This is a genomic window from Planktothrix sp. PCC 11201 (genome assembly GCF_900009135.1).
Taxonomy (GTDB): domain Bacteria; phylum Cyanobacteriota; class Cyanobacteriia; order Cyanobacteriales; family Microcoleaceae; genus Planktothrix.
The window spans coordinates 801,631-859,301 of sequence record NZ_LT797701.1 but is presented as its reverse complement, the minus strand read 5'-3'; the positions used below and the strand labels follow the sequence as shown (position 1 = coordinate 859,301).

The 57,671-nt window shown below is 39.2% G+C and carries 39 protein-coding genes (2 of these 39 only partly in view); 22 read left to right on the top strand and 17 right to left on the bottom strand.

The features are described from left to right. From secA to PL11201_RS13940, 3 genes are all read left to right on the top strand, one after another. Window positions 1-455 carry the 3' end of a preprotein translocase subunit SecA gene (secA, locus tag PL11201_RS13950; protein ID WP_079679486.1) on the top strand. It extends 2,329 nt beyond the left edge of the window, so only the last 455 of its 2,784 coding nucleotides appear in the window; the start codon falls outside the window, past its left edge; it ends in the stop codon at window positions 453-455. A gap of 314 nt (window positions 456-769) precedes the next feature. Next, on the top strand, window positions 770-1,555 hold the full coding sequence (locus PL11201_RS13945; protein ID WP_234996695.1) for a COG4705 family protein: 786 nt from the start codon (window positions 770-772) through the stop codon (window positions 1,553-1,555). A gap of 288 nt (window positions 1,556-1,843) precedes the next feature. After that, the gene (locus PL11201_RS13940; protein ID WP_079679485.1) at window positions 1,844-7,243 is read left to right on the top strand and encodes a trifunctional serine/threonine-protein kinase/ATP-binding protein/sensor histidine kinase; all 5,400 of its coding nucleotides are present in this window, start codon (window positions 1,844-1,846) and stop codon (window positions 7,241-7,243) included. A 203-nt stretch (window positions 7,244-7,446) separates the two neighbouring features. On the opposite strand, the gene PL11201_RS13935 is transcribed toward PL11201_RS13940, so the two are convergent. Continuing rightward, complete coding sequence (locus tag PL11201_RS13935) at window positions 7,447-7,926, bottom strand: DUF6658 family protein (RefSeq protein ID WP_079679483.1); 480 nt, start codon at window positions 7,924-7,926, stop codon at window positions 7,447-7,449. 216 nt (window positions 7,927-8,142) lie between these two features. Between PL11201_RS13935 and smpB the strand changes: the two genes are divergently transcribed. The 4 genes from smpB to PL11201_RS13915 all read left to right on the top strand — a co-directional run bounded on the left by smpB (window position 8,143) and on the right by PL11201_RS13915 (window position 14,171). Then, entirely contained in the window at window positions 8,143-8,610 is a 468-nt protein-coding gene (smpB, locus tag PL11201_RS13930) for an SsrA-binding protein SmpB (RefSeq protein WP_079679482.1), read from the top strand. A gap of 189 nt (window positions 8,611-8,799) precedes the next feature. Further along, window positions 8,800-10,203, top strand: coding sequence for a class II fumarate hydratase (gene fumC / locus PL11201_RS13925; RefSeq protein WP_079679480.1), 1,404 nt, complete (start codon window positions 8,800-8,802; stop codon window positions 10,201-10,203). Between the two features lie 296 nt (window positions 10,204-10,499). After that, complete coding sequence (locus tag PL11201_RS13920; protein ID WP_234996694.1) at window positions 10,500-12,131, top strand: AAA-like domain-containing protein; 1,632 nt, start codon at window positions 10,500-10,502, stop codon at window positions 12,129-12,131. 15 nt (window positions 12,132-12,146) lie between these two features. Continuing rightward, window positions 12,147-14,171, top strand: a complete 2,025-nt coding sequence (locus PL11201_RS13915) for a SpoIIE family protein phosphatase (RefSeq protein WP_079679478.1) — start codon at window positions 12,147-12,149, stop codon at window positions 14,169-14,171. Window positions 14,172-14,305: 134 nt separating this feature from the next. Here the strand turns inward: PL11201_RS13915 and PL11201_RS13910 are convergent, their stop codons facing one another. Further along, on the bottom strand, window positions 14,306-17,056 hold the full coding sequence (locus PL11201_RS13910; RefSeq protein ID WP_079679476.1) for a CBS domain-containing protein: 2,751 nt from the start codon (window positions 17,054-17,056) through the stop codon (window positions 14,306-14,308). A 14-nt stretch (window positions 17,057-17,070) separates the two neighbouring features. Next, entirely contained in the window at window positions 17,071-18,447 is a 1,377-nt protein-coding gene (locus PL11201_RS13905) for a 16S rRNA (cytosine(967)-C(5))-methyltransferase (RefSeq protein WP_079679474.1), read from the bottom strand. A gap of 89 nt (window positions 18,448-18,536) precedes the next feature. Here PL11201_RS13905 and PL11201_RS13900 point away from each other — a divergent pair, with 89 nt between their 5' ends. After that, a complete protein-coding gene (locus PL11201_RS13900) occupies window positions 18,537-19,865 on the top strand; it encodes an adenylate/guanylate cyclase domain-containing protein (protein WP_079679472.1) in 1,329 nt (442 codons plus the stop codon). Window positions 19,866-19,949: 84 nt separating this feature from the next. Here PL11201_RS13900 and pyrR read toward each other — a convergent pair whose 3' ends face one another. From pyrR to PL11201_RS13885, 3 genes are all read right to left on the bottom strand, one after another. Continuing rightward, entirely contained in the window at window positions 19,950-20,489 is a 540-nt protein-coding gene (pyrR, locus tag PL11201_RS13895) for a bifunctional pyr operon transcriptional regulator/uracil phosphoribosyltransferase PyrR (RefSeq protein ID WP_079679470.1), read from the bottom strand. Between the two features lie 47 nt (window positions 20,490-20,536). Further along, window positions 20,537-21,535 carry an adenosylcobinamide-phosphate synthase CbiB gene (gene cbiB / locus PL11201_RS13890; RefSeq protein WP_079679468.1) on the bottom strand — a complete coding sequence of 333 codons (999 nt, stop codon included), beginning with the start codon at window positions 21,533-21,535 and terminating at the stop codon, window positions 20,537-20,539. A gap of 63 nt (window positions 21,536-21,598) precedes the next feature. Then, window positions 21,599-22,042 (bottom strand): Rrf2 family transcriptional regulator, encoded by a 444-nt coding sequence (locus PL11201_RS13885; protein WP_079679466.1) that lies wholly within the window; start codon window positions 22,040-22,042, stop codon window positions 21,599-21,601. A 468-nt stretch (window positions 22,043-22,510) separates the two neighbouring features. On the opposite strand from PL11201_RS13885, the gene PL11201_RS13880 reads away from it, so the two are divergent. The 3 genes from PL11201_RS13880 (at window position 22,511) to PL11201_RS13870 (ending at window position 26,493) form a co-directional block, all read left to right on the top strand. Beyond that, the gene (locus tag PL11201_RS13880; RefSeq protein WP_079679465.1) at window positions 22,511-22,912 is read left to right on the top strand and encodes an AbrB family transcriptional regulator; all 402 of its coding nucleotides are present in this window, start codon (window positions 22,511-22,513) and stop codon (window positions 22,910-22,912) included. A gap of 375 nt (window positions 22,913-23,287) precedes the next feature. Continuing rightward, window positions 23,288-24,529, top strand: coding sequence for an RNA-guided endonuclease InsQ/TnpB family protein (locus tag PL11201_RS13875; RefSeq protein ID WP_079679464.1), 1,242 nt, complete (start codon window positions 23,288-23,290; stop codon window positions 24,527-24,529). Beyond that, entirely contained in the window at window positions 24,520-26,493 is a 1,974-nt protein-coding gene (locus tag PL11201_RS13870; protein WP_079679462.1) for a serine/threonine-protein kinase, read from the top strand. The genes PL11201_RS13875 and PL11201_RS13870 overlap by 10 nt, the downstream gene beginning before the upstream one ends. Window positions 26,494-26,588: 95 nt before the next feature. Here PL11201_RS13870 and PL11201_RS13865 read toward each other — a convergent pair whose 3' ends face one another. After that, window positions 26,589-26,849, bottom strand: a complete 261-nt coding sequence (locus PL11201_RS13865) for a ParE family toxin-like protein (protein ID WP_079679460.1) — start codon at window positions 26,847-26,849, stop codon at window positions 26,589-26,591. Continuing rightward, entirely contained in the window at window positions 26,849-27,049 is a 201-nt protein-coding gene (locus tag PL11201_RS13860; RefSeq protein WP_079679458.1) for a hypothetical protein, read from the bottom strand. Before PL11201_RS13860 ends, PL11201_RS13865 begins: the two co-directional genes overlap by 1 nt. 556 nt (window positions 27,050-27,605) lie before the next feature. Between PL11201_RS13860 and PL11201_RS13850 the strand changes: the two genes are divergently transcribed. Next, entirely contained in the window at window positions 27,606-27,953 is a 348-nt protein-coding gene (locus PL11201_RS13850) for a XisI protein (protein ID WP_079679457.1), read from the top strand. A gap of 18 nt (window positions 27,954-27,971) precedes the next feature. On the opposite strand, the gene PL11201_RS13845 is transcribed toward PL11201_RS13850, so the two are convergent. Next, entirely contained in the window at window positions 27,972-28,811 is an 840-nt protein-coding gene (locus tag PL11201_RS13845; RefSeq protein ID WP_079679455.1) for an SWIM zinc finger family protein, read from the bottom strand. A 36-nt stretch (window positions 28,812-28,847) separates the two neighbouring features. Continuing rightward, complete coding sequence (locus PL11201_RS13840) at window positions 28,848-30,719, bottom strand: DEAD/DEAH box helicase (RefSeq protein ID WP_234996693.1); 1,872 nt, start codon at window positions 30,717-30,719, stop codon at window positions 28,848-28,850. Window positions 30,720-32,276: 1,557 nt separating this feature from the next. Between PL11201_RS13840 and sat the strand changes: the two genes are divergently transcribed. Both sat and PL11201_RS13830 read left to right on the top strand, forming a co-directional pair. Continuing rightward, window positions 32,277-33,452: a sulfate adenylyltransferase gene (gene sat, locus PL11201_RS13835; RefSeq protein WP_079679453.1), complete on the top strand. Its 1,176-nt coding sequence runs from the start codon at window positions 32,277-32,279 to the stop codon at window positions 33,450-33,452. 165 nt (window positions 33,453-33,617) lie between these two features. Beyond that, a complete protein-coding gene (locus PL11201_RS13830; protein ID WP_079679451.1) occupies window positions 33,618-35,903 on the top strand; it encodes a caspase family protein in 2,286 nt (761 codons plus the stop codon). A gap of 44 nt (window positions 35,904-35,947) precedes the next feature. Here the strand turns inward: PL11201_RS13830 and PL11201_RS13825 are convergent, their stop codons facing one another. Both PL11201_RS13825 and PL11201_RS13820 read right to left on the bottom strand, forming a co-directional pair. Next, complete coding sequence (locus PL11201_RS13825) at window positions 35,948-36,448, bottom strand: hypothetical protein (protein ID WP_200816768.1); 501 nt, start codon at window positions 36,446-36,448, stop codon at window positions 35,948-35,950. A gap of 256 nt (window positions 36,449-36,704) precedes the next feature. Continuing rightward, window positions 36,705-37,988, bottom strand: a complete 1,284-nt coding sequence (locus PL11201_RS13820; protein ID WP_079679449.1) for a valine--pyruvate transaminase — start codon at window positions 37,986-37,988, stop codon at window positions 36,705-36,707. Between the two features lie 202 nt (window positions 37,989-38,190). Between PL11201_RS13820 and PL11201_RS13815 the strand changes: the two genes are divergently transcribed. The 4 genes from PL11201_RS13815 to PL11201_RS13795 all read left to right on the top strand — a co-directional run bounded on the left by PL11201_RS13815 (window position 38,191) and on the right by PL11201_RS13795 (window position 42,901). Next, window positions 38,191-39,033 carry a Tab2/Atab2 family RNA-binding protein gene (locus PL11201_RS13815; protein WP_079679447.1) on the top strand — a complete coding sequence of 281 codons (843 nt, stop codon included), beginning with the start codon at window positions 38,191-38,193 and terminating at the stop codon, window positions 39,031-39,033. 700 nt (window positions 39,034-39,733) lie between these two features. Continuing rightward, the gene (locus tag PL11201_RS13805) at window positions 39,734-40,570 is read left to right on the top strand and encodes an Rpn family recombination-promoting nuclease/putative transposase (protein WP_079679444.1); all 837 of its coding nucleotides are present in this window, start codon (window positions 39,734-39,736) and stop codon (window positions 40,568-40,570) included. A 320-nt stretch (window positions 40,571-40,890) separates the two neighbouring features. Continuing rightward, the gene (locus PL11201_RS13800) at window positions 40,891-42,021 is read left to right on the top strand and encodes a histidinol-phosphate transaminase (RefSeq protein WP_079679442.1); all 1,131 of its coding nucleotides are present in this window, start codon (window positions 40,891-40,893) and stop codon (window positions 42,019-42,021) included. A gap of 97 nt (window positions 42,022-42,118) precedes the next feature. Further along, window positions 42,119-42,901: an ABC transporter permease gene (locus PL11201_RS13795; protein ID WP_079679440.1), complete on the top strand. Its 783-nt coding sequence runs from the start codon at window positions 42,119-42,121 to the stop codon at window positions 42,899-42,901. A gap of 2 nt (window positions 42,902-42,903) precedes the next feature. Here the strand turns inward: PL11201_RS13795 and msrP are convergent, their stop codons facing one another. Further along, window positions 42,904-43,875 carry a protein-methionine-sulfoxide reductase catalytic subunit MsrP gene (msrP, locus tag PL11201_RS13790; protein ID WP_079679438.1) on the bottom strand — a complete coding sequence of 324 codons (972 nt, stop codon included), beginning with the start codon at window positions 43,873-43,875 and terminating at the stop codon, window positions 42,904-42,906. A gap of 125 nt (window positions 43,876-44,000) precedes the next feature. On the opposite strand from msrP, the gene PL11201_RS13785 reads away from it, so the two are divergent. After that, complete coding sequence (locus PL11201_RS13785) at window positions 44,001-45,974, top strand: serine/threonine-protein kinase (RefSeq protein ID WP_079679436.1); 1,974 nt, start codon at window positions 44,001-44,003, stop codon at window positions 45,972-45,974. A gap of 186 nt (window positions 45,975-46,160) precedes the next feature. Here PL11201_RS13785 and mgtA read toward each other — a convergent pair whose 3' ends face one another. From mgtA to PL11201_RS13765, 4 genes are all read right to left on the bottom strand, one after another. After that, on the bottom strand, window positions 46,161-48,707 hold the full coding sequence (gene mgtA / locus PL11201_RS13780) for a magnesium-translocating P-type ATPase (protein WP_079679434.1): 2,547 nt from the start codon (window positions 48,705-48,707) through the stop codon (window positions 46,161-46,163). A gap of 76 nt (window positions 48,708-48,783) precedes the next feature. Beyond that, window positions 48,784-51,417 carry a cation-translocating P-type ATPase gene (locus PL11201_RS13775; protein ID WP_079679432.1) on the bottom strand — a complete coding sequence of 878 codons (2,634 nt, stop codon included), beginning with the start codon at window positions 51,415-51,417 and terminating at the stop codon, window positions 48,784-48,786. 138 nt (window positions 51,418-51,555) lie between these two features. Then, window positions 51,556-52,470 carry a DUF4435 domain-containing protein gene (locus PL11201_RS13770; protein WP_079679430.1) on the bottom strand — a complete coding sequence of 305 codons (915 nt, stop codon included), beginning with the start codon at window positions 52,468-52,470 and terminating at the stop codon, window positions 51,556-51,558. Beyond that, window positions 52,470-53,813, bottom strand: a complete 1,344-nt coding sequence (locus PL11201_RS13765; RefSeq protein ID WP_079679611.1) for an AAA family ATPase — start codon at window positions 53,811-53,813, stop codon at window positions 52,470-52,472. Before PL11201_RS13765 ends, PL11201_RS13770 begins: the two co-directional genes overlap by 1 nt. A gap of 246 nt (window positions 53,814-54,059) precedes the next feature. Here PL11201_RS13765 and pds point away from each other — a divergent pair, with 246 nt between their 5' ends. From pds to PL11201_RS13750, 3 genes are all read left to right on the top strand, one after another. After that, the gene (gene pds / locus PL11201_RS13760; RefSeq protein WP_079679428.1) at window positions 54,060-55,496 is read left to right on the top strand and encodes a 15-cis-phytoene desaturase; all 1,437 of its coding nucleotides are present in this window, start codon (window positions 54,060-54,062) and stop codon (window positions 55,494-55,496) included. A 30-nt stretch (window positions 55,497-55,526) separates the two neighbouring features. Further along, window positions 55,527-56,453: a 15-cis-phytoene synthase CrtB gene (crtB, locus tag PL11201_RS13755; protein WP_079679427.1), complete on the top strand. Its 927-nt coding sequence runs from the start codon at window positions 55,527-55,529 to the stop codon at window positions 56,451-56,453. A gap of 162 nt (window positions 56,454-56,615) precedes the next feature. After that, window positions 56,616-57,671, top strand: partial view of a homocysteine biosynthesis protein gene (locus PL11201_RS13750; protein WP_079679425.1) — the 5' portion only. Its footprint extends 120 nt past the window's final position; 1,056 of the gene's 1,176 nt are visible here — the first part of the coding sequence; the start codon lies at window positions 56,616-56,618; its stop codon lies off the right edge, out of view.

Here is a 57,671-nt window from a genome sequence, read left to right as displayed (position 1 = left end):
TCGTGGAAGCCTATATTAATCCTGACTTACCTTCGGAAGAATGGGATTTAGAAAATTTGGTGGTGAAAGCCAAGGAATTTGTTTATCTTTTAGCGGATTTGACCGCCGAACAATTGATGGATTTATCCGTAGATGAAATTAAAACCTTCCTGCATGAACAGTTACGCAATGCCTATGATCTCAAGGAAAACCAAGTCAATCAAATTCGAGCCGGGTTAATGCGCGAAGCGGAGCGCTTCTTCATTCTCCAACAAATTGATACCTTATGGCGGGAACATTTACAACAAATGGACGCGCTGCGGGAGTCCGTCGGTTTACGGAGTTATGGACAAAAAGATCCCTTAATTGAATATAAGAGCGAGGGATATGAATTGTTCTTAGATATGATGACCGATATTCGCCGAAACGTCATCTATTCCATGTTCCAATTCCAGCCTCAACCGTCTGTTGTCTAAGGATTTGAAGTGTTTTTGATCCTGGCTGGAAATTTTATTTTTCAGTTTTTCCTTGACATCCCCAAATAATCGTGTATATTTGAGGAGTGTGAGGAGTGAGATTAATAAAGAAAAAGCACTTGGGGTCGAAACTCGGCCAGACTCCCAGGTGTTTTTTCTATTTAGAATTCAGGGAAAAGTGATCCAGATTAAAGAATTTTAATCCCTGATTAAGTCGGAAACAATTCAGGTAAGAGTTTACTTAGAAAACAGCCCGCTTCACAATGAATATGACAGAATAATAAGATTAACAATTGAGATTATTTATTAATAGTATGGTTGCTCAACAGCAAGTCGGGACAGGCATGGGTAAAATCCCCCATATCACTGCACTCTTTTGGATTATGAAAATATGTGCAACGACTTTGGGAGAAACAGCAGGTGATCTTTTATCCATGACACTTAATGTGGGCTATGCGGCTAGTTCTTTGATCTTGATTGGGATATTTTTAGTCACTCTTGTGATTCAATTAGTATCGAAAAGCTATAACCCATTATTGTATTGGACGGTCATCCTTTCAACTAGCACCGCTGGTACAACGATATCAGATTACATGGATCGGACGTTAGGGCTCGGCTACGCCACGGGATCTCTAATTTTAATTACCATTCTCTTAGCTATTTTTGCGTTCTGGAAATTTAGTTTTGGCACTCTATCCGTTAACAATATCAATACCCTTAAAGTTGAAATATTGTATTGGACTGCTATTCTCATTTCAAATACTTTAGGTACGGCTTTGGGGGATTTTCTTGCCGATAGTTCCGGTCTCGGCTTTGCCGGAGGGGCACTCTTAATTGGTAGTTTGATTGGCTTGGTGTTAGCAGCGAATTATTTTACCGACATCTCCAAAGTTGCGTTGTTTTGGATTGCCTTTGTTCTCACCCGACCCTTTGGTGCAACCTTGGGAGATTTTCTGACCAAATCTCACGAAAAAGGTGGCCTCGGTTATGGAACCATCGGCTCATCCATCGTTCTTTTATCAATACTGGCAGCCTGTATTCTGTACACAACCCTCAAGCATAGAGGAATAACCTGGGCGAAGCTATCTAATAATGAGTAACAATACAATTATTTTGTCCTTGGGTAAGTCCTAATATCAAGAAAGGCTGTTTTTACACGGCAAAGGAAAGCCATACTCGTTTTCCCCTTGCCGTGTTATCCTATATTTCTAGTTCTCTCTGAGAGCAACCGTTAACCGATCAGACTGATCTGGGTTCAGTACCTTAAATTAATAACGAAATCTATATTTTCAGGTTGTATCAATAATTATTTTTTAGGTATATTAACATTCTGATTGATCACCAAAGCTTAACCAACTCAGCCTAAATCAGTGCAGAAGGAAACAAACATGATTGCCTTGCCAGGATATCAGATCTTAGCACAAATCTACGAAAGTGTTAACTCCGTTGTTTACCGAGCCATCCGGGAACAGGATCGTTCTCCCGTGATTTTAAAAGTGCTACAGGGGGAATTTCCGCCCCAATCTGATATTCAAAAATATGAGCGAGAATATAAAATCCTGCGCAACTTTAATTTGAACAGTGTGATTAAAGTTTATGAACTTCAAACCTACCAAAATACTTTAGTCATGACCTTAGAAGATTTTGGCGGAGAATCGTTAAAAATCTTGTTAGCTACTCAGAAATTTACTCTATTAGGATTTTTAACCCTCGGGATTAAAATTGCCCAAGGATTACGAGAAATTCATGCAGCTAACCTCATTCACAAAGATATTAACCCGTCTAATATTGTTTTTAATCCCGCCACCGGACAGGTTAAATTAATTGATTTTAGTATTTCTAGTGGATTAACTCAGGAATCTTTACGGCTCCATCCCCCGCAAAATTTAGAAGGAACCCTCCCCTATATTTCTCCCGAACAAACCGGAAGAATGAACCGATCCGTAGACTATCGAACGGATTTTTATTCCTTGGGAGCAACGTTCTATGAATTATTAACCCAACAGGTTCCGTTTCCCACCACCGATCCGATGGAGTTAGTTCACGCCCACCTGGCAAAACAACCGATTCCTCCCCATGAAATCAACCCAGAAATTCCCCCAATTATTTCTCGAATTGTCCTGAAATTACTATCTAAAACCCCCGAAGAACGCTATCAGAGTGCCTGGGGATTAATAGCTGATTTAGAAGATAGTTTTAAACAAGTTCAAGCCACAGGAACTGTTAGCGAATTTGCCTTGGGAATGCAGGATATTTCCGATCAGTTTAAGATTCCCCAAAAGCTCTATGGCCGAGAAAATGAGATTGATACCCTAATTCAAGCCTTTGACCGGGTGAGTCAAGGCAAAACCGAAATTATGCTAATTGCCGGATATTCGGGGATTGGAAAATCCGTATTAGTCCAAGAAATTTGTAAATCAATTGTTGAAAAAAAAGGTTATTTTATTAGCGGGAAATTTGACCAATTTCAACGCGGTATTCCCTATTCTGCTTTGGTAAATGCCTTGTCTGAATTAGCCAGATTACTCTTGAGTGAAAGTCAAGAGAAGTTAGATCAATGGCGAGAAAAATTATTAAGAGTTTTGGGGCCGAATGGACAAATTATTATTGATGTAATTCCCGAAATTGAACTAATTATCGGCCCGCAACCGGCGGTATTAGAATTGGGTGCAGCCGAATCTCAAAATCGGTTTAATTTGGTCTTTCAGAACTTTATTCGTCTGTTTTGTCAACCAGAACATCCCTTAGTTATTTTTCTTGATGATTTACAGTGGGCTGACTCTGCCACCCTGAAATTAATCAAATTAATGTTAACGGATGATGCTACCCAATATTTATTTTTAATTGGAGCCTATCGGGATAACGAAGTCAGTCCCACCCATCCTTTAATGATGATGTTAGAAGGGTTAAAATCCGAATCTTTTACCCCAGAAGCGGGTTCGGAAGGATTAATTCATGAAATTCATCTCACCGCCTTAAATTTGGCACAGGTGACAGAACTTGTGGCAGATACCCTTCATAGCGATCGCCATACCGTTCTCCCTTTAGCCGAATTAGTGATCAAAAAAACGGAGGGAAATCCTTTTTTTGTGAATGAATTTCTCAAAACTTTATATCAAGAAAAACTCCTAAATTTTAACTCGGAAAAAATTGCTTGGCAATGGAATGTTGCCGAAATTAAAGCCTTAGATATCACGGATAATGTCGTTGAATTGATGATTGGTAAGCTCCAAAAACTCCCCCAGAAAACTCAACAGGTTTTACAATTAGTTGCCTGTGTGGGGAATCAATTTGACTTAAATACCTTATCCTTAATTTATAGTAAGGAATCCGTTGATACCTTCCAAGATTTATTACCCGCTTTAAAAGAAGGTTTAATTAAACCCCTACTAGATGCCGATAATTTGGAACCGGAACAAATTAATCCCTATCTAGTTCTGAATTATCGATTTCTCCATGACCGCGTTCAACAAGCTGCTTATTCCTTAATTGCAGACTCTCAAAAACAATCGGTTCACCTAACTATCGGTCGGTTACTATTAGCTAATACACCGCCCCAATATTGGTTAGAAAAAGTATTTGATTTAGTCGATCACCTGAATGTGGGTCGATCTTTAATTACCGATGAACAAGAACAACTACAATTAGCCAGTTTAAACTTAGAAGCGGGAAAAAAAGCTAAGGATGCCACCGCCTATGGTGCTGCCCGGGAATATTTAATCGCCGGAATTGGAGTTCTACCCGATAATAGTTGGGGTGAACATTATTCTTTAACCTTTGGATTGTATCGAGAACTAGCCGAGATAGAATATCTGAATGGAAATTTTGCCGAAAGTGAAACCCTAATTCAATTAATTTTAAAACAGTCTCAATCTACTTTAGAAAAAGCCGAAGTTTATAATCTACTTTTAATTCAATATACCTTACAATTAAAATATGAAGCCTCTATTAATGCTGGCATTAAAGCCTTAGCTTTATTTGGCTTGGATTTACCCACGGAAAATCTACAAACGGTCATTCCCCAGGAATTAGAGTCCCTGCAAAAATTGATCAATATTAATAATCTATCGACGTTCTTGGAGCAAAACCCAATTGTTGAACCCGAGAAAAAAATCACCTTAAAAATTCTCCATAATTTAGCCCCCTCCGCCTATGTCAGTAATCCTAGTTTATGGACAGTGGTGATTCTCAAGGGTGTAAAAGTTGCGATCAAATCGGGATATTCTCCAGAATCTGGATTTTTCTATGCGACCTATGGGATTCTAGTTGCTACCATTTTTAATCAATATCAAACCGCCTATGAGTTAGGTCAATTGGCTTTAAAACTGAATAAAAAGTGGAATTATCCCGTCTATAAAGTATCTGCATCCTTAATTAGTTGTCTCAACTATTGGTTAGAACCGATTAAGAATTCAAATGCTTTAGGTCATGAAGGTTATCAATCCGCTTTAGACTCAGGAGATTTGCAATATGCTGGTTATTTATTAAATAATCAATCTCTAAATTTAATGGCGCAGGGTGTAAACTTGCCTAAGTTTTTAATTGAAGTTAAAAACTATTTAAAATTCGCCTATAAAACTGACAATCATCTAGTGATTGATACCTTAACAGGACTCCGAGGAATTCTGCTGAATTTAATCGGTGAAACCCCGGATTTCTTATCTTTTGACGCTCCAGAAATCACAGAAGCTGATTATCTGGAGAGTAGCCAACAAAATCAGAAATTCTATTCTCTATGTCTTTACAAAATTTATAAACTGCAAGTTCTATACCTATATGGTGAGGTAGAATCAGCCTTAAAACTTACCTTAGAAGTCGAAGAATTACTCCAATTTATTCTAGGGTTAATTCCCGTCACAGAATATTATTTTTATTCCTCTTTAATTTTAATTGCAAATTTAGAAAGAGTTTCAGAATCGCAACAACAGCAGTTTTTAGAAAAGATTAAAAATAATCAGGAAAAAATTAAAACTTGGTCAGATAACTGTCCCAGCAATTTCCTATCTAAATATCTTTTAGTCGAAGCAGAATTGGCTCGGATTTCTCAACGTTCCTTTGAAGCTATTGATTTATATGAACAAGCAATATCAACGACACAGGAAGCCGGATTTATTCAAAATGTTGCCCTCAGTCACGAACTCACGGCTAAATTTTGGATGAATCATCATAAACCCAAATATGCCAATATTCACCTGCGAGAAGCCTATTATAGCTATCAACGCTGGGGTGCAGTTCGTAAAGTCGAACAGTTAGAAACCCAATATCCTCAACTCAAATATTTAGCCAATCTTAAACCCTCCTTATTTGAAGCGGAATCAATTACTCTCAGTACCTCCCATGGTAGTAGTTTAGCACTGTTAGATTTAAGCACGGTCATTAAGGCTTCTCAAGCCATCTCGCGAGAAATTGTTTTAGAGAAATTATTAGCCAATTTAATGAAAATTGTAATTGAAAATGCCGGGGCGCAAAAAGGATTTTTAATTTTATACAACGATGATAAATTAGTAATTGAAGCGGAGGCTTCAACGGATAACGAAGAAGTTATTGTTCATCCTAAAATCAATGTTGAAAATGGCTCTAATTTACCTTTAACTGTTATTTATTATGTGGAAAGAACGGGTCAAGATGTGGTTTTAATGAATGCTACTTTAGAAGGGCAATTTACTCATGATCCCTATATTAATAAGCATAAAATTAAATCTATTTTATGTACTCCGATTATTAGCCAGGGCAAAATTTTAGGAATTTTATATTTAGAAAACAACCTAACAGCCGGAGCCTTTACTTCAGAACGAATTGAAGTTTTAAGTCTACTATCTTCCCAAGCGGCGGTATCTTTAGAAAATGCCCTGTTATATGCCTCCGTGGAAAATAAAGTTCAAGAACGTACCCAACAACTCAACGAGAAAAATTTACGTTTAGAACAAACTTTAAACCAACTAAAACATACCCAAGCCCAATTAATTCAAAGCGAAAAAATGTCCTCTCTAGGACAAATGGTAGCCGGAGTCGCCCATGAAATTAATAATCCCGTGAGTTTTATTTATGGAAATCTTACCCCCGCCAGTGAATATGTTCGAGATTTACTCCGACTGATTCAAGTCTATCAACAGGAATATCCTCAACCTCAACCTTTAATTACAGAAACCATTTCCGAGATTGATTTAGACTTTTTGGTCACAGATTTACAAAAACTATTAGTTTCCATGAAAGTCGGAGCCGAACGAATTCGGAATATTGTTTTGAGTTTGCGAAACTTCTCCCGTTTGGATGAAGCAGAAATGAAACCTGTTGATATTCATGAAGGGATTGATAGCACCTTAATGATTTTACAAACTAGATTCCGAGGCTCTACCCACAGTACGGAAATTGAAGTGATTAAAAACTATGGTCAACTGCCAAAAGTGAACTGTTATGTTTCGCAACTGAATCAAGTTTTTATGAATATTATTAGTAATGCTATTGATGCCTTAGAACATCGTCGCCATCTGATGAATCAGGCTGATTATCCCCCCATGATTACCATTTCCACCCATAAAACACAAGATAATCAGGTTAAAATTTCGATTGCAGATAATGGTTTAGGAATGAATTCAGAAGTGCTACAACGAATTTTTGATCCCTTTTTCACCACAAAACCCGTCGGTAGTGGGACGGGTTTGGGTCTATCGATTAGTTACTCAATTGTTGTTGAACGTCATCAGGGTCAGATGAGTTGCAATTCCAAACCCGGAGAAGGAGCAGAATTCACTATCCTAATCCCAATTAATCAAAATTTTGGGGACTGAACGCTTCAAACAACTATAGCAGGGAAGGGGGAATAGGGAATAGGAAACGAGAAAAAGTGATGAAAAATCCCCAGCTTTTGGTTGACTGGGGAAAGCGCGAATTGAGAACGTGCGATAGTTGTTACAATCTAACTCTATGGGATTTGTGGACACATCTGCCTTTAGATAGATATGGCAACTAAGTCGATAATTTAGCCAATTGATCAGGATTTTTGGATCTGCCGTTGAAAATCTCCGGCTTTATCTTTGACTTCTCCAGCGCCTTTAGAAGCCTGGCGTTTAATATCCGTTGAGGTTTTTTCCGCCGCCTTCTGGGCTTGATTTAGGGCTTGTTTGGTGTTATCTTCGGCCTTCTGAATGTTCTTTTGGCTTCCTTTCATCAAATCCCCTGCCATTTCACTGGCAGATTTACTAACTTTTTCCGATACATCTTTGACCCGTTCCACGATATCTTGGTCAGTGTTGTTATAGGCGTACATATCCGCTTTTTGCTTAGATTTAACGGGGCTAGGAAGTTCACTGGTTAATCCCTTAGCTTGATTGGGACTGCCCTCTGCCGATGACTCAGCCGTGGGAGGATTATTACTACAAGCGGTACTGATCAACATTAATAATCCGGCAAAAAAAACACCTAAAATATTTTTGAAGGATATAGACCTTAGAGCTTGAATTAATTTCTGCATTTTGATGATTCCTAAACTTTGATTAAATTAATTGAATTTGCCTTTATTGCTCACTCAGTTTAAAAGAAATCAATTATTTTACCCTCTAGCGCAAGGAATATATTAGTTGATTTAATTAACTTATTTTCTATTCATTTCGGTTAAAAAAAGTCGCAAATTGCTATAATTAATCATAACCCTTAGATGTTCAACCCAATAATTTGCTAAATTGAAAACATGACTAAAAACAGCGAAGGATATAAAATTGTCAGCGACAACCGCAAAGCCCGCTATCTTTACGAGATTTTAGAGACCTATCAGGCGGGCATCGCCCTTGAGGGAACGGAAGTCAAATCGATTCGGGCGGGTAAAGTCAACCTGCAAGATGCCTATGCCTTAATTCGGGGGGGTGAAGCCTGGCTATTAAATGCCCATATCTCACCCTTTGAGAAGGCCAGTGTTTATTTTAACCATGATCCTCGGCGCACCCGCAAATTATTGCTGCATAAAGAACAAATTAATAAACTATTGGGACAGGTCGAACAAAAGGGGTTAACATTAGTTCCCCTAAAAATGTACCTCAAGGGAGGACGGGTGAAAGTTGATATTGCCGTTGGCCGAGGCAAAAAACTCCATGATAAACGGGATGATATTCGTCAAAAAGATGATAAACGGGCGATGGAAAGGGCAATGAAACGGTATTAAATTGGGTTTTAGGCAGTTTTGGTCTTAGGTGAAAAACAGGTAATCTCTCTACCCCAGGTTTAGGAAAGAGAAATTGTTAATCTTAAATTCTCCCCCGTCCCTCACATTGAAAAGAGGTTGGGGGAGTCGGTTTTAAGATTTATAATCGAGTAATATAGTGAATTGCCTAGAATTGGGAGAACTCTGAACATGACAACAGAACAACCGACCCGCAAAGAACGCGATAGTATGGGAGAAATTGAGGTGAAAAGCGATCGCTATTGGGGGGCTCAAACTCAACGTTCTATCTATTATTTTAATATAGGCAATGACTTAATGCCCAAAGAAGTGATCACCGCCTTTGGCATTCTGAAAAAAGCCGCGGCTATCACCAATCAAGAATTAGGAAAACTCCCCGCAGACAAGGCTCAATTAATCGTTCAAGCCGCCGATGAAGTGATTGATGGCAAACTGGATGATCACTTCCCTTTGCGGGTTTGGATGACCGGAAGTGGCACCCAGTCTAATATGAATATTAATGAGGTAATTGCTAATCGAGGGATTGAAATTTTCGGCGGAATTTTAGGGAGTAAAACCCCGATTCATCCCAATGATCATGTTAATATGTCCCAATCTTCTAATGATACTTTTCCGACGGCAATGCACATTGCGGCGGCGATGGCGGTGACCCAACGGTTAATTCCCAGTGTCAAAAAAATGCGGGATGAGTTACAAAAAAAAGTCGATGAATTTGCCGATATTGTGAAAATTGGCAGAACCCATTTACAAGATGCCGTTCCCTTAACTTTAGGTCAAGAATTTTCCGGTTATGTGGCTCAACTCGATGCAGATTTAAAGCGTCTTGAACTTATTTTACCCGATTTATATGAATTAGCCATTGGCGGAACCGCCGTGGGAACGGGATTAAATACCCCGAAAGGATTTGCAGAAAAAGTCTCCAATCAGATTAGTCAATTAACCGGATTACCCTTTATTTCTGCTCCCAATAAATTCGCAGCCATGGCCGCCCATGATGGTCTAGTTATGGCCAGTGGTGCGTTAAAAACCCTAGCCTGTTCGTTGATGAAAATTGCCAATGATATTCGATTTTTAGGCAGTGGCCCCCGTTGTGGTTTAGGGGAATTAATCTTACCTGAAAATGAACCCGGTTCATCAATTATGCCCGGGAAAGTTAACCCAACCCAATGCGAAGCGATGACCATGGTAGCCGCCCAGGTAATAGGTTATGATACTGCTATTACTATTGCTGGTTCCCAAGGGCATTTTGAGTTAAATGTGTTCAAACCGATGATCATTTTTAACTTCATTCAATCGGTAGCTATTTTATCTGATAGTTGTCATAATTTTACAGATTTCTTATTAACTGGATTAAAAGTTAATCGAAATAAAATTAACAGCTATGTTGAACAATCCTTAATGTTAGTAACAGCTTTAGCTCCAAAAATTGGCTATGATCATGCCGCCGAAGTTGCCCATATTGCCCTGGAAAAAGATCTAACTTTAAAAGAAGTTTGTTTGGAATTAGGGTACATTTCCAGTGAAGAATTTGACCAGATTGTCAATCCCTATAAAATGGCTTATCCTGATGTCTAAGTTGTGATTTTAGCTGATTATTATCCCTCTACCCCCTGTAGAGACGTTGCATGCAACGTCTCTACAGGGGGTAATGTGTAGAAATTGTATTTTTTGTAACATTAGTTTTGATTTAGCCCATCATCGGCGTGCGGGCTTTCTATTGATTGGTATTTTGGGAAATCTATTGAATTTCAAGAATTAAGGATCTATACTAATTAAAGTCTATATTTTAATTAGCATCCTTTTTTTAAACCTAATTTGATTTCCAGATTTAATCTCAACCCATGTAATAGTTTATGCCTTTACAAAACAAAATGTTACCAAAAAATACATTAATATTTCCTGACCGCCCTCTCGCCTTAAATTCTCCCTTCTATATTAATCGCTCTCCTAGCGAAGAATTAGCCTATACGGAACTTGAAAAATCTGGGAGCTTATTGCGAGTCAAAGCCGCTAGAAAAATGGGAAAAAGTTCCTTAATGTTAAGGTTAATAGATTATGCAGAAACCTTGGGATACCGTACCGTTTTGATTGATTTCTTGCAAGTTGATCAAGAAATTTTTAAAAATACGGATAAATTTCTTCGGTGGCTGTGTATTAATGTGGCTCGAAAATTAGAAATTGATCCCAAATTAGACGATTATTGGGATGAAGATATGGGAAGTAAAGTGAGTTGTACGCTCTATTTTGAAATCTATATTTTCCCACAAATTAATTGCCCACTATTCCTAGTCTTTAATGAGTTAAATATTGTATTTGAATATACAAATATTAGTCAAAATTTTCTGCCTTTAATTCGATTTTGGTATGAACAATCCCGACATAACCTAGCCTGGAAAAATCTACACTTATTTTTGGTTCAATCGACAGAAGTTTATATATCTTTAAATATTCATCAATCTCCTTTTAATATTGGATTATCCATTGAACTTCCCCCATTTACAGTTACTCAAGTTCAAAATCTAGCTGAACGTTATCACCTAAGTTTAAGCGATACTCAAATTCAAAAATTAACCTGTTTAGTCGGGGGACATCCCTATTTAGTGCATCTTGCTATTTATCATCTAGCCAATAATTTAATCAGCCTAGAAGACTTATTAAAAAAAGCTCCGACCCTAGAGGGAATTTACAAAGAACACCTACAATCTCTTTGGCTGTTTCTACATAACAAACCCGAACTTGTGATCGCCATGCAACGGGTTGCTACCTCTAAAATAGGTATACAACTGGAACCAATTATTGCCTATCAATTATATAGTTTAGGCATTGTTAATTTGAAGGAAAACTACTGTACACTATCCTGTGAACTCTATCATCTCTATTTTAGCACCCAAATTCTTAGTGAAAACCCTAATGCTCCGATTAATTTAAAACAGCTACAGGAAGAAAATAGACTCTTAAAATCCCTAGTTTATATTGACACCCTGACACAAGTTTTTAACCGCAGACAATTTGATCGCTCCGTAGACATTGAGTGGAAACGAATGATGCGGGAAATTGCCCCATTGTCTTTGATTTTATGTGATATTGATCATTTTAAAATTTATAATGACACCTATGGTCATCAAGCCGGAGATCAATGTTTACGGGCCGTAGCGCAGGCTATTCGTGATGGAGTTCAACGTCCGGCTGATTTAGTTGCTCGTTATGGGGGTGAAGAATTTGTGATTGTTCTCCCTCAAACCGATGCCAAAGGTGCAATGTACATTGCGGAATCTGTTCGTAAGAATATCAAGACCTTAGCTCTACCTTTTAACACTGATCAATTGCCAAACCGTCGGGTACCAATTATTACCATTAGTTTAGGAGTTGCTACTGCGATTCCTGGTGTAGATGCGATGGATATTAAAACTTTATTTTCAGCAACTGATGAAGCTCTATATGAAGCGAAAAAAAATGGTAAAGATCAAGTTAAATTGAGTTCATTTCTACGATTTCAATATTAATTTAATCTAAGATTCATGAAAATAATCAGCTTTTTTCAACCCGCTATTTCCCTCATTAACAAACTCAAATATCCCCAAAAATTTCTTTTAATTAGTTGTATTTTTATCATTCCTTTGAGTTTGATGATATATCTTCTGGTTTCGGAAGTCCAAAGTCTGATTGATTTTGCTGCTCAGGAAAAGTTAGGGAATATCTATCTCCGTCCCCTGCGCCAACTCTATCCTAAAGTTTATCAAGCTCAATTGTTAATGGCTAATCTTAATTTGAGTCCTGAAGATAAAACTCAGTTAGAAAAAATTAAAGTAGAGATTCAAGAGCAGATTAAAATTTTAGACGAAATTGATCAAAAAACAGGAGAAATATTATCAACAACAGAACTTTTTCAAGAAATTAAAGATAGTTGGAGAACGTTACAAGACAATCATAATATCTGGAGTTTACAGACTCAAAAAGTTTATTATTATGTTATTTTAGAGCAAATCAATCAACTTAGATTTCAAGTAGGTGACGAATCCAACTTAATTCTTGACCCGGATTTAGATACTTATTATTTAATGGATGCCACTCTTTTGAAATTACCAGAAATCAATAAGATTTTAGCAGATATTCGGTTAATTAGTCAAGATATTAGTCAACGTCAACAACAGGAGCTAACTCAAAAAGAATATTGGGAAATCACAACTATTTCAGGACTTTTAAATGACTATAATGAAAAACTCAAACGAACATTTGAAGTCTCTTTTAATCATGACTCTGGGGGTAATCTTCGACCCAAATTAACCCAGGACTTGAATTTGCTCACTGATAATCTTAAAAATCTCACTGATGGACTGAGTGATGTAATTAGAACTGGAGACACCCGCCCCATGAAACAATATTTCACAGAAGCGGAAGCTAATATAGAACAAAGTTGGATTTTATGGGATAAAACCATTGATGAATTAGATGTTTTATTACAGCACCGAATTAACGGATTTCTGCACAAACAAATCTTTTTATCTATCCTAGTTCTGATTTCATTATTAATGGTAATTTATATCTTTATTGGATTTTATCGATCCGTGATGCAAACGGTTAATAGTTTGAGTATTGCTTCTCAAAAAATGATCGCGGGAGAAATGAATGAAACCCTACATCTGGACAATCAAGATGAACTAGCAGAAGTCGCTAAATCCTTTAATAATATGGCTTTTGCTTTGGTGAAAGCTAATCAGGAAATTACCTCCCTCAACCAACAATTAACCTCAGAAAATATTCGGATGAGTGCGGAGTTACAAGTGACTCGTCAGTTACAAACAATGATTTTACCCAATGAAGGAGAACTTTCAGAAATTGTTCATTTAGATATTGCGGGTTATATGGAACCTGCGGATGAAGTTGGAGGAGATTATTATGATGTTTTACAACATAGTAATGGCATGGTAAAAATTGGCATTGGAGATGTGACCGGACATGGGTTAGAATCGGGGGTTTTAATGTTAATGGTACAAACGGCAGTCAGAACTTTAATTACCTGTAATGAAACAGATCCAATTATTTTTTTAACCACCCTAAATCGAGTGATTTATGATAATGTTCAACGGATGAAATCCGATAAAAATTTGACATTTTCTTTGATAGATTATTATAATGGATTTCTAAGTATTTGTGGTCAACATGAGGAAATGATTTTAGTGCGATCGCCATTAGACTGTGATCCAAAATTCGATCCAGAATGTTATCCCCTAGTGGAAACCATTGATACCATAGATTTAGGATTTCCTATTGGTTTAGAAGCGGATATTACAGATTTTATTGGTTCTATTAATATTAAATTAAATCCCAGGGATGGTGTTGTTTTATATACTGATGGCATTACGGAAGCTGAAAATAATCAAGGTAAATTTTATTCTTTAGAAAGACTCTGTGAAATTGTGAAAAAACATTGGCATTTAACAGCCGGAGAAATTCGGAAAGCCGTGATTGATGATGTGCGATCGCATATTGGTAAACATAAGGTTTATGATGATATTACTTTAATTGTTTTAAAACAAAGATAAGTCAGATCATGTCTTGCCCCTTTAAACTAATAAAATTTTATTTGTGCATTCCTTTGATAGTCTTTATGAAAAAATTAAAGCCCAAGAAAACGAGAATTAAACCGCAATTATTTTTTAGTTATATGAAGTTTTTATTATAGCGGATAATTCCCTTGTAAAAATGCTTCCGCAGAAGCGCGATCGCCAATTTCACCATCTAACGTCAGCGTTAATAAATCATCCAAAATTTGCTTAAATTGATGACTAGGTTTATATCCCATGGCTTTTAAATCATGACCATTTAAGGGGGGTTTAACCTCTAGCCATTGGGTTAAATATTGCCAAATTCGCTTTCTGACTTCCCGAGGAGATTGCACCGCGATTAAAATTAAAATTGATAAACTATAAGGTTTAAATAACCAGAAAAACTGACTATTATTTTCAAATTTATATATGTTTTCAATCATCTGACTTTTAGCTAATTCTAAACTGTTTAACCGTTCAATAGTTCCCGCCTGTAGCTGAAGATTCTGGGCAACTTTTTCCCGATATTCTGGGGATAAATAGGCTACTAATACCTCCAAACGAACCTCCCAATGGTTTAAAGTTTTTTGGGGATCGAAGCGTTGTAAACAGCGATCTACAGATCGAATTTGTCGCCATAAATGCGGACTTAACTCTAAAGTAGGATGAATACACCGCAATGCTTTTAACTCCCCTAAAAGTTGCAGTGACCGTTTCCAATAGGGAGATTGTAAAATATATTTTAACTCACTTTTTAACCGTGTTTCTAAAGCAGGAACCCGACGATTTTGGTCAAAGGATTTATTACTTTCTTCCCGTTGTTTCTCATAAATTCCACTACTAATCGCATAACCAATATACTCTTGTGTTTGAGCTTCAATTTCAAATCCTAAACGCACTGCAAACCGCACCGCCCGATAAATTCGAGTCGGATCTTCAATAAAACTATTGGGGTGTAAAACCCGAATTTTTCCAGATTCTAAATCCGATACTCCCCCAAAAAAGTCCAATAATTCCCCTACCTTGGGAGAAGTTAACCGTAATGCTAAGGCATTAATCGTAAAATCCCGTCTATATAAATCCTGACGAATGGAACTCGCTTCTACTTGAGGATTTGCCGCCGGATAGGGATAAAATTCCGTTCTCGCTGTGGCAATATCAATCCAAAGAGAATCTAAAATTGGGTCATTATGCCATAATAAAGCGGCGGTTTGAAATTGCCCATGAACATCTAATCTTGCTGCGGGATAATGTTTTTGTAAATCCTGTGCTAATTCCACCGCCGGAGAAACAGGTGATAAAATATCTGGGTTAAAATTGGCATTTTTATAACATCCATCCACCACAATATCAATATCATTAAGTAATACCGTTGTTTCCGATTCTGCTAACAATAAATCTCGCACTGCACCCCCGACTAAATAGACTTGCCAGCCCCGTTTTTCTGCCAACAATGATAGACGATTCAGTAAGGCTAATAGGGAGGTGGCTAATTTTTCTTCTAATAATTCTTCCACACTGGTACAAGTCAACCCAGGAATACATCCTTTAAACACTGATTTTTGAGGCCGTTGTTGTTGATGGAGTAACCTTAAAACATCGGTTCGGGTCACAATTCCGACTAAATTTTTATCTTGTAAAACGGGTAATCTACCAATATCATAGGTAACCATCAAGGCTTCAATTTCGGGTAAAGTGGTTTCGGGAGTAATGGTTTTTAATTGGGGGGTCATGTAGCCCTTAACCGGGGCGTGACTAAAGCCATGGTGCAGGGCAATATCTAAGTCTCGACGGGAAATAATTCCCACTAATTGATCCTGTTCATCTACTACCGAAAGACCGGAATGATCATAACGTAATAAAATCCGATGGGCTTCTTCTACGGAGGTATCGGGGCGAATGGTTCTCACGGGAGAAGACATCAATTCTAGGGCTGTTGGTGGGTGGGGAATTTGTGCTTTTAATTGTTCAACTAACTGTTCCAAAATCTCGATAAAATTGCCTTCTTTTAAAACCACGGAAGCCGCCCGGGTATGACCCCCACCCCCGTAGGGTTTAAATAGTTCATTTAAGTTGGTTTTTTCAATTCGAGACCGTCCAATAATACTTAACCGATCTCCTTCTCCCCGGCCATATTGATTAGCTAAGAGTAAAGCATCACTTTCGGTTAAATCAATTAATTCCGATGCCAAAGTTGATAACCCCGGCACATATTCATCGGTTTTAAATATAATCCAAGCGACGGTATAACCTCTAATTGTTGATTTTTGTAACTGTTCTAATGCTAAACTTAATAACTCTTGTAATTTTTGGGGTAAACCGGGTTCTACATACTCGGCAATCACGGGTAAATTAGCACCTTGCTCCATTAACCAAGCGAGGGCTATGGCGTCTCTGGCGGTGGAATGGGGGAAGGTTAGGGAACCCGTATCTAAATGGATTCCTAATGCCATTACCGTCGCTTCTGCGGTGGTTAAAACTGTTTTTTGGCGTTGATTTCTTAACAGTTCTACAATTAATGTAGTAGTTGCCCCCACTTCTTCAATATAGGTTTCTGTGGCGGGAATATCAGATATGATATCAGGATGATGATCGTATATTCTAATAGCGGATAAATTGGCTAACTTCAACCATTCGGCACTTTTTCCTAAGCGATCGCAACTTTGGGTATCAACCACACTAATGGAATGAATTTTATTGGGATTGACAGATCGGCGTTCAATTAAAGCAAATTCATCTCGATATAAGGCTAAAAAATCCCTCACCGCTGGATGACTTCCCCCCGCCAATACAATCCGACTTCCTGGGTAAATTCGAGTTAATCCCACCGCCGCCCCCAAGGCATCAAAATCAACAGTTGTATGGCATAAAATTAGGTGCATAAAGTTAATAATAATTAAGTTTGATTTTTAATTAATTTTACCATAAAAAATCCATCCATATTCTGTCTATGGGGCCAAATTTTAATCCAGCCTTCAGATTCAGGAGTTAAACCCAAACTTTCCGGCGGAGTTTGAATTTTCCAGTTAGAATGTTGACTTAAAAACTTTTGAATTATGGTTTCATTTTCTTGAGGATGGAGAGTGCAGGTAGCATAGACTAAACAGCCACCCGGTTTAACCCAATTTTGAGTGGTTTCTAAGAGTTCTAATTGCAATTGAGACAGGTCTTGGATATTTTTAGGATCATGTCGCCATCGTCCATCCGCCCGTCGATGTAAGGTTCCCAAACCCGAACAAGGAGCATCTAATAATAGTCGATCTGCGCTCTCGAAATAGCCCTCTAATTTCCGAGCGTCGCCCGCTTTAATTTGAATCGAATTAAGTTGTAATCGAGTTAAATTTTGCTTGATTTTCTTGAGTCGGGATTTCATAGAATCAAAGGCTAAAACTTGACCTTGATCTTGCATTAATTCGGCAATATGGGTGGTTTTTCCCCCGGGGGCGGCACAGGCATCAATAATAGTTTCTCCGGGTTGGGGATCTAATAAATAGCTAACCCATTGGGCACTACTATCTTGAATTGACCACCAACCTTGATTATAACCGGGTAAATCTTTAATTGATCCGATACTACCAGTTAATCTTAATCCTAGAGGTAAACCCGCAATTCGACTCACGGAAATTCCCCGAGATTGAAATTCTAATTCTACGGTTTCTAAAGTTGTTTGTAAGGGATTAATTCTTAAATCAATGGCGGGAGATTGATTAAACCAAGTGCAAAGCTGTTCGGTTTCTGCTAATCCTAAAGTATCTAACCAAAATTGAATTAGCCAGTCAGGAAAGCTATAGATAATTCCCAATCTTTCTATGGGATTTTTGGGTAATTTAAAGGGCGTAAAAACAGAGTTAAAAGAATTAGCAGTTTCTACCGGACATTTTTCCGATTCTCGAATATATTGTCTCAAGATACCATTGACAAATCCACTAAAATGGGTTAATTTATTGTGTTTAACTAATTCAACGCTCGTATCGACCGCCGCCGAATTGGGAACTTGATTCAGATAGCAAATTTGATAAAAACCGAGATGTAGTATAGTACGAATATCCGGGTGCTGTTGATGGGATTTTTTCGGGGCTAAGTAATCGATTAAACTATCAAGCGATCGCCGTCTACGCACACAACCATAGACTAATTCTGTGGTTAAGCGTCGGTTAATCTCTGATAGCTCAGATTCACGAAGCCATTGGTCTAAAACCACATCTGCGAGTCCCCCCCGTCGGTTAATGTCTCGGAGTGCTAAAAATGCAACTTGGCGTGGATTATTATTCACAGTTATTATCAAATTCAATTCCAGGTAATTGGAAAATAATTGATCCTCATAAGATTGTATGAACCCCCTTCAGGAAACCCAAGTAACCCATGACTACAACTGAATCAAGACTATCAGAACTTGGTGCATTTATTCGCACAAAATTGAAGATCTTTTCTTCCGGTTTTGTTTTATCTCAGGCTCCGACTTATGATAGTTGGCGAAAGCATTTCATTCAAAAACGCTTAAATTTAGGGTTTAGCCTAGCCCTGGTTTCCTATTTTACCTTTAGTGTTTCAGAAATCAACAACTTTTTCTTTAATCCTGAGCATTTTCAACCCTCTTGGTTAGCGACACAAATTGTCGTCGAGGGCGGTTTAATTATCGGTTTATTGATTCTGAGAACTCCCCTGGGTCATCAACATCCAGCCTCAATGTTTCTGCTATTTTCTTGGTTGGTGACCATTACCCCCCAAATTCGAGAAACCTTAAGTGGAGTCGCCCGGGCTTCAATCATTGAATGGCCCCTGATGTTTTTTTCCCAAGCCACCTTAATTCCGGTGTATTGGCCGTTGCATTTAATTTCGCAATTAGGGGTGTTTGTTTATTATCAGGGAAGTCAAATTTTACTCAATCTAAAAGTTGAGCTTCCCGCCGATTGGATGACAGCCGATTTCCTATTTCTTTATCTGTTTTGGATTTGTTTAATTTGTAATTTTTCGGTGTATTTGTATGACCGTTTAGCTCGATCGGAATTTAATTCTCGTAAAGCCCTAGAACGAGCCTATACTCAAGTCAAAGAAGAACAGGAACGCTCAGAAAGTTTACTCCTAAATATTCTACCCCATTCCATTGCCCAACGGTTAAAACTGCAACCCAGTACCATTGCTGATAGTTTCACCGATGCCGGGGTTTTATTTGGTGATATTGTCGGTTTTACTGAACTTTCAGGACGTTTTGATCCGCCGCAATTAGTTGATTTACTGAATCAAATCTTTTCTGAATTTGATCATTTAGCCGAACTCCATGGGTTAGAAAAAATTAAAACTATCGGCGATTCTTATATGGTGGTTTCGGGTTTACCCATTCCCCACGATGATTATGCAGAAGCGATCGCCAATATGGCATTAGATATGCAAAAAACCTTGAGAGAATTCAATCTCAAAACCCAACAAAATTTTCATATTAGAATTGGGATTGCCACTGGCCCAGTTGTGGCTGGAGTCATTGGAATTAAGAAATTTATTTATGATTTATGGGGAGATACGGTTAATATTGCCAGTCGAATGGAGTCCCATGGAATTGCCGATGAAATTCAAGTTACAGAAACCACCTACTTAGTATTAAAACAAAACTATCGACTTGAAAAGCGAGGAATCATTGACGTTAAAGGTAAAGGACAAATGACCACCTATTTATTAAAGGGAAAACAAACCTAAGCATCCTGAAAAAAGTTTGTTGTTGCGGCTCAAGCCCTGACTAAGAGTGCTGAAGCGCAACAACGGTTTTTTCAAAGATTTTTTCTAAGAAATCGGAGATAATAATTCGACTGCATCCCGTCCATCCAGATCTTCTAAATAGACCTTCACCTGTTCTTCCTTGGCGGTGGGGAGTTTTTTACCCGTAAAATCAGGATGAATCGGCAGTTGACGATGACCTCGATCCACCAGAACCGCTAACCCAATAGTTTCAGGACGTCCATAATCGATTACCGCATTCAGAGCCGCCCGAATCGTTCTACCTTTATAAATCACATCATCCACCACAACCACCGTTTTCCCCGTCAAGTCAAAGGGAATTTTAGTTTTTTCTGGGGTTCGCATTCCCACTTGGTCTAAATCATCCCGATAAAACGTAATATCTAACGCCCCCACTGGAACCCGTACCTGTTCCAAGACTTCAATTTGATGAGCCAAAAGTTCCGCTAACAGCACCCCCCTGGTGTAGATTCCGAGTAAGACTAAATTATCTAAATCCCCATGTTTTTCCACAATTTGGGAAGCCATCCGGGTGAGCGTTCGCCGGATTTCAGCCGCAGACAGAATTTCAACAATTTTTGTCATTTTAGATTAAAAATTAACAATCTTGAGTTTTTTTAAGATATTCGGGATTAGTTCGCACCGTTCAAAAGGATAAATCCCCCTGTAAATAATCCTAACGTAATTAAAAAACTGTATCGAGTCAGTTGCAATGCTTTTTTAATGGTAGTAGATGTAATCGGTTGTTGGGGATCTCCCAAGAAAGGTTTCTGTTTAATCACCCCCCGATAGGAATTTTCTCCCCCCAGTTGTACCCCCAAAGCGGCAGCATAAGCACATTCACTCCATCCGGCATTGGGACTCGGATCAAAAACAGCATCCCGTTGACAAATGCTGAAAACATAACTAGGTTTTCCTGATAATATGGCAATCATGCTCACCGTTAATCGACAGGGAAGCCAGGTTAAAATATCCTCTAATTTGGCACTAAACCATCCGATATCCCCATAAGGTGCTTCTCGATAACCCACCATAGAATCGAGGGTACTAGCGGCTTTGTAGGCAAAAGTCAGAGGGACACTACCGACCCCCGGCAATACCGCACCAATTAAGGCATAAAATAAAGGAGCCATCACACCATCAGTAGCATTTTCTGTCACGGTTTCTAAAACCGCTCTAAGGATTTCTGACTCCGATAGGGTTTCGGTATCTCGACCTACATAACGACTTAATCGTTGACGAGCCGTGACTAAATCTCCTTGATCAATCCAATAGAGAACATCCTCGGCGGAATCCCTTAAACTGCGACCCGCAAAACAACTGGCCAAGAGAATACTTTCTACTGCAATGCTCAAAATTTCAGGCCCCGAAAATTTGACAACTAGCACCTGTACCCCATCTCTAATTAACGTCACTGTCAAGGCACTCCCCAATACCACAATTAGGGTCAGAAATACCCCCGCCACCCGCAAAATTCTCGGTTGATTCAAGTATTTAAAGAAAATTTGAGTATAGTAAGTAATTACCCACCCCATCACCTGTACCGGATGTAACCAACTTTTGGGATCTCCAATCAGATAATCACCGACAGCAGCAATCAATAAAATGATCAGGGAATTAAAATCCGTCATGGAAAATCGATAAATAGAAAAGGACAATCAATCCTGAACTCAACTTCCGTGGTGCAAAATTCCCTAAACCACAAAACTTGTTTCTTCCCCCTGGGCGGCTTGCCAACTGCGAGCATCATAATAGAGATCTTCGAGGGAAATCCCATAGAGTGCTTCTTTCAGCTTTTGATGTAACCGATTCCATAGGGTAAAAGTTACCCAGTCTTCTGCTTGTTCAATATCCGCTTGATGGCGGGGTAAAGGTTCAATAGTTTCTCCCACTGCTTCTAATATTTGTCCCAGGGAGATTTGGGCTGGAGATTTGGCTAATTGATAGCCTCCTTGAGCACCCCGAACTGATTCAACTAACCCCGATCGTCGCATCTCGATCAGGAGTTTTTCCAGATAGGGTGCAGGAATATTTTGGCGCCGTGCGATCGCCTGCACAGAAGTCGGCCCTATCCCCCGTTGTAAGGATAGATCAAGCAAGGCTTTAACGCTATAGTGTCCCCGTGTAGTTAACTTCATTCTGGGTAATAAAATAGATAACTTGGCAATGGAGTTTCAAAGGACAAAGATGGTCTTGAGGTAATTCTACCAAGTTGAGCATACTTAAACGGAATTCGCTACAACTCTCACCCATACCACGGCAATATCCTCCCCTCAAGAGTTTAGTCTGGAGTTGATAACTTCTCATCAGTCTGGACAGGTGAGTTTTGGGTTTAAAGGTGGTTAGAGTTGATGGGATGGGGATTGATACTATTGCTAAAAAGCTGATAGCTGAACCCGATCCTGAGTTGTTGGATGTCCCACCCTTCCACTCAACTCCTTGACCGGAATTAGATCTAATAAAAAATTTAAAAAATAGGTGAATAATTTCCTTAATTAGTGTAATATAGTTTCTCAAGCAAGGATCTAGCTAAACAATCTGGGTGATCTATCACCCACCCACGATAAAAGTCAAGACCTTTTGTAAAACATTTACAGGCACAGTTAATGGTTAAAAAGAAAAGTTCTGATCCCCAACCTCAGCCTCTAACCGGAGAAGCCTTACTCGATAAAGTCAAAGGACTTGAACATCTGAGCAAAGAAGAAAAGGCTAGAGAATGTGGTTACTACACCCTGACGAAGAATGGTGTTGAGCGCGTCAATATGATGAAGTTCCTCAATGCTCTAATTGATGCTGAGGGAATTGAGTTAGATGGCAAACAACAAGGAAATGGCCGGGGTGGACGCTCCGCTAGTTATAGAATTAGTGTGCAATCAAATGGAAACTTGTTGATTGGTGCAGCCTATACAAAACAAATGGATTTAACGGCTGGTGATGAGTTTGAAATTTCCCTCGGACGTAAGCATATTCACCTCAAACAAGTTGAAGCTGGAGACGACGAAGAATAATCCCAGGGATATTGTTTTTAACTAAATCCTGAGACTAAATTTGAATGTACACACTTTAGACTGGCAATGGCTATTTTTGAGTCACTGCCAGCTATTGTTGTGTTAAAATAACCACAAAGGTACTAAGACACAAAGAAAGAGAGAAAGATAATCAAGGGGCGATTACAGATAGAAACATGGCGAAGCCATACCTTATTCTTTAGGAGAGTAGTAGTTTTACACATAGCGTTTAAGTTGTAGTTAAGATGAATACTTAATACTAACAAAACCATATTAGCTTGATATTGAGTCAATTTTTATGATAATTACTTGACATGATTAATTAGTAAGTTTATTATAAATACATAAATGTCACAAAAAAATCCATGAAAGCCAGTGATTAATCTTACTTATCAGTTCAGGTTAGATTTAAACAGACGGCAAGAGTTAGAGATAGAGCATATCTTAGATGTCTGCCGATCTGTTTATAACTACGCCTTGGCTGAACGTAAGCACTGGTTACGCAGTAGAAAATCACCTATTAATAGTTGTTCGCTTGTGTCAGAGTTCATTATACCGGCTGACCAGCCTTACCCCAATTACAATGTACAAGCCAAGAATTTAACCATAGCCAAACAAAAAAATCAGGATTTAAAGTCAGTTAATGCTCAAGTGTTACAACAAACGTTGAAAACATTAGATAAAGCCTTTACTGATATGAAATCTCAAGGTCGTGGTTTTCCACGATATAAAAAGAAAATGCGTAGTTTTGTTTTTCCGGCTATGTTAAAAAATTGTTTAGCAATAGGCAAGGTAAAACTACCACAATTAGGCTGGTTAAAGATTAGACAATCAAGGGAATATCCCACAGGTTTTGTGCCGAAGCAAGCTCGGATTGTAAAAAAAGCGAGTGGATATTATTTACTAATTGTGTTTCAGTCACAAGAGGTATGTCCTGATATACCAATAGGCAAGACCAGTTTAGGACTAGATGCGGGTATTGAATCATTTCTGGCAACAAGTACAGGCGAATTAATCAAAGCACCGAAGTTTTTGTTAAAGGCACAGAGTCAGCTGAAATCGCTACAAAGACGCTTAAAACATAAAAATAAGGGGTCAAACAATTGGTTAAAATTGCAAAACAAAATCGGAAGATTACATGAAAAAGTATCTAATACAAGGAAAAATTGGCACTTTAAACTAGCTCATAATCTGTGTGACTTAGGAGAAAATATATTCATAGAGGACATCAATTACACATCTTGGAGTCGTGGGATTGTGAGAAAGCCATCTTTAGACTCAGGGATAGGTGGATTTATGAATCAGGTGTTACCTTATGTCTGCTGGAAAAGAGATGGATTTTATCTAAAAGTAGATAAAAATGGTACATCTCAAGAATGTCCTAATTGTGGAAAACATACTGGCAAAAAGCAGTTAAGTGAAAGAGTGCATAATTGTCAGTATTGTGGTCATACAGAACAAAGAGACATAGCTAGTGCCAAAGTAATTAGAAATAGAGGCTTAATTGCGGTAGGACATACCGTGAGTGAAAATGCTTGTGAAGTACCCTTAATCGGGTCAGACGTACTGGCGGGGTTTGAACAGTTAACACTGTTTGAGCTAGTTAAGTGTCATTAAGCAAGAATCTCCCGTTACAGCCGCCTAACGGTGAGAGTGTCAAGGCCTATTGTTTGAATCCCCAATGTGCTAAACCCTATAATCCCGCTCAAAGTCAATTTTGTTTAACCTGTGGGAATCAACTGTGGTTAAAAGACCGATATCAAGCTATAGATATCATTGGACAAGGGGGATTTGGTAAAACATTTTTAGCCGTGGATGAGGATAAACCGTCTAAACCGCGCTGTGTCATCAAACAATTTTTTCCCCAATCTCAAGATGCTGATACCTGGCAAAAAGCATCGGAATTATTTGCACAGGAGGCTATTAGGTTAGATGAATTAGGGAAACACCCTCACATTCCTGAGCTTTTAGCTTATATTACGATTAATCAACAACAATATTTAATCCAAGAATTCATCGAAGGGGAAAATTTAGCCAAAATTCTAGTGCAGGAAGGAGCATTTAATTCAACTCAGATTCAATATCTTTTAATCTGTTTACTTCCTTTATTAGATTTTATCCATCATAAAAATGTGATTCACAGGGATATTAAACCCGCTAATATTATTCGTCGTCCTAACGGAAAGTTTGTTTTAGTCGATTTTGGTTCAGCTAAATTTACCCAAAAAACCGCATTTACCGTCACCGGAACAATTATTGGGACTTCTGATTATATTGCCCCCGAACAAGCGAAGGGAAAGGGTATTTTTGCCAGTGATATTTATAGTTTGGGCGTGACTTGTCTGCATTTATTAACCCAAGTGGAACCGATAGATTTGTTTGATGATGAGGAGGGTATTTGGGTTTGGCGAGAACATTTAAAACATCCAGTCAGTGAGGAATTAGGGTTGATTTTGGATAAAATGATTGAAAGTGCCATTAAACGACGCTATCAGTCAGCGAGGGATATTTTAACGGATTTAAACAATTCTTTATCTAATTTTAGGGAAGAATTAGCAATTGATAATTTAGATATATTAGACAATAATAATTTAGAGATATTAGAAAGCGAGACCCTTGCACTACCTTTGAAAAATCAAGCTCAAAAGTGGGAATGTGTTAAAACATTAATTGGTCATACTTGGGTAATTTATGGAGTTGCTATTACTCCTGATGGTAAAAATATTGTGAGTTGTAGTGAAGACCAAACCATAAAAATTTGGAATTTAGAAACAGGAGAATTAGAGAAAACGTTAATAGGACATACTGGAGAAGTCAGATCAATTGCTATTAATTATGATGGTAAAATGATTGTTAGTGGAAGTTGTGATGGAACAGTGCGACTATGGAATTTAGAAACAGGAGAAGAACTATCTATTATTGATCAATGGAAGTCGAAACGTCACTGTATAGCTATTCATCCCGATAAAAATATTGTTGCCATTCCTTGTATTTATCATAGAAAATCGTATCTTGTTTGGGTTATGATTAAAAATATAGATACTAACCAAATTATAGATCCTGGAGGACACAAAGTTGCAGTTGGATTAAGAATTAATGCAGTTACTTTTGCTCCTAATAGCCCTTTCTTTGCCTATGAACATCCGAAAGGCAGTATTATTATTGCTCATATAAATACTGGCCAAACCACCCGTGAGCTTGAAATTCCTGAAACTTCTTATCGTTTTTTGTCACTTGCTTTTAGTTCTGATAGTCAAATTTTAGCAAGTGGAAGTGAAGATAATACGATTATATTGTGGCAACCTGCAACGGGAAATCTAATTAGAACTTTAGAAGGGCATACAGGAAGTGTACATTCTGTTGCTATTACTTCAGACAATAAAATATTAGTCAGTGGGAGTGAAGACCAAACCATTAAACTATGGGAGATAGAAACAGGAGAAGAAATTTGTACATTAACCGGACATAGGGGTATTGTTTATTCCATTGCCATTAGTCCCGATAATCAAACAATAGTTAGCGGGAGTCAAGACGGAACAATTAAAATATGGCGTCCGTTGTTGCGCTTAAGCGCATCCTAAAGAGGCGTGAAGGGCTCACTACTAGGGTATGGCAATTGTCCTTAATAACTAACTTATTGTTGGGCTGTCCGCCGCATTTGAATAGTTATGCCATGCTATAACTTGCCAATCAACTTGTCATATTCTGCATGGGTTCCAATCCAGAACCAAGAAATACCATTCTCGACTTCAACACCCAAAGCTCGATAACTTAACCCTGCCCGAACTGACCAATACTTCTTGCCCAACTTCTTGAAATGCAAAGATGGATGGGCGGGGTCAACTCTAAGCAACTCGTAACACTCATCTGCCGTTCGTTGAACACTTTCAGATAATGTGTCGTAGTATTGCCAAAACTTCCGGGTTGTATAGTGCATCAAATTTCTCGGCAATGACCCGCCTCAAACTCAGCGAGCGCTTCCTGAGCAAGTGCCTCTAATTTACCGTCTTCAATATCTTGCTCTATCTGTTTATCCCAGCGTTCGTAGTCTAAATCAAGGAACCACAACCTTAACTGATCAAACTCACTGGATGGCAATGAAAGAATTGCTGTTTCAATTTGCTCAAGATTTGACATAGCCAATTGTACCTCTGTGCCCTTAAGAAAATTATAGCTTCACCTGAACTGAAGACCAGGTGGAAGTTTTTCAAAAGGATCTTCATTGAATACTTTCTCCGCGTTAATTTTAGGACATCTTTTTCCATTATCCCACATAGAATTTTAGGGTAGTGTCCTCACGGAGGATTTAGCAAGCTCACTATACAGAACTTACGCAAGCAGGCTATATATAGCGTGTCAAAAGTAGGCGATCGCATACCAATGATAATATAGCAAGAGGCAATAGGGAATAGGCAATGGGCAATAGGCAATAGGTAAATACTTACTGTGAGCAGCTTTTAGCTTTCAAGAATGTCCTAAGTAGGTGGTCATAATTAAATTTAAAATACCAAATGCTGTGGCGATGGCAGTACCGCCGCCTGTCGGCATCGCTAACTCATTAGTACGCTACATATAGCGTACTAATGAGTCCTGTCTATAACAACTTCTTTCAACTTGATTTTCCCGCCTCAATGCTGCAAGAAAATTCCGTAAAAATAATGGTTTACGATATTGAATTGGAGCAAATTTCACGATGGAAGGAGTAACGGATAAATTAACGAATTATCAGCAAATTGTGCAGCAATTGTTGATGGGTTACGCAGAATTTAAGCCCGCTTATGGGGATTTTGAGGTGGAGACTATTTTTGATACGCAGCGAAATCATTATCAAATTGTGCATCTAGGTTGGCAGCATAAGCGCTGGGTACATCATTGTATAATACATCTGGATATTCGGCATGAGAAAATCTGGATTTTTTACAATTCAACGGAACATGATATTGCGGCAGATTTAGTCGATTTGGGCGTACCAAAACAAGATATTGTGTTAGGTTTTTATCCTCCTTTCATGCGGGAAATGAGCGACTATGCTGTGGGCTAAAAGTTTTTCGTTTCTAAGCTAAATCAAGTTCTTATTTTTAGTTTTAACTCGTTCATAAAACTCCTCCATAACCTGAATAAAAGAATGTTCTTTCTTCCAAAAAGCCGGAAAATCTCCTTGTTTTTTAATTAAAATAGCAGGTAAACTCACAGAAGATGGTTCTTCAACCACTTGAGGAAGTCGATGGGTTCCTAACCAAAACTCTCGCGCACTCATTTTCTCTGGTACGCCTTCTGTTTCAACAGTTGTATAGAAAGATGTTGAAGGTTGTACAGAAACTTCCTGGGTTGTCAATTCTTGAGATAAAATCTTCCCTAAAGGAGATTGAGATAACTCAGCTTTGAGGACATCTTTAGATAAACCCCTCAATTGAAAAAGCAAAAAAGGATCATCATCTAATTGGGATGCTACTAAATAATAAACCCCCGCAATATGTTTACAAGGATTTGACCAATCTGGACAAGAACAAGTCGTTTTAAAATCTTTTTCGCTTTGGGGAAGTAAATGTAAACCTAACTCTGAAAACACATCCTCAATATTATCAGGAACTTCATTCATTAATAACTTAGATACAAAACTTGCTTTTGAAGACAAATGTTGAATCGCTTTCGACCAATCACTAGAACTAATCGGTGTAATTTCAATAGTCGTATCATATCGAGGTTCCTTATAAACCCCAAAGTAGGGATTAATTGAACCTTTAACCGTTGCCGTAATTCGATTCTGATCAATACTCGACTTGAGAATCTTACCATTCCTTGCATAAGAACGTCCTCGACCCAAGCGTGCCGGGTCGCTAAAAGCTTCTAATGCTTCAATAAATTGTTTTCCCCACCAAGTCCGACTAAATTGAGCCATAATAGATCATACTCCTTTTAAATACGACAAAATTAACTACTCCAATAAAGCGACCTTATTCAATTGAATAAGCTGTTTAAACGCTTCATTATCTAATTCCGTTAACCAGGATTCATCACTACCAATAACCTGAGAAGAAAGTTTTTTCTTATCTTCTATCATCTGGTCAATTTTTTCTTCTAAAGTTCCCAAAGCCACAAATTTATGAACAAATACATTTTTAGTTTGACCAATCCGAAAAGCTCGATCCGTTGCTTGATCCTCCACCGCCGGATTCCACCAGCGATCAAAGTGAAATACATGATTTGCTTTGGTTAAAGTAATTCCCACACCTCCGGCTTTCAAAGAGAGAATAAAGACAGAAGGTTCGGTTTCAGGATTTTGGAATTGAGTAATCATTTGTTCGCGTTTCGTGCGATTTGTACCCCCATGAATATAATAGGTATTATAATGATAATGATGTTTAAAATGTCGTTCTAAACCATCACAAACTTCTGTAAACTGGCTAAAAACTAATAAACTTTCTCCTTCGGAAATAGCTTCTTCTGCCATATCTGCTAATCGTTGTAATTTCTGCGATCGCGCCGCCGAAAATTCACTTCCATCCTGTAAAAACTGAGCCGGATGGTTACAAATTTGTTTTAACTTCATCAGCGTCGATAAAATTAATCCTTTTCGTTTAATCCCTTCAACTTCATTAATTTTTTCAGCCACATCTTTCACTAACGCTTCATACAGAGATGCTTGCTCTTTGGTTAAGTTACAATACACTTTTTGCTCCACTTTATCAGGTAAATCATTAATAATTAAAGGGTCAGTCTTCACTCGTCTCAAAATTAACGGCTCTACCAATTTCTTTAAAGTTGCAGATTTCATCCGGTCATTATCTTTTTGAATAGGAATTTCAAAGGATTTGCGAAATTGAGCTTCTTTTCCCAAATAACCGGGATTCAAAAAATTAAAGATTGACCATAGATCTAGGAGACGATTTTCAACGGGAGTTCCCGTTAAAGCTAATCGATATTGCGCCGAAAGTTTTAAGATTGCACGAGTTTGAGCGGTTTTAGGATTTTTAATATTTTGAGCTTCATCAACAACAATTCGTCGCCATTCAAAATGATTGAATAATTTTTCATCTTGACGAACTAAGGTAAAAGACGTGATCACAACATCACAGTTAAGACAAGTCGATTTAAAGGCTTCTAGCTCTTGAATTCGACCGCTACCATGATGTATAATAGCTTGCAAATGGGGTGCAAACTTTTCAATCTCTTTTTGCCAATTCCCAATGACTGAAGTGGGTGCTATTAATAACGTGGGTAAAGTAGAATCTGTTGTTTCTTTTTCCTGAACTAATCGAGCAATCACCTGAACGGATTTTCCTAATCCCATATCATCCGCTAAACAGCCATTCAACCCTAAATTTTCTAAGTATTGTAACCAGGATACTCCCCGTTTTTGATAATCCCTTAACGTTCCTTGCAATAGGGGAATATCACCCACCATCGTAAGTTGACTTTTATCTTGCAATTTCCCCATCAAATCAGATATCATTGAGTCATGTTCGATTTCTAATTCATCTTCTAAGGAAGCCGACATTTTGACGAAATCTAACAGCTTGATTTCCGGTTGTTCTTCGGTGTGTTTTTGCCAAAATTCCAGCATCTGCTGCATTTTCTGTGTTCCTAATTCCATCCACTGACCCCGAAATTGAATCAGAGGTGTTTTAGCATTAACAAGTTGTTCCCATTCTTTGGGTGTAACAACTTCACCGCCAATGGATAGGGAATATTGATATTGAATTAATGTATCTAAATTAAAAAATCCTTGACTCGCCGATGCTTTTCCTGAAGAACGAGAGNAAAGGATGGGTCTTGTTTCGAGGAAACTGAAAAATGAATCAGCCAATTATCTTGTTCGTGAGTGGCTTCTTGGAGTTGAAAGCAAAGGTCAAAGGCGGCTGCGGTTTGGCTGTGGGTGAGTTTTTCCTTCCAAGCTAACCATTGTTGATATTCTTTCAAATCGGCCGGACTGGTTCTGGGATTTTGGGGATTTGGATGAATACAATGATGTACTAAAGTATCAGCAATTTGTTGATTAAACTTAGCTGTTAAAGGAGTATGGGTGACAATTTGATGCAGTAAGGATTCAGAAAAGTGGCGCAGTAGGGTTTCTGGGTTATAAAATTTAATCGGATTTTGAGAAACCAGAGAACCCGATACACAGGCTAAAGGCATTGAGTTGATAGATTGAGTGATTAAGGATTGATATTGTTCTGATATAATTTCCCAGCCGGAATAAATTTCAAATAACGGAGTTTGAGTTGCACGTTTGCCTTTGGTTTTAGCAGCAGCAAGCTGACGATATTTAAGAGCGGGTATATATTGATCTTTGTAAAGAATTTGTTTAAATAATTGGGTATAGTGATACCAAAAGAAGAGGTCAGAACCGAGGCTCATTTCTGAGGGTTTTTGTTGAGCGAAGAAGTGAATCTCTTTAAGAAGTTTTATAATTGTGTTGAGGGAATTAAATTTATTCCGACTAGATACCAATTGATAAGTTGTAATTTCCCATGTAGCAAATTCTTCAAATTCTAAGTTTAGGTCAGTTTCTAAGTATTTTGCTAATTCCGGTGAAGGAAGCGGTTGCTGATTAAGGGTTGGCAGGGCAAAGTATTTAAGGGAAATCCGATTCGAGATTAAACGCGAATAATCTTCAGAAATCCCGATTTCATTTTGCACAAATGCTTCTAAACTCGATGCTTTCAGATGTTGGGGATGGAGTGTGTCCGGGTTTGACTTTGTTTTGCGGGTCGAAGTTTCAACCCAAAGGTAAAATGCACCTTGTTCGATGAAATCACCTGTTGTTTCAGGAATCCAGGTTCCGTGCAGGATTTTCATGGTGAGATGTTATTTTAATTTGCTTATATTTTATATCGGGTTGGTGAACTACGGTACACCGAACTTGTTAAAGGTCAAACTATTTCGGGTGACTGTTTCTGCCAACAGAACGGAATATGTAGCTACAAATGATTTAAATCAGTCTTCAATAGATGAAAGTCAAATCTCAATGTAAACACCGTAGACATTACAAATGTTTTAAAGTATTACGGCTAGTTTAGAACCAGGTTTAGCGTTATATGTTGTGCATTTAAACTGTAAAAAACCCGGTTTCTTTGGTTGGGTGCGTAAGTCCTGAACTATTGCTGTGGTATTTTTGGGGGATTTCGTATTACAACAATCCTACACTCAAACCTAGAGAGTGAACTCTTGTTTCTGGTGTTGCCCGATCCAAGGTTGCCGATTCCCTACTATACCCGTGACCTAGCTTGAGGGTGGCTGTTCTTGTTTCGGTTGGGTCTGGAGACTAAACCCCTAGGTTTTTTGTGCACAAATCCTAGTAGGATAGAAAAATTCAGAAGATTAAATAATTGTTATTTTTGTAGTTAGCAGCAGAGAGGTATCCTTGAGTCAATCACTAGACGCCATTGCTCCCCACGGTGGACATCTGATTAATCGTATCGCAACTCCTGACCAACGGCAGGAATTTTTGGGCAAAGGGGAATATTTACCCCGAGTTCAGTTGGATGAGCGATCGCTTTCTGATTTAGAATTAATCGCCATTGGGGGTTTTAGTCCCCTAACTGGGTTTATGGAACAGGCGGACTATAAAACCGTTGTTGACCAAATGCACCTGAGCAATGGTTTACCTTGGTCAATTCCGATTACTTTGTCCGTATCGGAGGAAGTCGCCTCAACCCTGAAAGAAGGGGGTTTGGTGCGTTTAGATTCCCCCACGGGTGAGTTTGTTGGGGTTTTGGAACTGACCGAAAAATATTCCTACGACAAGGAAACTGAAGCCCTGAAGGTTTATCGCACCACGGACGAAAAACATCCTGGGGTGAAGGTGGTTTATGATCAAGGGGGAATTAATCTCGCTGGCCCGGTGTGGTTATTAGAGCGTCAGTCCCATCCCTACTTCCCGAAATATCAAATTGACCCCGCAGAATCACGGGCAATGTTTCGAGAAAAAGGCTGGAAAACTATTGTCGGATTTCAAACCCGAAATCCCATCCATCGCGCCCATGAGTATATTCAAAAATGTGCTTTAGAAACCGTTGATGGCTTGTTTTTGCATCCCTTAGTTGGAGCAACAAAATCCGATGATATTCCGGCGGATGTGCGGATGCGCTGCTATGAAATTTTGATTGATCATTACTATCCTAAACAACGGGTTATTTTAGCAATTAATCCCGCCGCCATGCGTTATGCTGGCCCCCGGGAAGCAATTTTTCATGCGCTGGTGCGGAAAAATTATGGCTGTACTCATTTTATTGTGGGTCGAGATCATGCCGGGGTAGGTGATTATTATGGCACCTACGATGCTCAATATATTTTCGATGAGTTTGAACCAGGGGAATTAGGTATTACTCCGATGATGTTTGAACACGCTTTTTACTGTAAGGTGACCGAAGGAATGGCAACCAGCAAAACCAGTCCCAGTTCACCAGAACAGCGAGTTCATTTATCAGGAACTAAGGTAAGAGAATTACTCAGTCGGGGAGAACTTCCACCCCCGGAATTTTCCCGCCCGGAAGTTGCTAACGAATTGATTAAAGCCATGAAAACGAATAATCAGTAATCAGTTATTGGTAATCAGTTATCAGTGTCAGAGTTAATATGATAGTTAATAGTTTATTAGCTGTTTTTCAATTCTAACCTGATCACTGATAAGGGTTATAGACGAGCCGTGGCAAGTCTAACCACTGATAACTGATAACTGATCACTGATCACTGATTTTTGGTAATGGGACTAAAACGACGGGAATTTTTACAACGGGCTGGCTTACTTCTGGCGGCGCTGGGGATTAATGAAAGACTGTATTATCGTTCTTATCAAGCCTTGGCACAGCCAACCCGACGGAAGTTAGCCCTATTAGTTGGAATTAATCAATATCCAACTGCAAATCGCATTGAAGAACCGTTGCAAGGCTGTTTAACGGATGTGGAATTACAACGGAATTTGTTAATTTATAAATTCGGTTTTCAACCCGATGATATTTTAACTTTAACCAACGAAACAGCTACTAGAAATCAAATTGAATCGGGATTTATTTCCCATTTAATTGAACAGGCTAAAACCGAGGATTTAGTGCTGTTTCACTTTAGTGGTTATGGCAGTTGTATTCCCAGGGATAATTCGGTTGATCATCAATCTCAAATTCAATATTCTTACCTTCCTGTTGATGTGGCATTATCAGAACCGGAAGCTATTAATGATATTTTAGAGGATACCTTGTGGTTGTTATTGCGATCGCTAAAAACTTCTAATATAATTAATATTTTAGATACAAGCTTTATTTATCCAGGATATCATCAACAAGGGACTCTAAAAATTCGCGCTATTCCCAGTCCCACAACTGTGGAAATTAATCCCGCAGAATTAGATTTACAAAATCAACTATTATCTAGTTTAGGTATTTCCCGTCAAGAATTAGAAAAACGAAAACCTGGTTTACCAGGGATAGTTTTATCCGCATCCAAACCTTCCCAAATCTCTACAGAAGGTCGATGGGACGGCTTTAATGCGGGATTATTCACTTACATCTTAACCCAAACCCTCTGGGGGGCAAGTTCACCCCGGAATTTATCTGCTCAAATCCGTCGAGTGGCGGGAGAAGTAGAACAAATTGTGGGATCATGTCAACAACCCCAACTACGCCGCACATTAACCGGGTCTAATCCTCAAACTGAATCAGAATTTTCTTTAGGGAATTTATTAGTTAATTATCCTCCGGTTGATGGTGTAATTACCGGAGTTGAAGATAACGGCAAAATAGCCAAAATTTTATTAACTGGTCTGCCAGCTTTTGTGTTAGATTCCTATAGTTTAAATAGTGTATTAACGATTATACCAGAGTCTGATTCTTTAGAAAATCCTATCTATTTACAACTGCGTTCTCGCACAGGATTAAATGCCAAAACCCAAATAAAAAACAATAATTTAACGTCATTTTCGGGGTTGGGAATTGGACAAAAAGTGCAAGAATCAATTCGGATTTTACCTCGAAAAATTGATTTAAAAATCGCCTTAGATCCGAAATTATCTCGCATTGAACGGGTCGATGCAACCAGCGCGTTTTCCGATTCTCCTCGGATGACTATTGTAGCAGGTGATCAACCTGCGGATTATGTCCTTAGTCGCGTTACCGATACCACTATTGCTCAAGCATTGAACCCACCTTTATCACCTTTATTTCAGGGCAGATATGGGTTATTTTCTAAGGGTTTAGTCTTACTTCCCGATACCGTTGGCGAAGGAGGAGAAGCGGTAAAAGTGGCGGTGAATAGGTTAATTCCTCAACTGAAAACCCGTTTAGCAATTAAGTTATTAAGATCAACAGAAAATGAACGTTCCTCATCTTTAAAAGTGAGAGCGTCTTTAAATTTATTAGCCCCCCAATCTCAAGTTTTAATTAAACGAAAAACCACAGGAGTTTTTAATACTATCAATCGAGAAAATACTAATAATATTAATTCTCAGTCTAGTTTAAATAAACCCACGATTACCGCTTCAGAAAATATCGGCATTGTCACCTTAACTCTAGGAAGTCGTTTACAATATCAACTCCAAAATCAAGGGGAATTTCCCGTTTATTTCCTAGTGTTTTCTATGAATAGTGAAGGAGAAACTTATATTTTTAATTCAGGTTTTGACCCCCAACAACAACAAATTGCACCCGGCAAATCCTTGAGTTTACCGACCGCTAACATTTATAGTGGAAATTCTTCTACAGAAATGATAGGAGAAATGGTCAAAGGGTCAACCGGATTAGTAGAAACCCACGTTATTTTAAGTCATAATCCCTTCTTAGAAACATTAGAAATTTCAGATAGAAATGTTAATAAGAATGAAGGTATTTTAAAATTTAATCGAGTTTCTAATCCTTTGAATATTGCGGATGCAATTTTACAAGATTTGAATAGAGGTAGTCAACCAACCTTAGAAAAAATGGGGATTATCACTGATGATTTAGCCCTCGATATTAATAGTTGGGCGACGTTTAATTTTGTTTATCGAGTTGTGGGATAGAATTAACAAAAAATTATGTGAATTAGCGTTGAAATTATCCATCTTTATATAATACCTCGTCCTAATACTTTTCTCTTTAATGCTAACACACGGGGACGCGCTCCTGTGCCGGAAAAACCCAACCCTTCTCGAAATATTTCTGGCATATAAAAACGAGCTATATCTTCTTTTTCTTTATCTTCATAAATCACTCCCATGTCCTCTAATATTCTAACGGTTTTTGGTTCCATACCAAACTTTTCTACAGCAAAAGGAATGCTGCGTAGTTCAACAGAATATTGTCGTAGTGTCTCAACCCATTTTTCAAACTCTGGATATTCTTCTTTTGCTTCCTCTACTTTCTTTTCACTACAAGGTTTTAAAGCTTTACGGATTGATTGGGGCGGTAAAAGTCTGCTAGTAGACCATTTTTCAAATTGAATATTGTTGGATTGTTCCACTGTAATTTTTGCCGCATTATACAAAAATCTGACAATATCTCTAGCTTGCAATCTGCCATTAAAATCAGTTAAAGCAGCAAATATCCAAGAATAGGAAATAATCACTACGATGTTTTTTTGTTCTTTTCATATACATTGCTTTCAAACCACATTCAACAGCGTAAAATAAGAGTAACCTATGAGCATTAGTTTTAGGATTTTCATAACCATAAGCTGACCTATTTTCTCTCCATGCTCTCTGCATTTCTCTATCGGTAAATGCTATAGCCATTAACCTGTTATTACCCCCTAGATTATAGAAATTAATTAACTGAGATTGATATAGATAATCCCCCCTGATTAACAGGGGAGATTGAATAATCTAAATACCAACAATAGAATGATTATAAACCTGTTCAATCACCGTTGCCAACCGTTTCATTCCTTCTGTAATCTCCTCGTTCGTAGCTGTTAAACTAATCCGAATACATTGGTTTTTATGATTCCATTCTCCTTGTAAACCAGGAAAAAATGAACTGCCGGGAACTACAATCAAACCCACTTCTTTTAACTGTTGATACAATTCCCAGTCGGTTATCGGTAAATCTTTAAACCACATCCAGGCAAAAATTGCTCCTTCACCGCGATGTAAAAACCAGGGTAAATTTTGAGGCATGGCTTGATTTAATGCGGTTTCAACAACGGTGAATTTCTGTTGATAATAGGGACGAATTACCTCAGTCGCAATTTCTGATAACGCTCCAGAACCGATGGCCCGCGCCGCAATTGCCTGTCCATAACGGGGGGAATGAATACACATATTAGTTTGAAATGCTTCTAATACTTGAATTGTGCTTTCATTTCCTATGGCAATTCCTAATCGTTCCCCAGGTAAACCAGCTTTTGATAAACTAATACAATGAATAATATTATCACCAAAAACGGGTTTCATTTCGGTAAAATTCAAGGCAGGAAATGGGGGAGCGTAGGCAGAATCAATGAATACGGGAACGTTAAAATCAACAGCTAAATTGGCAATTTTTTTAACTTCTTCTTCTGTTAAAACATTTCCACTGGGGTTACAGGGACGGGAGAAAATGACACATCCGGTGGTTTCATCAATAATTAATTGACTAAAATCAGGACGATATTTAAAATAATGATTGACTTCATCAATATCTAGGGTGGGTTGATAAGCAAAAACGGCTTCAGGAATTAAACTCACACCTCCATATCCGGTATAATCAGGACTCAAAGGAAGAACAATTTTTTTCAGTTTACCATCGGTGGTATATCCGCCAAAAGCATTGGTAGCATAGAAATAAATTGATTGACTACCAGGTGTAATTAATACATTTCGGTCGGTTAAATTTAACCCATAACGAGAATTAAAATCCTCAACAATGACATCAATAAAAGGTTTATATCCCTGACTAGAACCATACCGACAAACAACTTCCCCATATTCAGGACTCGATAGTAATTGTGCGGTACAATCTCGCCACAATTGTTCAACTTCAGGCAAAATTACCGGATTTCCTGCACTTAAGTTAATAAAATCCTTGCCTTTTCCTAATCTTAAAGTTTCAATAATATCTTTCATAATAGCACGAACTCCCGTTAAATGAGACATCCGTTCGCCAAATTGTGTCAAAGCAGGATTCATAGTTTTATAACCCAATTAATTAACATCATCCCCCTATAATTAGGAGGTAGTAGGTAGGAGCTAGAATCATAACCAGAAATCCGATACCCACAACCGGGAGCGATGGAATCCGACATCTGTTCATCATCATTTGATCAATCTTAACCTTAGAATTGAACATATAGAACAGTTTTCAACCAGAATATTAGGATTTTTTGTGTTTATGGTAATTTGGCAAGCTGATTTTTATTCTCGCCCCCTCAAGGATGCAAGCGGACAACCCCTGTGGGAGTTGTTAGTCTGTGACCAGACTCGCAAGGTTGAGTTTATGGCGATGTGTCCTCAGTCGCAAGCAAATTCAACTTGGTTAATTGAACAGTTGCAGCAAATAATTGTTACTGAAAAACCCGATAAAATTAAAGTGTTTCGTCCGCAGTCTTTAAGTTTATTAGAAAAAGCAGGAAAAGTATTAGGAATTGTTGTGGAACCAGATCGAAATACCGAGACCTTAAAACAATGGTTAACTGAACGTTCAACACAATATTCTCAGTCAGAATATTATACGGGAGAACCATATAATCCCGTGAAATTAGATCAACTGCCACCTTTACCATTACCTGATAAATTATGGGGTGATAACTGGCAATTTGCTAGTATTTCTGCCGGAAATTTACAAGATTTTTTTGCTGACCGTCCGATTCCAATTCTACAAATACCAGATAATTTTTTACCTATAAATATAGGTTTAGCGTCGGTAGTAGCGATTCCTGGAATTATTATTAACGGAGGCAAAAAATCTATGCTTTTAGCTAGATGGTTAGAGGAAATTCGACCCTTTGCTTTCAATTATATTCCTGGTTCTCCTAATGGATTGATCTTAGAATCAGGTTTAGTTGAGCGTTGGGTGATGGCAACCTTTGAAGATGCGGAAGTTATGGATGCTGCCAAAACTTTTGAAGTCAGAAAACAGTTAGCAAAAGGATTACATTTTCTATTAGTACAACCGGATGATTCCGGGATGACTTTTAGTGGATTTTGGCTATTAAAAGGGGAAATAAAAAACTAAAATCAATAGTAGAAATCGGGTTTCTTGAATAAACTCGATTTCTGAAATTCTATAGTCTAAATTCTACAGTTTCAGCAACAGATTCTAGTGTGGAATTCGGTTCGGAATTAACTATAACAGTTAAAGTTAGTCCTAAAGATTGTAGCCAACTGGATAAACGATAAATTGCTTGGCTTCCTGGTTAGTCGAGAAATTGATTCAAACGCAATAAATGTTCTTGAAGTTGTTCTGGAGACATTTTTTCTTGTCCTAGTGCCATTGCAACATCTTGAAGGGCAGATAATAATAATTCAGGTTCAGGATCTTTTTCTTATAAAATTGCCCAAAGATATAAGTGCTTGTGCAAAATAAATTACCTAGTTGGGATAGGGAACAGGTTAGAGGATTTGTAATTAATTTTGTTTAGGTACTTAATGCGGCTTCAGATGGATCTTTGAGAGATTCAACTAAATAGTCTTGATAATTTCTATAGCAATCCCAAATAGGTTGTAACATTTCAATACTGATATGAAACAGTCAGAATTATTACCCCTGTTCCCAGATCCGGCGTTCCCTGTTCCCTTTTGATCAGGAATTTTGAACACAACTCAAATAGGATTACTATAGATAAATTTAATTAGAAAAAATACTTTTACGTTTATATTATAAATTGTTTATTGTAAAATGAATAGGTCAGATGATTGGGGAGGAATAATCCGGGGTGTTTGACAGTATTTGCAAGTTTCTGGCAGAAAATTTTTCTGAAGATTTGGCGAGTTGGTTGTTGGGTTCTCCCGTTGCATTAACTGAGTTGAGTCCCCAAGAGTTATCATTGGAACCAATTCGGGCTGATTCTCTGATCTTACTGCAATCGGATGATCTGGTTTTGCACACAGAATTTCAAACCGAACCCGATGTTAAAATCCCCTTTCGGATGTTAGATTATCGGGTAAGGGTCTATCGTCGTTTTCCCAACAAAGTCATGCGTCAGGTGGTGATTTATCTGGGTCAAACTAATTCTCCTTTAGTCCAAGAAAATAATTTTCGTCTGGAGAATACCTTTCATCAGTTTGAGGTGATTCGTCTTTGGGAACAACCGCCGGAACGGTTTTTAAATGTAACAGGATTGTTACCCTTTGCGGTACTGAGTCAGACCGATGATCCGACCATGATATTAAGTCAAGTAGCTGAAGTAATTGAGGGAATTACCGATCAACAGGTTCAAAGTAATCTCGTTGCTGCTTCGGCAATTTTGGCGGGTTTGGTTTTAAATAAAGATATAGTGAAAAGACTTTTAAGGAGTGATCTTATGCGAAATTCAGTCATTTATCAAGAAATTCTACAAGAAGGGAAACTGGAGGGGAAACTGGAAGGAAAATTGGAAGGAAAATTGGAAGGAAAATTGGAAGGAAAATTGGAAGGAAAACTGGAAGGAAAACTGGAAGGAAAACTGGAAGGAAAGGAAGAAGTTGCTTTAAATTTATTACGAATGGGTTTTAGTTTAGAGCAAGTTGTTCAGGCAACTGGATTAAGTGTTGAAGAAATTCCATCTTTGTAAATTAGCTTTTGCAGCATTAAGGATTAATGAAGGGAGGTTAACAAGATGCAAATTTATTCTATTGAATCAGGATAATAAATAGCTCCACAAAAATTAGGAGGTAAAAAATATAGCAATCCGTGTAGGGATTGTAATATTTTATCGTAGGGGTTGGGTCTCCCAACCCACTTTGCGCCTGGATTGGGAGACCCAACCCCTACAGGTTTTGATCACCAATCATTGAGGATTGCTATATTGCTTTTGGGATGTTATTTTAGTCTAAATTAAGAGATAATAGATCTTGTCTAAACTCAATAAAAAATTACAATTACCTCAACGCCATGCTGTCTTTTCTTCGCAACGACCTCAACCAACTTCACGCCTATGCTCCTCACCCGGGAGGCAATTCTGGCAGTCCTATCGAGACTCAAATATTAGATCGTTTAGATACTAATGAATGTCCCTATGATTTACCTGAAGAATTAAAACAAAAGCTGGCGTGGACGTATCAACATGAAATTGAAACGAATCGTTATCCTGATGGCAGTCATTTTCCGTTAAAAATTGCGATCGCTAGTTATATTAACGAGATTATTTCTAATTATGAAGCCTTTGTCAATCCTGAGAATATTTCCGTTGGCAATGGGTCAGATGAGTTAATTAGATCTATCTTAATTGCGACTTGTTTAGGGGGAGAAGGCTCAATTTTAGTGGCTAATCCTACCTTTTCAATGTATGGAATTATTGCTCAAACTTTAGGGATGACCGTTGTTAGTATAGAAAGGCATCAAGACACCTTTGAAATGGATTTAAACGGGGCTAAAACTGCGATTGAAACAACACAAAACCCTCCTATTCGAGTTGTATTTGTAGTTCATCCCAATTCCCCCACAGCCAATGCGTTAACAGAAGATGAATTAAACTGGCTGCGTGGTTTACCGGAACAGATTTTAGTGGTAATTGATGAAGCCTATTTTGAGTTTAGTCAAACCAGCGTTATCGAGGAGTTAAAACAGCATCCCAATTGGGTGATTTTACGAACATTTTCTAAAGCATTTCGTTTAGCTTCCTTACGCGCTGGATATGCGATCGCCCATCCCGAATTAATCACCGCTTTAGAAAAAGTTCGGCTTCCCTATAATCTTCCCAGTTTCACACAAACCGCAGCTTTATTAGCCTTAAATAATCGTCAAGATTTACTCGCTGTAATTCCTGAAATTTTAGGAGAACGGACTCGTTTAATTAATGCTTTAACTGAAAATAAACAGTTAAAAATTTGGCGAAGTGATGCTAATTTTATTTATATTAGACTCGCTGACAAACAAAATTCCGATCAAGCCTTAAACCAGATTATGCAACAATTAAAAACCAAAGGAACATTAGTGCGTCATACTGGAGGAGGACTGCGAATTACCATTGGTCGTCCTGACGAAAATGAACGCACGATTGAACGATTATTTTCTGTTCTATAGTAAAGTAAAAAAACAGGTTTGGGCGGGTTTATATAGAAGTTTAACATTTGGGTGAACCCGCCCCTACAATGGATTTGTTGTTAATTTTGTATGAATTATGCAACGCTATTTTAAGATTTTAATGTTATTTTGGGAAACTGCGATCGCAGCAGAACTCGAATATCGGATTAACTTTCTGATTTCTGCCATCACCAGTTTAGGAAGTTTAATTGGCAGTATTTTTAGCCTATTTTTATTTTATCGAACGGGTTACAGTTTTGAAGGATGGAGTTGGGAAGAAGTCTTAGTTGTTTTGGGAATATTTACAATATTACAAGGATTTTCCACAACAATATTAGTTCCCAATTTAAACAGAATTGTCACCCATGTTCAAGATGGAACCTTAGATTTTGTATTGCTTAAACCCCTCGGCAGTCAATTTTGGCTATCGACTCGTATGGTTTCTCCTTGGGGAACACCTGACCTAATTTTTGGGTGTTCAATTGTCGCTTATCAAGGTAGTAAACTGGGCTTAACCTGGAGAGATTATTTAGCCAGTTTATTACCTCTTTCCTTTGGAATGATCAGTTTATATAGTATCTGGTTTATCCTGGGAGCGACCAGTATTTGGTTTGTAAAAATTTATAATGTGACGGAAGTATTGCAGGGATTATTAGAAGCCGGAAGATATCCAATGGTGGCTTATCCTATGGCTTATCGTTTCTTTTTTACCTTTATTGTTCCCGTCGCTTTTTTAACAACAATTCCAGCAGAATCAATCCTAGGAAAAACTGACATATCCTGGGTGATTGGATCAGGATTTTTAGCCCTGGGATTATTATTTATTTCGGCTAGATTTTGGCAATTTGCCTTAAAATTTTATACCAGTGCATCAAGTTAATATTAAGAATAAAGACTAGCAACATATTCACCATAACCGTTATAGGGTAAAGTTGGCTGTTTTTCCCAAGAAAAACTAGGCTTACTGCTAACAATTCTTTCCGTGGCTTGTGACCAACGGGGATGGGGTTTGTTGGGATTAACATTCGCCTCGAAACCATATTCATCCGGGCCCAAAGTATTCCAAAACGTCGCGGGTTTTTGATTTAAAAATTCAATTTTAACAATGGATTTTGCTCCTTTAAATCCATATTTCCAAGGGAGTACCATCCGTAAAGGAGCGCCGTTTTGTTTCGGGAGGGTTTTTCCATACATTCCTACGGCAAAAAAGGCTAAATCATTTGCCATTTCCTCAATTCGTAATCCTTCTGTATAAGGCCAAGGATAACCATTAGCCCAAAATCCTGGCCCGGTGGTAATTTTAGGATCATAAAAAGAGGTAAACCGGACAAATTTAGCCTCGGAATTAGGTTCAACCGCCGCCATTAATGCCCGCATCGGAAACCCCAACCAAGGCACAACCATCGCCCAGGCTTCCACACAACGAAACCGATAAATTCGTTCTTCTAAGGGGAATTTTTTCTGAAGATCCTCTAAATCATAGGTTTTCGGATTTTTCACTAATCCTGAAACCTCAACTTTCCAATCTTCTAACGGTAAGGCTTGGGCGGCTTGCCAAATAGACTTGGTTCCGCCATATTCATAAAAATTATTATATTTTGTCGCTAAATCTTCCGCCGTAACGGGACGATTAACCGTGGCAAAATTGGGATTGGTTTTGAAATCGGAAATCCCCTGTACTGAATTATTTTGTGTTTTTGAAGTTGCTTGACAACCCACTAAAGATAAAGCCGATGCAGTTAATCCTGCCCCAATTAAACTTTTCATGAACCGACGACGATTGAGAAAAACAGATTCCGGTGTAATCTGATGTTCCGAAATTTCCCAGGAGGGAACAATACGAATTAAAGCCATAGGTTAAAAATAATAGGAGAATGGGCAATGGGCAATATATAAGATAATAGGCGATCGCCTTCCCTGAATTAACCTAAAGTTTCAGAAAGACTTATCATAGAAAAATATACTAAAAAATTCTGGTTATGAGTTACTGCATCAACCCCCAATGTCAGAACCCCCAGAACCCGACTCACGCCATTTCCTGTCAGAGTTGTGGATCAGAACTGCGCCTCAAAAATCGCTATAGTATGATTCGAGTTTTGGGCCAAAACCATTGTAACCGAACATTTTTGGCAATTGATGAAGATAAACCCGCCAAACCGCGCTGTGTAATTAAACAATCTCTTGATTCTCCCCTATCTACTCCCGAAGCCCGGGTAGAATTTCGTCTGTATAGCCAAACCCTAGACCAGATTAGTCAGCATCCGGCCCTGCCTGAATTATTAGCCTGCTTTGAAGAAAATAGCTATAGTTATCTTGTACAAGATTATATTCCCGGACGCAATTTAGCCGAAGAACTAGAACAAGAGGGTGTGTTTTCAGAATTGCAAATTTGGGATTTATTGAGTGCAATTCTACCGATTCTGGAATCCATTCACCATAAAAATAGAGTTCATGGGGATATTAAACCGGAAAATATTATTCGTCGTCCCGTTTCCCATCCGAATTCTCCGATCAAAAAACAACTGGTTTTAGTTGATTTTGCTGGAGTAAACCCCCTACAAGGTGCAGCCGAATATGTTTCCCCCGAACAACTGCAAGGAGAAATTAGTCCCAAAAATGATCTCTATAGTTTAGGGGTGACTTGTTTGCATCTACTGACTCAAATGAGCCCCTTTGATTTATGGAATATTAAAACCAATGCTTGGGTCTGGAAGGATTATCTCAAAACCCCCATTAGTCATCGCCTAACCCGAATTTTGAATCGATTAATTGAACGTGACCCGGCTCAACGCTATACTTCGGCGGTCGAGGTAATCCGAGACTTAAAATCCGGGCCGATTCCAATTAAACTCCCTCGGGTTAGTCAACATCCATGGACGTTAACCGCTTTGGGGGGTGCAGCTTTGGCAATGTTATCCCTATTCCTGAGTTCACGAATTCCTCAATCGCACTTTGAGCCCATGGAACCCGTAGAACCCATTTATCAGATTCCTGAGATTTCGGTTTCCCCCCCGGAGACTTTTACCCCCATTCTCCCCAAACCCAGCCCAGCGATGCGGACATTGGTACAGAACATTGGCCCAGTGTGGTCGATGGCCGTCAGTCCCGATGGTCAATTTGTGGTCTATGGGAATACCGATGGGTCAATTCGGATTATCGATGCGGAAACTGGCGGATTAATTAACACGCTGTTGGGACATTCTCAACCCGTGGGAACCTTGGCTATCAGTGGTGATGGTCGGACTTTAGTGAGTGGAAGTGGTGATAAAACGATTTTAGTTTGGGATTTGTGGACTGGCCGTCAGAAAAAAATGCTCTACGGTCATCAAGGATGGGTCTATGCCGTTGCCATCAGTCCCGATGGCAAGCAGGTGGCCAGTGCCGGGCGTGACCAAACCATTCGGCTATGGGATATATCCACCGGACAAACCCTAAAAACCTTACCAGGGTATGGCACAGAGGTAGAGTCCCTGGCTTTTAGTCAGGATAATCAAACCTTGGTTAGTGGCGGAAGTAACGGGATTGTGGATCTTTGGAACTGGCACACGGGACAGTTATTGCGGACATTTAAGGCCCATTCTGAGGCGATTTGGTCGGTGGCGATCAGTCCTGATGGTCAAACTTTGGCTACGGGTAGTTGGGATCATTCGATTAAGTTATGGGATTTAAAAGAATTAGAGTCTCAATATTTTAGTAATACCCCGGCGCAAATTCTTCTGGGTCATGGAGATAAGGTGCAGTCCGTTGCCTTTAGTCCCGATAGCCAAACCCTTGCCAGTGGGGATTTTGCGGGGACGGTGAAACTCTGGCAAGTAGATAATGGAGAATTATTTGGAACCTTCAAAGGACATCGAGCTTGGGTAAATGTGGCATTCAACCCTCAAAATCATACTTTAGTGAGTGGAAGTTTTGATGATACGCTGAAGGTTTGGCAGTTGTTACCCAGCCATTAGGACAGGAAACAGCTTTGAAAACCTGCCCAAATATGGTGTGGGAAACAGTCAGAAGTATTATCCCTGTTGCGGTGTTCCCTTTTGATCAGGAATTTTGAACACAACTCAAATAGGATTGCTATAGATGCACCAATTTGCAATCTGTCCCGGATGAATTAGCTCCTTTTTAGGGCTGAGTCTTGAATACTAAAAATTTACGTAGCTGTAAAACACTCGTTTCACATTCTCAGCAGCGATGATATAGAACACCACGATCGCCACCAGAACCAGCATAAAACTCAACGGCAACGCTTGAAATCCGAGCAGGGTTCCCAAAGGTGTCCAGGGAATAATCATTGTCACTCCCATAGTTGCCAGCGTTGCCATCAATAAGTATTTTCCTGGCTTACTATTGAGAATAGATTGCCTGGTACGAACGACTAACACAACCATCGAAGCTGAGATTACAGACTCCAAAAACCACCCTGTTCTAAACTGTTCTGGTTGAGCGTGCAGTAGCAACAAAAGTGCTCCAAAAGTCAGGTAATCAAATATGGAACTCAGTAAACCAAACACGATCATGAAGTTGCGGATAAACTGAATATCCATCCGACGGGGTTTGCTGACTAACTCTCGGTCTACGCGATCGGTCGCGATCGTCAATTCAGGGAAATCAGTTAATAGGTTCGTCAGCAAAATCTGACTGGGTAGCAGAGGCAAAAAGGGCAAAAACAAAGAAATTCCCGCCATGCTAAACATATTGCCAAAATTGGCGCTAGTTGCCATAAAGACATACTTTAAAGTATTAGCAAATGTCACCCGTCCTTCCTTTACGCCTTGGACAAGAACATTCAAATCCTTTGCCATCAACACAATGTCCGCGGCTTCCTTGGCAACATCAACAGCACTCTCAACTGAGATACCAACATCAGCCGCATGAAGCGCAGAGGCATCATTAATGCCATCTCCCAGATATCCAACTACATTCCCCGCTTTTTTGAGAGCAATAATAATGCGCTCTTTTTGGTTTGGCTCTACCTCAGCAAAAACATTAGTATATTGTACTCGATGGAGCAAAGCTTCATCACTGAGCTTATCTAGTTCGGAGCCTGTCAAAATTTTGGGTTCAGGTAGTCCTATCTGCTGAATAATACTAATAGCAACTGCCTGGCTGTCTCCGGTAATCATCTTGGTAGTGACTCCCAACTGTTCCAACTCTTTAAGGGTGTCTGCGATGCCAGCTTTGGGGGGATCAAACAGCGCAAGATAGCCCAGAAATGTCATGTCGGTTTCATCATCTTTGCTGAAGGAATCTTGATTAAAATCACGATAAGCCACACCTAAAACTCTAAATCCTTTACTACCCAAGTCCACCGCCTCTTGGTGGAGTTTTTTTTGCTGGTCTACAATGTCTATCTTTTTACCGTCAGCAGTTTCAACACTTGAGCAAACATCGAGAATATTTTTCAGTGCGCCTTTAGTAACAATCAGATGTGTATTCTCTTTTTTAAACAGAATGCTAAGACGTTTGCGGTTAAAATCATAAGGCACTTCATCCAGCTTTTGATAGCTAGAAATGTCGAAAGTTTTGTATTCACGAATCGCTTTATCGATCGGATTTACATAACCCGACTCAGATGCGGCATTCAAATACGCGTAAAGGAGAACGCGATTCGCCTGCGTCGAGGATTCGTGATCGCGATCGCTTTCTTGACCCGACCCATCAACCCCAGAGTGAATTTTTACCTCTCCTTCCGTCAGCGTACCCGTCTTATCGGTGCAAAACACATTCATACTGCCAAAGTTTTCGATCGCGGGTAAACGCTTCACAATCACCTGCTTTTGAGCCATTTTCTTGGCCCCACGAGCCAGGTTAACACTAACAATTGCAGGTAACAATTGGGGAGTTAAACCAACCGCGAGCGCCAAAGAAAACATAAAAGATTCCAGCACTGGACGATGGAGGTAGACGTTGGCGACAAAAATTAGAACTACCAAAATTAGTGTTACTTCCATCAGAAAGTAGCCAAACTTGCTGAGTCCATGTTCAAATTCCGTTTCGGGAGGTCTGAGTTTCAAGCGTTCCGATACTTTGCCAAATTCAGTTTCTTTTCCGGTATGAACGACTATTGCTTTCGCCGTTCCACTAATAACATTAGTTCCCATATAGAGAGAATTAGTGCGTTGGCTGAGTCCTGTTTCAGCAGGTAATACACCACTGAATTTATCAACGGGATAAGTTTCTCCTGTCAGTGCAGCTTCATCCACCGATAAATCTTGCGACTCTAAAACTAGACAGTCGCCCGGAATATTTTTACCTGCACAAAGCAAGACAATATCACCCGGCACTATTTCCTTATTGGAGATTTCTTGAGATTGACCATCTCTCAAAACAGTGGCTTTAACTTGCACTAATGCCAATAATTTTTCGACCGCGTTCGAGGCGCCTCGCTCTTGCCAAAATCCTAATAGCCCACTGATGAGGACGATCGTCAAAATGATAATGGCATCTGTCGCATCTTGAACAAAAATTGATAGGATCGCGGCAAAAATCAGAATCAAGATAATCGGACTCTTGAACTGATTGAACAACAGCATCAATGCGCTGGTTTTTTGTGTTTTTTTGAGGCTGTTTGCGCCGTACTGGCTCAGGCGTTGTTTCGCATCTTGACCGCTTAATCCTGCGGTTGTAGAGTGCGTCTGCTGAAGCACTTGATCTGTAGATAAGTTCCAAAATGTGGACTGTGGATTCATTATTTTTTCCGTTATTTTTAATAGAACAAATAAAGTAGTCTTTATTGCTGGATCTCCAGCATCCCTATAGATTTTCTTAGACAGGTCTTCCTGGTTTAGATTTAATAACTCCTTGGGGTTGATTAAGTAACTTTAACTGTTCAAACCAGACTAAACTAATCCCGCCACCAAGTAGACAAATAGCAATATCAATTGGATGCAGAAAAGAGAAGCTAAACAATTGACGCAAGAAGGGAACATAAAGCACCATCGCCAGAAAAAATATTCCTCCACCCATAACCCACCAAAGGGCAGTATTAGGGGATTTCAGTATTTTTAAGCTCAGGGGCAGCGAAGAACTTTCACTCAAAATTAGTCCTAAATTTGCCAAAATTAATGCCGTAAACGTTAACGCCCGGGCATCAAGTTCCCCTTGTCCGCGATATAGCGAAATCACAAAAATTACGAGAACAATCGTTAAAATTGCTCCCCCTTGTAACATCGCCAAACCCACAGTTTTCCTACCAAATAAAGGATCTTTAGAATTGCGAGGAGGACGCTTCATTACGTTTTCTTCTGCGGGTTCAGCTTCTAACACAATTGAACAAGCTGGATCAATAATTAAATGTAAAAAGGCAACGTGAACCGGAAGTAATACTAATGGCAACTTAAACAATACTGGAATTAAAGACATCCCAGCAATCGGAATATGAATTGCTAAAAGATAAGCCATGGCTTTGCGAAGATTATCAAAAATTCGCCGCCCCAGTTTTACCGCTTGCACAATTGACGAAAAATCATCATCTAATAACACTAACGCCGCCGATTCCCTAGCCACATCCGTGCCTCTTTCACCCATCGCAATCCCGATTTGGGCTGATTTTAAAGCCGGGGCATCATTGACGCCATCTCCGGTCATGGCAACGACTTCTCCTTTGGATTTTAAAGCATTAACTATCCGTAATTTTTGTTCGGGAATTGCCCTGGCAAAGATATTTGTACTTTGAATCCGCTCCTGAAGTTCAGCGTCACTCATCCCATCCAATTCCGCCCCAGTCAAAATCGCCCCCATTTGCATCAATCCAATCTGACGGGCAATGGTTTGAGCCGTGGCCGGATAATCCCCGGTAATCATCACGACTCGAATCCCGGCGGTATAACATTCTTGAATCGCCGCCGCCACGGTTGGACGCACTGGGTCGGAAAGTCCCACTAATCCTAGAAATTGAAAGGGAAAGTCATGTTGCTGATCGGGTAAATGATCGGGATTCACCAGAGGATGGGGAGGTAAAAATGGGGGTGGCGCATCAAGTAAAGATGATGCGGCAACACCTAATACCCGCAATCCTTGCTCTGCCATTTTAGTAATTTGCCCTACCAGAATTTGCTGTTGTTCGGGGGTAAAATGACAGAGATCGGCGATCGCTTCTGGCGCTCCTTTGGCAGCAATTTCATATTGTTTACCATCGGCTGATTGCCAAACATGAGACATTGCTAATAGATCCGGTGAGAGGGGATATTCTCGCAACAGTTTCCAATCGTTATGTAAATGTTCGGTATTAGCCAGAGAGCGCTCGCCCAATTGTTTAAAGGCTTTTTCCATCGGATCAAAGGGATCTCTTTGACTTGCTAGAATGGAAAATTCTACTAATTCATGCACCGATTCAGGAAGTGGCTCTTTTGAATGAGATTCTAAATTATATGGCTGAGGGTTTTCTTCCTGGTTATAGGCAAATAGTTGTTGCACCGCCATAATATTCTGAGTCAGCGTCCCAGTTTTATCCACACATAAAACCGTTGCGGAACCCAAGGTTTCCACCGCAGAAGTGCGACGAGCTAAGACCTGATTCTGAGAAATTCGCCAAGCTCCTAATGCTAAAAAGATGGTGACAACAACCGGAAATTCATTCGGCAAAATTGCCATAGCCAAGGTAATTCCAGCCAGAAATCCTTTCAGCCAATCTCCTCGCGTCAGTCCATAAATTACTACAATCACCACACACAGGGATAAAGCGATACCAAACAAACGGCTGACTAACTGATTCATTTCCCGTTGCAAGGGGGTTGCTTCTGGCTTGACTGTTTGTAAAGCCTTGCCAATCTTGCCCATCTCCGTTTGAGCGCCGATGGCTTGGACTTGAATAATTCCCTGTCCCTGAACTACCAACGTGCCAGAATATACAAAGGGTAACTCATCTCCCCCCGGACGCGCCATCTCCACGTTACCCACGGCGGCAACTTTGCGTACAGGTAGGGATTCCCCAGTTAATAATGACTCATCGGTGGAGAGGTTTGAGCAAGAAAGCACAATGGCGTCCGCAGGTACGCGATCGCCTTCTGCTAAGACTAAAGTATCTCCCCGAACCACTTCTCGCCCGGCAATCCGTTTTCGCTCCCCATCTCGAATTACCAAGGCGCGAGGACTGGAAAGATCCCGTAAGGCTTCTAAGGCGTGTTCGGTTTTACCTTCTTGGTAGAGACTAATTCCGGTGATAAAAAAGACAAAACCCAATAAAATCAGAGCTTCCTGTAGGTCACCTAAAACCCAATAAATGACTCCGCCCCCCACTAGCAATAGGAAGATCGGATCTTGGATAATTTCCCAAGCGATCGAGAAAAGATTACGAGATCCCGCCGAGGGGAGTTCATTGTAGCCCTCCTCTTTCAGTCGCGCGATCGCATCTTGTTCAGATAGGCCAGTAACGGTATTAATATCAAGTGGTGAAACCATAATCCCGTTTTTTCCTATGCGATATAAAAGGCAGAGCAATTTCAGACTGATGTTAATTGCCAAATTTGAGGAAATCGTGAAGTCATATAAATTTTTATTCTGTTTATGAGCATCTTTTATTCTAAGTTATTCTTTTGTTTAGGTGACTTCCTTCAAGTATTCAATCAGACTTTCAGGTGTCTCTGCATATCCTGAAAATGTATTTATTGCTTGCTCGTTACTTATTGTATCGCTAAAAGTGAACTTTATTTTATCTGTTAAGTATTTTTGGGATTTCTTTGAATCCTGTAAAATCAATTGAATAAGGATGAGTAAAAATTCCATTTCATACTTACCTCTAAATACTTTATGTTGTTCACAGTTTGAGAAATCAACAAGTTTTTGATCTAGCAATTCCTGTGTAACTTCTGTAGCGTTTGGGAAAGTCTGTTTGATTTTTTCCAAATCATACTTTGATGAAACTGAATCTAAGGTAAGCTCTATAAAGCCTTTAGGTAAATTATCGTCTAAATCTACACCTGTTTGTCTGCCTGTTGTATTTCTTATTGCTATCAAACAAGCATACCAAGCATTTAACAGCTTAACTGCCAAATGAAACTCTTGTTGTCTTTCAATGAAAAGCTTTAAGCAAACTTTATAAGCGTCATCACGCACTTCTGATAAGGAAAATTCATTTTTCAGAATTTCCTTAAATACATCTACTGAAACATATAGGTTTTCAATAGAATAACACGGCGTTTCAAAAATTGGCGGATTATGATTTGGTAAAGAACTATTAAAATCCCTATCTATGAAAAATGCCTTTTTATACTGATCATATTCCCTATGATTTTTAATCAGGTTGTAAACCTGCAATACTTTTTCTCTACCACCACATCTAATTGGGTGATAATTTTCTACAAACTGCTTGATTCTTGGAACATAATAAGCATTATCTTTGCCTTCAAAAAAACAAAATAAACCATCCTTACCTTGTTTGGTATGAAGAGCAAATTCTTGATAAGCAACTTGGGCTTTATCACGACTTTTTCTAAGTTCATCTATGTATAGCATTAGGCAGTAAGAGTTTTTGCAGGTTTAACATATTCATTCAAGCCAACAGCATACCGATCTAACTCATTATCAAAAATGAAAGGTGAATGAGTTACGGCTAATAGAAAATCACATTTATTTGAGTTGAGTATATCAGGAAGTAATTGCCTTTGCCAAATCATACTTAATGATAATTCCGGTTCATCAAAAAGTAGGATAAACCTCTGTTTATCCTCAGCTAAGTAAATTTTAGAAAGAATCGATATGATTTGCTTTTCACCTGATGAGAGTTTACTTAATTGTATTTCTTCACCCGATAAGTCTGACTTGACAAAAATTCTAATCGCACTTTCATCATAAAATACTTTTTTGTCGATCAGGTACTTATTACAAATATCTCTATATACTTTAATAAAGTTGTCTAACGGTTTCTGTTTTTCATAGATTTCAATCAACTTTTGTAAAAAATATAATAGCGAGTCATTTTTTATTTCTTGATTTACCACAATATTTCTGATTTCATTTTTATCTGCCTCTGAAAGTTGCTCACCTACTCTCGCTAAAATGATTTCAATATCATTTTGATCAATGCGACTCAAAATGCTTGTATCTGTATCTGTAAATCCCTTAACTAATTGACTTAAAATTTCCCCCGAAATTTTAGAAAACCCTTCTTTTAAAAGCTTATCAATTGTATTTTCAATTTCATCAAAACGTTTCCGTACATCAGTCATTCCAAAATGAATTAATCTATTATCTTCTTTATGAAACTGTTCTTCATCATAACCCAGGTTTCTTAAATCTTCTTCAACCCGTCTATAAGTAGGGAAATACATAATTTCACTCTGATTCAACCTTTCTGTGATTGTTTTTCTACTCTGTTGTAAATTTGCTGAAAAATTTTCTTCATTTTCATCAGATAATCTTCGTAAAGTTTCTAAAATCATTCCCATTGAAAAGGGTAGATCTTCTAGGATTTGTATAATTTTAGGATTGTTTCTAACTTGATAGCTAGAAAGACTTTTATTAGCAAATTCTTCTTTGAGGTCAATAAATTTCCGAACTCCAATTTGATTAATTAATTCTATGGCAACGGGATGTTTAAAAAATGTCTGTTCAATTTCGTTTTTACTGATGGAAATAGTCTCGCCATCAAAAAATTCTAACTCTAGCTTATCAAAGCAGTAATCAATTAGGTTTTCAAATTTTTTACAAAGAGTATAATAAAACATATTTAAGACTTGGGTTTTGCCAAGTCCATTTTCACCAATCAAAATCTTAATATTTTCATCAAAAGGAATATGTACGTCATTTGTTCCGAAAAGTCCGTACACCGAAAAAGATTTTAAGCTACTTGATATCATATTCATACAGAGATAGAAATTATAACTTTGGGTACATAGCTACAACTTATCTTGAAGGCTAATCATGATAAGTATAGTATAGGTTAGATTGATTAGAACCCGCCCCTGCGGTAAAGCCGTCCCGACGTTCAACCGTCCACCCCCAACACCCCGCACCGGAATTTTTGACTTGGTTTCCTTTGAATGTAACAAGATGTAACGTATAATCAGAAAAAACATTAAGAAAACATTTACCAAGGGTTATTGATGCGAGTTGCGATCGCTGGAGCAGGTTTAGCGGGACTGGCTTGTGCCAAGTATCTCACCGATCTTGGTCACACTCCCATCGTGTTAGAACGACGGGACGTTTTGGGGGGGAAAGTTGCAGCCTGGAAAGACAAAGACGGCGACTGGTACGAAACCGGATTACATATTTTCTTCGGCGCCTATCCGAATATGTTGCAGTTATTCAAAGAATTGGACATCGAAGATCGGCTGCAATGGAAAGAACATTCCATGATCTTCAACCAACCGGAGAAACCTGGAACTTATTCTCGGTTTGATTTTCCTGATCTTCCCGCCCCGATTAACGGGATGGTTGCTATTCTTCGTAATAATGATATGTTGACCTGGCTGGAGAAAATCCGGTTTGGTTTGGGATTAATTCCCGCCATGCTCCAGGGTCAGAAATACGTCGAGGAAATGGATAAATATTCTTTTTCCGAATGGCTGAAACTTCAGAATGTTCCGCCCAGGGTTGAGAAAGAAGTGTTTATTGCCATGTCCAAAGCCCTGAATTTTATCAATCCCGATGAAATCTCCTCAACGGTAATTTTAACCGCCCTAAACCGTTTTCTCCAAGAAAAAAACGGCTCTAAAATGGCATTTTTAGATGGCTCTCCTACGGAACGTTTGTGTCAACCTTTGGTAGATTACATCACCGAACGGGGGGGGGAAGTGCGTTTGAATGCTCCGATCAAGGAATTTTTACTCAACCCAGATGGAACTGTTGCCGGGTTCTTAATTCGCGGGTTAGAGGATACCGCCGACGAGGTATTAACGGCCGATCTCTACGTTTGCGCCATGCCCGTTGACCCCCTGAAGGTGATGTTACCCCAGCCTTGGCAACAAATGGACTATTTTAAACAGCTAGAGGGCTTAGAAGGGGTTCCGGTGATTAACGTGCATTTGTGGTTTGATCGGAAGTTAACAAATGTTGACCATTTGCTGTTTTCCCGTTCTCCCCTACTCAGCGTCTATGCGGATATGAGTAATACCTGTAAAGAGTATTCCCATCCTGACCGTTCTATGTTGGAATTGGTATTGGCTCCGGCAAAGGATTGGATTAGTAAATCGGATCAGGAAATCGTGGCCGCGACGATGGCGGAGTTGGAAACACTCTTTCCCGAGGAAATTCCCCACAAAGCCAAATTGCTGAAATCCCACGTTGTGAAAACCCCCCGTTCGGTTTATAAAGCCACCCCGGGACGGCAAGCCCATCGTCCCTCCCAAAGAACGCCAATCCCTAATTTCTATTTGAGTGGAGATTACACGATGCAGCGTTATCTCGCCAGTATGGAAGGGGCTGTGCTTTCTGGTAAGCTAACTGCACAGGCGATTCAAGAAGATCTCACTTCTGATCGTTTTCCGGCTTTAGCGACCCCCGAGGCTGATGTTGCTTCCCCAACTCCTATCCCTTCCTAGCTTATCCACTGTCGGTCAGCAGAACAACGAATGCTACAACTTTCTAAAACTCCGTGCATGAGAACTCTGGCATCTTTGGAAGACTCCTATGAACTCTGCCGTCAGGTTACTGCGGAGTATGCCAAAACGTTTTATTTAGGAACTCAATTGATGCCAGAGGCCAAGCGTCGGGCTATCTGGGCCATCTATGTTTGGTGTCGTCGAACTGATGAGTTAGTCGATGGGCCAATGGCAGCGACAACGACGGAGGAAACCTTAGATCGTTGGGAAGAACACCTAGAAGCAGTATTTGCTGGACATCCAAAGGATGATGTGGATGTGGCTTTGGTGGATACCCTCCATCGTTTTCCTTTGGATATTCAACCCTTTAGAGATATGATTGCGGGTCAACGGATGGATTTATACCGCAACCGCTATCAGACGTTTCAGGAGTTGGAACTCTATTGTTATCGGGTGGCGGGGACGGTGGGGTTAATGTCAACGGCGGTGATGGGTATAGAACCTCCTCTGGCGACTCCTTGGAATCCTAACCCAGAAATTATAATTCCGAATCAAGAAGCGATTGCTTTAGGAATTGCTAATCAACTCACCAATATTCTGCGGGATGTGGGGGAAGATGCGCGACGGGGCCGAATTTATTTACCCTTAGATGATTTAGCGTTATTTAATTATACAGAAGCGGATTTATTAAAGGGGATTGTGGATGAGCGTTGGCAGGGATTAATGCGCTTTGAAATTCAGAGGGCGCGGAAATTCTACGCGGAAGCAGAAAGAGGAATTAGTGTTTTAAATCAGGATATTCGCTGGCCAGTTTGGACGGCGTTAATTTTATATCGACAAATTTTAGATGCGATTGAACGCAATCACTATGATGTATTTAGTAAACGGGCTTATGTTCCTAAAGTTCGTAAAATGATCTCACTACCCATTGCATTATTAAGGGCTAAGGTGTTATAAGTTGCTTTTTACCGCGTAGGTTTGATCCTGCACTGAATCGGGATTCTGACGATTTGAGAATGGAAAATATAGAGCAGAAGGCAATAGGAAACCAGCAATCTTAGAATACTTTTATTGCCCATTCACTATAAGGAATATTCTTAAACCTCGAACCCAAAACCAATGAAAACTATTGCTGAAATTAATGATAAAATTATTCAAAATCGTGCCGTTGTTTGGACGGTAGAAGAACTCAAAGCCCGAGTTACCCCGGACAATATAGCCCAAATTGCTGAACAGGTTGATGTGATTACTACTGGAACCTTTGAACCGATGGAAGGCTCCGGTGCTGTGATTAACTTAGGTCATACCGACCCCCCAATTAATATTAAAACCTGTTGGTTAGATGGAGTTCCGGCCTATAGTGGTTTTGGAGCGGTAGATTTATATTTGGGTGCGGCGCAAATGATCGAAGACTTGGAGGAGACCCGAGAACGCGGTGGAGGTCATGTGATTGAAGATTTAATTGCGGGAAAATCGATTCATCTGAAAGCCTCTGGGGTGGTTTCTGACTGTTATCCTCGTAACTCCTTTGAAACCACAATCACCCGAGATACAATTAACCAGTTTTACCTATTTAATCCCCGCAATCTCTATCAAAATTTTATTGTGGGGGTGAATGGAGGAGATCGCCCTCTATATACTTATCTCGGCCCCCTACAACCCTATTTAGGAAATGCGGTTTATTCTAATCCTGGCGCCTTAAACCCCCTGCTCAATGATCCTGATTTACAACTAATTGGCATTGGAACTAAAATTTTTATCGGAGGAGGAATTGGCTATATTACTTGGGAAGGAACCCAACATTTTCCCCTACAAAAACGCTTAGAAAATCGGACTCCCATCGGCCCGGCGGCGACCCTAGCATTAATTGGAGATGCAAAACAAATGAATCCCTATTGGGTACGGGGTTGTTATTTCAAAAACTACGGCCCTTCATTAATGTTAGGGGTAGGAATTCCTTTCCCTGTGTTGAATCAAGACGTTATCGCTCGTTGTGCCGTTTCCGATCAAGATATTGTGGCACCTGTGATTGATTTTGCGATTCCTCGGCGGGTGCGTCCTACCTTTGGTTTAGTGACTTATAGCCAACTGAAAAAAGGCAGAATTGACCTAGAAGGCAAAACCATCAAAACCGCCCCCCTCGCCAGTATTTCCCGTTCCCGTGAAGTTGCCCAA

Coding starts and splice junctions, on each gene's coding strand:
- PL11201_RS13850 (WP_079679457.1), top strand. CDS start 27,606: ATGGAAGGAGTAACGGATAAATTAACGAATTATCAGCAAATTGTGCAG.
- PL11201_RS13785 (WP_079679436.1), top strand. CDS start 44,001: ATGAGTTACTGCATCAACCCCCAATGTCAGAACCCCCAGAACCCGACT.
- PL11201_RS13820 (WP_079679449.1), bottom strand. CDS start 37,988: ATGAATCCTGCTTTGACACAATTTGGCGAACGGATGTCTCATTTAACG.
- PL11201_RS13945 (WP_234996695.1), top strand. CDS start 770: ATGGTTGCTCAACAGCAAGTCGGGACAGGCATGGGTAAAATCCCCCAT.
- PL11201_RS13935 (WP_079679483.1), bottom strand. CDS start 7,926: ATGCAGAAATTAATTCAAGCTCTAAGGTCTATATCCTTCAAAAATATT.
- pds (WP_079679428.1), top strand. CDS start 54,060: ATGCGAGTTGCGATCGCTGGAGCAGGTTTAGCGGGACTGGCTTGTGCC.
- PL11201_RS13765 (WP_079679611.1), bottom strand. CDS start 53,813: ATGATATCAAGTAGCTTAAAATCTTTTTCGGTGTACGGACTTTTCGGA.
- smpB (WP_079679482.1), top strand. CDS start 8,143: ATGACTAAAAACAGCGAAGGATATAAAATTGTCAGCGACAACCGCAAA.
- crtB (WP_079679427.1), top strand. CDS start 55,527: ATGCTACAACTTTCTAAAACTCCGTGCATGAGAACTCTGGCATCTTTG.
- PL11201_RS13885 (WP_079679466.1), bottom strand. CDS start 22,042: ATGAAGTTAACTACACGGGGACACTATAGCGTTAAAGCCTTGCTTGAT.
- PL11201_RS13860 (WP_079679458.1), bottom strand. CDS start 27,049: ATGTCAAATCTTGAGCAAATTGAAACAGCAATTCTTTCATTGCCATCC.
- fumC (WP_079679480.1), top strand. CDS start 8,800: ATGACAACAGAACAACCGACCCGCAAAGAACGCGATAGTATGGGAGAA.
- PL11201_RS13900 (WP_079679472.1), top strand. CDS start 18,537: ATGACTACAACTGAATCAAGACTATCAGAACTTGGTGCATTTATTCGC.
- mgtA (WP_079679434.1), bottom strand. CDS start 48,707: ATGAATCCACAGTCCACATTTTGGAACTTATCTACAGATCAAGTGCTT.
- PL11201_RS13865 (WP_079679460.1), bottom strand. CDS start 26,849: ATGCACTATACAACCCGGAAGTTTTGGCAATACTACGACACATTATCT.
- PL11201_RS13795 (WP_079679440.1), top strand. CDS start 42,119: ATGCAACGCTATTTTAAGATTTTAATGTTATTTTGGGAAACTGCGATC.
- PL11201_RS13800 (WP_079679442.1), top strand. CDS start 40,891: ATGCTGTCTTTTCTTCGCAACGACCTCAACCAACTTCACGCCTATGCT.
- PL11201_RS13880 (WP_079679465.1), top strand. CDS start 22,511: ATGGTTAAAAAGAAAAGTTCTGATCCCCAACCTCAGCCTCTAACCGGA.
- cbiB (WP_079679468.1), bottom strand. CDS start 21,535: ATGACGGATTTTAATTCCCTGATCATTTTATTGATTGCTGCTGTCGGT.
- PL11201_RS13940 (WP_079679485.1), top strand. CDS start 1,844: ATGATTGCCTTGCCAGGATATCAGATCTTAGCACAAATCTACGAAAGT.
- pyrR (WP_079679470.1), bottom strand. CDS start 20,489: ATGACAAAAATTGTTGAAATTCTGTCTGCGGCTGAAATCCGGCGAACG.
- PL11201_RS13845 (WP_079679455.1), bottom strand. CDS start 28,811: ATGGCTCAATTTAGTCGGACTTGGTGGGGAAAACAATTTATTGAAGCA.
- PL11201_RS13910 (WP_079679476.1), bottom strand. CDS start 17,056: ATGCACCTAATTTTATGCCATACAACTGTTGATTTTGATGCCTTGGGG.
- PL11201_RS13915 (WP_079679478.1), top strand. CDS start 12,147: ATGAAAATAATCAGCTTTTTTCAACCCGCTATTTCCCTCATTAACAAA.
- msrP (WP_079679438.1), bottom strand. CDS start 43,875: ATGGCTTTAATTCGTATTGTTCCCTCCTGGGAAATTTCGGAACATCAG.
- PL11201_RS13770 (WP_079679430.1), bottom strand. CDS start 52,470: ATGCTATACATAGATGAACTTAGAAAAAGTCGTGATAAAGCCCAAGTT.
- PL11201_RS13920 (WP_234996694.1), top strand. CDS start 10,500: ATGTTACCAAAAAATACATTAATATTTCCTGACCGCCCTCTCGCCTTA.
- PL11201_RS13775 (WP_079679432.1), bottom strand. CDS start 51,417: ATGGTTTCACCACTTGATATTAATACCGTTACTGGCCTATCTGAACAA.
- PL11201_RS13815 (WP_079679447.1), top strand. CDS start 38,191: ATGGTAATTTGGCAAGCTGATTTTTATTCTCGCCCCCTCAAGGATGCA.
- PL11201_RS13830 (WP_079679451.1), top strand. CDS start 33,618: ATGGGACTAAAACGACGGGAATTTTTACAACGGGCTGGCTTACTTCTG.